The organism is Paenibacillus intestini (assembly GCF_030803945.1).
Taxonomy (GTDB): Bacteria; Bacillota; Bacilli; order Paenibacillales; family Paenibacillaceae; genus Paenibacillus; species Paenibacillus polysaccharolyticus.
In genome coordinates, this window is record NZ_JAURUN010000003.1 from 865071 (window position 1) to 906353 (window position 41283).

33 protein-coding genes and 2 pseudogenes (1 of these 35 cut by a window edge) are annotated in these 41283 nt (G+C 43.4%); all 35 read left to right on the plus strand.

Features of this window, described 5'->3' with window-relative positions:
• Window positions 1-379 carry the 3' portion of a hypothetical protein gene (locus J2T16_RS13205; protein WP_154957624.1) on the plus strand. It extends 38 nt beyond the left edge of the window, so the window shows 379 of its 417 coding nt (coding positions 39-417); the start codon falls outside the window, past its left edge; its stop codon occupies window positions 377-379.
• Between the two features lie 18 nt (window positions 380-397).
• Window positions 398-808 (plus strand): DUF8551 domain-containing protein, encoded by a 411-nt coding sequence (locus J2T16_RS13210; protein ID WP_090922364.1) that lies wholly within the window; start codon window positions 398-400, stop codon window positions 806-808.
• Window positions 809-820: 12 nt separating this feature from the next.
• The gene (locus tag J2T16_RS13215) at window positions 821-2704 is read left to right on the plus strand and encodes a hypothetical protein (RefSeq protein ID WP_499018447.1); all 1884 of its coding nucleotides are present in this window, start codon (window positions 821-823) and stop codon (window positions 2702-2704) included.
• A gap of 16 nt (window positions 2705-2720) precedes the next feature.
• Window positions 2721-3866, plus strand: a complete 1146-nt coding sequence (locus J2T16_RS13220; RefSeq protein WP_090922361.1) for a hypothetical protein — start codon at window positions 2721-2723, stop codon at window positions 3864-3866.
• Window positions 3867-3945: 79 nt separating this feature from the next.
• Window positions 3946-9627 carry a hypothetical protein gene (locus J2T16_RS13225; protein ID WP_499018448.1) on the plus strand — a complete coding sequence of 1894 codons (5682 nt, stop codon included), beginning with the start codon at window positions 3946-3948 and terminating at the stop codon, window positions 9625-9627.
• Window positions 9628-9672: 45 nt separating this feature from the next.
• The gene (locus tag J2T16_RS13230) at window positions 9673-14313 is read left to right on the plus strand and encodes a hypothetical protein (RefSeq protein WP_499018449.1); all 4641 of its coding nucleotides are present in this window, start codon (window positions 9673-9675) and stop codon (window positions 14311-14313) included.
• Window positions 14314-14329: 16 nt separating this feature from the next.
• Window positions 14330-15472, plus strand: coding sequence for a hypothetical protein (locus J2T16_RS13235; RefSeq protein WP_499018450.1), 1143 nt, complete (start codon window positions 14330-14332; stop codon window positions 15470-15472).
• 61 nt (window positions 15473-15533) lie between these two features.
• On the plus strand, window positions 15534-17309 hold the full coding sequence (locus J2T16_RS13240; RefSeq protein ID WP_336120253.1) for an RHS repeat domain-containing protein: 1776 nt from the start codon (window positions 15534-15536) through the stop codon (window positions 17307-17309).
• Between the two features lie 2 nt (window positions 17310-17311).
• Complete coding sequence (locus J2T16_RS13245) at window positions 17312-17659, plus strand: hypothetical protein (protein WP_090922351.1); 348 nt, start codon at window positions 17312-17314, stop codon at window positions 17657-17659.
• A 12-nt stretch (window positions 17660-17671) separates the two neighbouring features.
• On the plus strand, window positions 17672-18733 hold the full coding sequence (locus J2T16_RS13250; RefSeq protein ID WP_499018452.1) for a hypothetical protein: 1062 nt from the start codon (window positions 17672-17674) through the stop codon (window positions 18731-18733).
• Window positions 18733-19674 carry a hypothetical protein gene (locus tag J2T16_RS13255; protein ID WP_336120251.1) on the plus strand — a complete coding sequence of 314 codons (942 nt, stop codon included), beginning with the start codon at window positions 18733-18735 and terminating at the stop codon, window positions 19672-19674. The genes J2T16_RS13250 and J2T16_RS13255 overlap by 1 nt, the downstream gene beginning before the upstream one ends.
• Before the next feature lie 15 nt (window positions 19675-19689).
• Window positions 19690-20481 carry a hypothetical protein gene (locus J2T16_RS13260; protein ID WP_336120250.1) on the plus strand — a complete coding sequence of 264 codons (792 nt, stop codon included), beginning with the start codon at window positions 19690-19692 and terminating at the stop codon, window positions 20479-20481.
• 238 nt (window positions 20482-20719) lie between these two features.
• A complete protein-coding gene (locus J2T16_RS13265; protein ID WP_499018454.1) occupies window positions 20720-21334 on the plus strand; it encodes a hypothetical protein in 615 nt (204 codons plus the stop codon).
• Entirely contained in the window at window positions 21331-21732 is a 402-nt protein-coding gene (locus tag J2T16_RS13270; protein WP_336120249.1) for a hypothetical protein, read from the plus strand. The genes J2T16_RS13265 and J2T16_RS13270 overlap by 4 nt, the downstream gene beginning before the upstream one ends.
• 12 nt (window positions 21733-21744) lie before the next feature.
• Entirely contained in the window at window positions 21745-22662 is a 918-nt protein-coding gene (locus J2T16_RS13275; RefSeq protein WP_336120248.1) for a hypothetical protein, read from the plus strand.
• Between the two features lie 76 nt (window positions 22663-22738).
• The gene (locus tag J2T16_RS13280) at window positions 22739-23062 is read left to right on the plus strand and encodes a hypothetical protein (protein ID WP_090922337.1); all 324 of its coding nucleotides are present in this window, start codon (window positions 22739-22741) and stop codon (window positions 23060-23062) included.
• Window positions 23031-23222, plus strand: coding sequence for a hypothetical protein (locus J2T16_RS13285; RefSeq protein WP_499018455.1), 192 nt, complete (start codon window positions 23031-23033; stop codon window positions 23220-23222). Before J2T16_RS13280 ends, J2T16_RS13285 begins: the two co-directional genes overlap by 32 nt.
• Before the next feature lie 203 nt (window positions 23223-23425).
• Complete coding sequence (locus J2T16_RS13290; RefSeq protein WP_186811622.1) at window positions 23426-23803, plus strand: Na-translocating system protein MpsC family protein; 378 nt, start codon at window positions 23426-23428, stop codon at window positions 23801-23803.
• A 607-nt stretch (window positions 23804-24410) separates the two neighbouring features.
• Window positions 24411-24974: a sigma-70 family RNA polymerase sigma factor gene (locus J2T16_RS13295; protein WP_090922332.1), complete on the plus strand. Its 564-nt coding sequence runs from the start codon at window positions 24411-24413 to the stop codon at window positions 24972-24974.
• Window positions 24975-25150: 176 nt separating this feature from the next.
• A complete protein-coding gene (locus J2T16_RS13300; protein WP_154957605.1) occupies window positions 25151-25510 on the plus strand; it encodes a hypothetical protein in 360 nt (119 codons plus the stop codon).
• 91 nt (window positions 25511-25601) lie between these two features.
• Complete coding sequence (locus J2T16_RS13305) at window positions 25602-26045, plus strand: hypothetical protein (protein WP_499018456.1); 444 nt, start codon at window positions 25602-25604, stop codon at window positions 26043-26045.
• Window positions 26036-26251 carry a hypothetical protein gene (locus J2T16_RS13310; RefSeq protein ID WP_154957603.1) on the plus strand — a complete coding sequence of 72 codons (216 nt, stop codon included), beginning with the start codon at window positions 26036-26038 and terminating at the stop codon, window positions 26249-26251. Before J2T16_RS13305 ends, J2T16_RS13310 begins: the two co-directional genes overlap by 10 nt.
• Before the next feature lie 110 nt (window positions 26252-26361).
• Window positions 26362-27186: a sigma-70 family RNA polymerase sigma factor gene (locus tag J2T16_RS13315; RefSeq protein WP_154957602.1), complete on the plus strand. Its 825-nt coding sequence runs from the start codon at window positions 26362-26364 to the stop codon at window positions 27184-27186.
• A gap of 155 nt (window positions 27187-27341) precedes the next feature.
• Complete coding sequence (locus J2T16_RS13320) at window positions 27342-28529, plus strand: D-alanyl-D-alanine carboxypeptidase family protein (RefSeq protein ID WP_221791545.1); 1188 nt, start codon at window positions 27342-27344, stop codon at window positions 28527-28529.
• A 61-nt stretch (window positions 28530-28590) separates the two neighbouring features.
• Window positions 28591-29217 (plus strand): nucleoside recognition domain-containing protein, encoded by a 627-nt coding sequence (locus J2T16_RS13325; RefSeq protein ID WP_090922320.1) that lies wholly within the window; start codon window positions 28591-28593, stop codon window positions 29215-29217.
• A gap of 6 nt (window positions 29218-29223) precedes the next feature.
• A complete protein-coding gene (locus J2T16_RS13330; protein ID WP_221791543.1) occupies window positions 29224-29757 on the plus strand; it encodes a spore maturation protein in 534 nt (177 codons plus the stop codon).
• Between the two features lie 63 nt (window positions 29758-29820).
• Entirely contained in the window at window positions 29821-30639 is an 819-nt protein-coding gene (locus tag J2T16_RS13335) for a S1 family peptidase (protein WP_499018457.1), read from the plus strand.
• Window positions 30640-30861: 222 nt separating this feature from the next.
• Complete coding sequence (locus tag J2T16_RS13340; RefSeq protein WP_154888517.1) at window positions 30862-31611, plus strand: pseudouridine synthase; 750 nt, start codon at window positions 30862-30864, stop codon at window positions 31609-31611.
• 134 nt (window positions 31612-31745) lie between these two features.
• Window positions 31746-32273, plus strand: coding sequence for a redoxin family protein (locus tag J2T16_RS13345; protein ID WP_145413182.1), 528 nt, complete (start codon window positions 31746-31748; stop codon window positions 32271-32273).
• A 14-nt stretch (window positions 32274-32287) separates the two neighbouring features.
• Entirely contained in the window at window positions 32288-33961 is a 1674-nt protein-coding gene (gene resB / locus J2T16_RS13350) for a cytochrome c biogenesis protein ResB (protein ID WP_499018458.1), read from the plus strand.
• Complete coding sequence (gene ccsA / locus J2T16_RS13355; RefSeq protein ID WP_499018459.1) at window positions 33958-35220, plus strand: cytochrome c biogenesis protein CcsA; 1263 nt, start codon at window positions 33958-33960, stop codon at window positions 35218-35220. The genes resB and ccsA overlap by 4 nt, the downstream gene beginning before the upstream one ends.
• 139 nt (window positions 35221-35359) lie before the next feature.
• Window positions 35360-36076: a response regulator transcription factor gene (locus J2T16_RS13360; protein ID WP_110894386.1), complete on the plus strand. Its 717-nt coding sequence runs from the start codon at window positions 35360-35362 to the stop codon at window positions 36074-36076.
• Window positions 36045-37529: an ATP-binding protein gene (locus tag J2T16_RS13365; protein ID WP_499018461.1), complete on the plus strand. Its 1485-nt coding sequence runs from the start codon at window positions 36045-36047 to the stop codon at window positions 37527-37529. Before J2T16_RS13360 ends, J2T16_RS13365 begins: the two co-directional genes overlap by 32 nt.
• Before the next feature lie 194 nt (window positions 37530-37723).
• Window positions 37724-38107: pseudogene (locus J2T16_RS13370) on the plus strand (collagen-like repeat preface domain-containing protein); the annotation flags it as partial.
• A gap of 1344 nt (window positions 38108-39451) precedes the next feature.
• Window positions 39452-39559, plus strand: a pseudogene (locus J2T16_RS13375) (exosporium glycoprotein BclB-related protein); the annotation flags it as partial.
• Between the last annotated feature and the right edge of the window lie 1724 nt (window positions 39560-41283).

Below are 41283 nucleotides of genomic sequence, written 5' to 3' on the forward strand. Positions count from 1 at the left end.
TTTGGATCTGATTCATCGAGAGATGCGCAAATTCAGCAGTGCAAGTCATTCCAGTCTTTCGCCGCTTGAGGGAGAACCCTCAGTCTCCTTGTATCGAGAGCACACACAGGACCCCGACCGTGTAACTGGGGCAGACTTGTTTTATGAATCGGAATGGAAGGTTTCCATCTGGATGAAGTTTGGCTCTGAGGATGAGGAAAACTTTCCTTCAAGTGTAGGCTACGATCATCCGGATTATGAGTATTACAAGTATTATCGTTTGACCCAAGTGACGGCTCGTACGTTTGATGCAGGAGGCGAAGAGATGTCCTCTTATAATATCGTTCTTAATTATGATGACGAAGGACGCTTAACTGGCACAAGTGTACATCGTATATAACTTACAGGAGGTGGTTTCATGGCATTTAATGTATCCTATATCGCGGGTGGCGTCATCGACAAAGTGCGCGAGCTGCCGTACCCACACTTCAGCAAAAAAACAATCCCGTTCATTCGGGGACAGATGTTGGACATTCCGGCGGCAAAGACCACCAAGTCTGATACGTTCACACTGGCGTATGACACGGAATTCCTTAGCATTGCGTTCGCGGCAAGTCAATACTGTGTGGGCGATTATTGGGAATTGACGATCGGGAAAGAGAGAATTTGCAATACGATCTATACGAAGGAACTTCCCGAATCGGTATCAATGGGGAATAGCTTCGGCATCGTATACCCGATCCCTGCAGGAACCACAATCAAGTTTGACTTCGTAAGCGTGGTGCCTGAAGCCAAGACGGTCTGGTACAACATCAAATTTTTGAAATAAGGAGGGTGGACGATGGCGCAAACAGTTCCATTAACGAAGTTTAGTGCATTTGTGTCAGGTGGAAGTAAGGCAGAAGATATTATTTTTAATCTGACGGATGCCATTGCGAGTGCGAAGATACCTGCTGCAGACGGTTCATTTGTTGAAAATAAGTGGGAGAAAGTGTACGAATCCAGAGCGGATTTGTGGGTGACTTACCAAGAGTTGAAGCGTTCAGGTGTGCAGGGCAAATACAAACACACCGATGGGAAGTTGTATGATGTATTGAAGATAGCTTCTAGTCTACCTGAGCTTACCAAAATGGAAGATCAATCCTCTCTGATTGATGAAGAAGGCTATCTTCGTGAGGTAACTAATAGTTATGGAAACAATGCTACAGGCAAAAAAATTCAAGTGCGAACATTTGATTATGTTGATAGCGAAGGCACAACCCAGTCAGTCATGGTTCCGGGAAGTCTTGTTGCAATCATTCCGGATCGAGACACTCGTTGGGGAGTAAAGGTCTATCTATTGAAACAAGTTTATACTAAAAAGAACGGCGTAAAGGTGGATAATACCGACTGGAACGAGTTTGAGTTAATTACAGAGATGCCTAGAGATTGGGATTATGCACTTTCTCTGTCAGGATATAAGTTAAGGGTTGAGAGAAATAGAACCTATACTAACGGCAACTGGAATTATTATGATCAACAACCAGTCCTAGCATCAAAATATAGCTTCACTGAACGTTATTATATGGCTGAACCAACGAATTACACCACACCAAAGGTAGTTTTAAAATCTACCCCAGATGTACCGGTAGGCATCTCCTCTCGAGATTACTTTATCATGTTTACTCAGCCTCAGAATTTTCGTGGTGGAGACTACAACTATTTTGATTGTCAGCACGGCGTAGGTTTTATAGGTCAATTAAGCAAGGGTGATCCTTCACTTACATACAAAGGAATTTGCAATCCCTCAACCGTTTCACCAGGTTCCACACCGATTGTACTTGATCAGACGGCAGCAGAGGCCGTGTATGAACAATGGAATGATCCAGAAGCATCAAAGTTGTATACTCCATCAATGATTTCATGGGAGAAAGACTATGACGGTGTTACAGAATTAATTAGTCCGGCTTCACATTTTTTCTATGGGCGTAACTCAACGGTGAAGTGGTTACCAAATAAAAAGAGAAGACCCGATTATCTCGTAAACTATCATATTTCAATCAATAATGACCGGGCGGCAGTTGTTATTGAGGGTGACCCCTCACCAAATATCCATGGGTATTACCGCAGCTTTGGCTATTTTGGTAAAATTGTACCTTTTAATGACCATGACCATATCGGTAACTTTGGTTTAACTGTGGGTATGGGTGATTTGAACCAAGATCTAACAGGGTATACGAAAAATGAAATTCGAACAGATTTGAATCCAGAAAAATATGCACAGTATGGGGAGTACACCTCCAACGGCATGGATTCAGTATCTTTACTTCGAACCCGAGGTAATGTACTCTATCAAGCGCACTATCCTGCATTTATTACTCAACTTCCCAATTACCCTGATGTTGGAAGGGTTCCGAGTGAATTATCGAGACTCGTACTGGACAAGGATGGTTTTCAGAAGTCGTTGTGGACTGGAAAATATCATGCAAGCCCAGTTTATTTAGTACATCAGGCAGAAGGTTACCGGGGTTACATGGATGGAGTCGTTGCAATTTATGATCAAAATCTGGTCAACCTGGATGAGTTGATCGTAGATACCGAGATTCCGAAAGATAGTACAAACCCTGCTGCAGGTAATTGGACGGAAGTGTACAAATTTTTCAGCATCAAGTCACCCATGAATTTTTTCAAGCAGTCTCCTGCGCCTGATCAGGTTACGATCGCAATTCTGAAGGAAATTAAATAAGGAGGATTCAAAAACTATGACAAATTTTAAATATGTAGAAACGATTACAACTTCGCAGGACCTTTTAAATAAAATGAAAGAAGAGGTAACTTCTTTCGAGAAATATCCATTTGAATCCACGGCAGGGGAGACGGCTGAAAGCAACTCCTGGAAAGTATTTTACGAGGAAAAGGATGCGGAGAATCGTATCAGTCTACTGATTCTTCAAGGTACAATGAGCATTGGAACAACCGATAAACCACTGACTAAAAAATATTATGTACAATTCACGAACCATGCAATCGTACCGCGTGTCATCACACCAACACCTAAATACGTAGAGCACAGTACACTCACGGTGCAATTACTTGAAGGACTGGAAGGAGAAGAACCGGCTGCGTTACCAGTGAAAACCCTGCCAACGTTCAAACTAACAGGTCACCCGGTACTGTATCAGTGGGCACTGGAGAGTCACACGCCAACGGATCGTAATAAAGAAAAACCGGTCTACATGTACATCAATGTAATGAATAATCGTTTGGCTATGGTGCTCGTTGCTGATCCAGCGGTTAACTTCCTGGATTATAAAAAATCCTTCCTCTATGTTGGCGCACTGAAGCCGTTCAAATATAACTTGAATGATGTAGATGGGAATGTAATGTTAACAGCAGGTGCAGTTATTGCTGAACCGGACATTGCTCAGATCGCCAAAGACGAAACTTACTACTACGGTCAATACACCTCTGCAGGTAACAACACGTTACAGATGCTGAAAACCAAATCAGGTATTGAGTTCCAGAGTCATTATCCATCATTTATTACACAAGCACCTCCGGTGGGCAAAGCTTTTGTTGATCCTGAACTTGGCGATACTGGACTTGAGCTCGAACCGCAAGGTTTTCAAGCCTCCAAATGGACATCCAAGTATCATCTGTCACCGATTTATGTTGTTCACCCGTATGAGGGATATCGTGGCCAGTTTGATAACTGCATCGCGGTAACGAAACATAATATTCTTCATCTAGATGAATTGATTATCGACGTGGAAGGTAAACCTTGGCACCAAGAGGTCTATCGTTATTTTGATACAGATACTCAACAAAACTTCATGAATCTATCAGCTAACCAGCGGATGGGTGTTGCGATTCTGAAAGAGGTACGTTACTCCAGTAAACAAGTATAGATCTGAATCGTATAGATTCAGGAGAGGGAACCCTGACTCCGCTCAGGAGTTCCCTTTTCATTTGGAGGGGGTGATGCCGTTGCTCACAACAAACGAATATTTTTTTAGTATTCGCGACATTTTCCAGACTTCTCAAGGTTATTTGCTCATGGTAGGCAGTTCGGGAAGCAGATCTTTGGATTATAAGTTCGTCTATATCCCTTATAGTCGATATGCCAGTATTTTAATGCTGGATTTTTATTTGGCTCGAAATGAAGCGGACCATGTTATCAATGAAGAATTGATAAAGTCCATCAAGAATGATCTGGAAGGAGAAGAACAATTTATTGTTCTTTCCGATAAATCATCAAAAGAATCGAATAATATGCATTCTGTAATTAACGGTGACAAAGAAGATTCGCTTCATGGTGAGATCAGCGAAGGTATGCGTGCTATGCGGGAACGATTAAGTTCCGAGATTGAAGAGCAATTGCATGACGGTCACCTAGAAAATACAAGAAACGGTTTCTTTGAAAATGAACTTGATCGGAATTTGGCTGGACGAAAACAAGATTTACAGCGTGGTGTTCAACATACAGATCATGCCGCATGGCGGATAGATGATAACAAAGAGTTGAAGATATTCAAGAATGTTGCTGTTACACGTAACCTGTTGAAAAACTTGGACAAAATCCACCCCTCTCAATGGGCACTTCGTTTGTCAGATCAGGATGTCATGCTGGATTATATTGAAGATTCGGAGCGAAATACTAGCGTCGAAGTCATCGTAGAGCGCATCTTGGAATCGGCGAGAGAGCAGGGAAAGCATACTCAAAATGAAGTATTTCAAGTGGCTAATCGAACCATTTGGATGCTTACAGATCGCATGGTGACTGACGGGGCAGTAAAGGAAATAGAGCGGGATAGTTTCATTGAGAGAACTTTAATGAGTGTTAAAGAAAGACTGAAGGATACCTTTTTGTCCCAATTGGCGGCTTATTCAACATATACTCAACGTGAACTCTATCAATTCTATGAAGAGATGTTGACAGGTAACAGAAATCATCATCGAGATATTGTAAGAACTGGAATAGAGGGATTTTCACGTCTTCAGCAAAAACAAATAAGCAATGAACTGAAACAATTCGACGCTACTCCTAATCGAACTGTACGAGAGAGTTGGTTGGAGATTTTTCATAAGCAAATTTCAGCTTCTGTTCATCACCTGTTTGAAATGGACTTGCATGATCTTTTTTCTTCTGACCGAACCAGTCATTTCGGCGGTCATTTGAACGCACATACGAAGGCTTCACGCCAAGCCAAGTTTGAAGCACAGACGAATGATGACAATCAATGGGGCTGGCGCAAGAGTGATGTATCCGAAATGGTAGTGTCCCAGGGAATCCAAGGGAAGTTGAAGACGCGTCAGTTTCCAAGCCTCATTCATCAGAGTGTGTCATCAGAAAGAAATGCAATACATGACGTGTTGCTAACCAAATCAAAATTATATAATCGTGCCATGGAGCATCATGTTTCCTCATTCCGAAACAATGGAATTATGGACGGAATAAGAAGCGACCAAGAAGTTCCTGTCATCATTAATAAAGGTTATACATGGGGAAGTATGGATAGACGGGTCCAAACAGATATAGATAGACCAATCACGGACAGCTATCACCCACTTTCCGCATTAAGAGAGTTTCAAAGTGAATATTTGTTCATTCCAACAGAGTTCCCGGAAGCCGGACGGATTATAAGTAATCATCCAGTTCAAATCAATCAGGAATTTCCGAAGAGTAATAGAATTATACATCATAATCCTGCTTATATTGAGGATGTCACCACTCAGCTGAAAGCACATCGTCTCATTGTTGTGCTTGGAGCGTTAGAAGATACGGATAAGCAAATGGTTGCTTCAAGAGAAGCAACGGAATTAGGCTACCTTTTTCGAGCAAAGCCCGATGCATACCGCGAAGATGTGGAAGTGGCATACGTTGAGAGGGATAAACCTGAAAGTACACGGATCGATAAAGAAGCCGCACATTTGCTAAGGGAGTATTCCGAAGGACGAAGAATTGATAAGTTTGAAGCTATGGTGGAGGAAAAGTATTACAAGGGTAACGTTGGACCAAGGTCTTTATATCTACCCAAAATAGAAAAAGAAGCTAAACGGATTCATAAATCAAGTATGGAATTTCAATCTTCCAGACTGGGAGGGCGAAGTTCCGAAACAGAAATATGGGTACCTCAACATATACGTGCAGAACGTGAAGAGAAGCCTTTAACGATAGAAGATACCATTTATGAGGTCTTAAAGAGCAGAAATCATAAACAACTTTTTCTCAATGATGAATTATATATAGGTCATAAAGGTCGAAAAGAGTTAGATATAGCAAGTCTTGGGACATCACAAAAAAAGATGACACAGAAATCTATGGTCTACATGGATGAAATGTTGAAGAAGTTTATAAGTGATGGTGGAACGATCGGCAACAAATTGTATCCGGGTCATTTGGAAGATTCACTGCTTGCCGCCGAATTGTTGGATCGCCCTGCGATTGTACTTGAGTTGATGATTGATGCGGTGTATCAGAACGACGATTATGCATTTCTTGATGAAAATCTCCTAGCCGGGATTCGAGATCGAATAGACGCTTTAATTGAAGTAGGCATTCTGAGTTCAGGTAAACAGAGTAGTGATGGACTTATTACATTTAGTTCTGAGGGCATATTGGAGTTGCACCAGGGAATCATTCACTCGGATATGCCAGAAGCGTCACCCTTGATAGATAATGCGTGGAACAATACAGCATTCATTGCTGCAGACCCAATGGTTCGTGAAGCGAAAACAGAGGATACCTTATCCGAATTCACCAAGGAGAAGGATAGTGATTACACGCAAATAGGGGTGTTGGATGAACAACACGTAGGTTCCAGATTGGATCATCGTGGAGAAACGATAGAAGTTACCTATGCGGATTGGGATGCAAAACCTATTGTGTTTAACAAGGACAATGCACTTGGCTTTGTTCAAGCATCCTCTGCTTATTTTAATGATAACGTCTCCGATATTCATGCTTCACAAGTACAACAAAGAGGTGGACTTGAAACCGAATCGATTGAGGCGAAGAGTCCATCCAGAGAAGGTCTAAACCGTGAGAAAGAGTATGAGATAGCACATACCCTTCTTTGGTCAGGAAGTTCTCTTAATCATTATGATGCAGGTTCAATGGATTACCGTGAGTTCGACGTTAGTGAAGAGGACTCGACTGGTCTGCGTTTTATGCAACAAGCAGAGGTCAGTGAGATATACAACTTAGGTAGTGCAGTGAATCGCGAACTACAGGAGACAGGGGGAATCCTCTCTGGGGATAGTTCGCAATCAAGGAGAGCACATACGATCCATCTGTATACTTCAAGTACATCCGGGCTTCGTCAGGCACGTACTAGCGAAGGGTACGAATGGGGATCAACCCTTTTACGCCAGGCTCTTTATGATGGTAATCAATATAGTCAAGGTTATAGAGATTTGCACGGGATGGAGTGGGTCGCAGAGGACGTCGTAGCTGAAACGTATACTCTCGACGGTGAGATCCTGAAAGAGTCGTTTTCTGCTCTTAGTAACCTAAAACAAGCCATGTTCACTGATGATTCTGTATTTGGAGAAAATTCGAAGCGATTGGGCGAATTGGAGTTTTTAGACTATGCCATTCAAGAGAAGTACTCAGAACGTTTAGAACAGATTTTTGGGATTCAGATTAAACGTGGTCATGAAGAATCGTCTTGGAATTTAGTACTAAAAGAGAAAGATTCTTGGGTAAACGAATATGTTCAGGGACAGGTGTACAAACTTGGAAACCTGGAGGAACAGTGGACAGCGAACAAGCCTCAAATAGGTCAATTGGAAGTCCAATGGACTGCCAGCAAATATCAGTATGGACTGATTGATGAGGAACTTAACGGTGGAGATAAACCAAGATACGCAGATGTGCCTGTAGAATCTATAGGAGGTCTACCGCTTAAATATGGACAGATTGAAGAGGAGCTACAGGCGTCCAAACCTCAATATGGAAATCTGGAAGAACAGCTTCTTGCCATCAAGCCACAGTACGGAAATCTGGAGGAAATATTCACTTCCATTAAACCGCAGTATGGAAAGTTTGAAGAGCTACTTTTGATGTACAAGAGTGAGAGAAACTCTGAACTTGTCTTTGATGTTAGCGGCGATAAGCTGGGACGAGATGCGTACACGGTAGAACAAGAGTACGGAAGTAAAGGACAGCGTCTCTCACATATTGAAAGCGAGATAACGGGTAAGCTTAATCTGAATGAAGCTATAATTGAATCATTGCGGTTTGGCGTTAAACCAGAGGTCAAGGGTGAATGGCAGGAAACATTACTAAGCCGTGAGACGCTCCGTTTCTCTACTTTGAATGCTGTAACTGAAGCGTTAAGTATCCATCGGGGTGGAGAAGTGGGACAGCAAGTTGAGGGCAGAAAAGAGGATTCTTCCATGCTCCTGCTTGATGAAACTGCAGGCTTGCGGAACGTTATGGATGGTGAACTAGACAGCTTCACATGGGCTGGATCGAGTAATCATCGAGACGCTGAAGCTGCAGCAGAATTGACAGGAGGTTACGATGCCCGAGAAGCTTCACTTCCATATCATATGATGATCTCTAGTAAAGAGATTACGCAGGCAGAGTTTGATCAAGAAGAGTCCACCACATCCATAAAGTTAAGTGGCATGGGGCTTACGGCTGATGATTTCTCCTATGCAGAATTTGAAGAAAGAATTGCTTTGGTTCAGCAAGAGAATATTCAGGGTGATCGAGATCATGAGTGGAATTCTCATCATGAATATCAGACGGAAGAGGCTTCTCTGGCGAATGCACGTCTGTCCGAGATGCAAAATCCGGAGGATACATTTGCTACATTTGAGGAACGATGCGCTCAGGTTATTACAGGATTCATATTTGCGGAGCGGCCTGAGATGAGAGCCGAGTATTTGGAACAGCTGTACGCATTTCTGCCGGAGCGGACAGCCCACTTGATGAAGATCTATCATGTAGCCAAGACAGAAGGTAGATCATCTGAGATCGAGATCGATTCGGTATTAGCCTATCGGGACCGTATTACTGATGGCTATCTGCCTATGATGGATACAATGGCACAAGGACTTGTGTTCGATTATTCTGACAATTTACTGGATCGTGGTATGAACCCCGAGGATTGGGAAGGCGGATTTGGTGTACCGGAAGAATATGATCCGCATGATCCGTTCAACGTCTACTATCCATATTCAAAAGAAATGGATGCACTTGAACTTGTCCAGTCGGATGAGTGGCTGTCGTTTGGAGGTGGCCAGTGGAAACGTGATGAACAAATTGGGAAATTTTATAGCGAGTCTGCTATCCCTGAGATGAATGGCTGGTACCGCAATAACTTTCTGGGGGAACAGTATAAATTCTCTGTCGACTTCAAGGTGGATGGTAGCGAGAAGCGGGACGAAGGCGTGGGTATCATTTTTAAAATGAAAGATATTCATAACTATTGGATGTTCATGATTAGTGGTGGTGATTCCGCTAATATGCTGGATATGAGAACACCCATGCAACTCTATCAAGTGGTGGGCGGGAGACAAGAACTTGTCGGATCGCCGATGCAACCTTTCAAATGGGAGAAGGACAAGTGGTACACCCTTTCGGTATCGGTGCTGGAGGGCAAAATGCAAATCTATACCGATTCGAAACTGCAATATGATCTGATGGACACTGATTAACTCAGTGTTCTTTTTTTCGTATAGATGGAGTAAGAGGTGATTTTTGTGGGTCATACATTTGGATTATTTACAAAGTCCCAGCAAGGAGTACTATTTGCCAATATGAGAGCCAGAGTTGCGAACCAGAATGATTACGAAAATCCTAACCATCCGCAGCATCTTCCGGAAAGCCCCAACGCACCAAGGAGTGAGACGGAACGACATGGTGATGAAAAGAATCCGATTCTCGGTGACCCGGGCTTCGGGCAGATTGGGCGATGGCAGACGGTTCAACTGGATGCGCTGGAGAATAGCATTGATCAGATGATTGAGCAATATTTGCAAGATAAATCATGGTATGCAAGTGTCAGATGCCGTGAAGCATTATGGAACATGTATCGGCGGATTGAGTGGTGGGTAGAACAGCAGCATCCACCCGACAAAACGCAGTATCAGCGTGTACTTCAGATGATTAAAGACTGTATTCACAAGATACTCGAAAATGCTCAAGAGCCTGGTGGCAGCCATCATGGCGTGTCTCTACCCGTGTGTCCAGCGCCATATTATCATCATTTTAGCGGTAAATACTTCAATCATTTTGATGCCAAAGTGTACGAAATTCCGCTATTTTCAATGAAAAAGGATGTTACATTTTCGAACAAATTTCCGGACTTTTTCAGGTATGTTTCATCCACCGAGGATCAGGAATGGGTCACTGTTCACTCTGTAGGTAGAAATGAACAGTCTGGATCGGAAATGATTTTGAAGCTGAATTTGGGTCTGTTGCAGATCGGAAACTCATCCAAAATCACATTTAACTGGCGCGTAAAACGGTATGGACAAATCCGCTTCAAATATATGGTCAGTGCCAAACGTGGCAATGGCATGTTGTTCTATATTAACGGACAACAGGTAGGCGGCGAATGGAGCGAAAATACAAGTTGGCAGGAAGCTGCGTTCACCCTACAGCCTGGACAAATGTACAAGTTTGACTGGTTAATTCGCAAAATGCGGCCCGAAGTATGGCAGAATAACGGGATTTATATTAAGGATATTGAGGTAGTTGAAATTGTGGATACCCGCAAGCCGCCGGCTCCTTTGGATCGTGATCTGGATGGGGAGCAAGTGTATAAGGATGATAATTGGGTTGTGAGGTCATCGGCAAGTATTGCTCAGGCTCATTTTAAAGGGCAATTTATAACCGATGATTTAAGGAAGAAAACCATGAAAATGGATCTTGATAACGAGTGTGATGGAGCCATTTCATTTGCATATAAGATGGGTGTAGATGAGGAACCTTATCCAGACCATGATTATCAGTTATTTTTTGATGATGAGATGCTTCAACCTACCAAACGCGGAGAGGGAAACCATGGCAGTTATGCTACCTCCTTGCATGGTATTGAGTGGGCGTTGAACGGTAATTATTCGGAAACAGAAGCAGATCAGGCCAGAATTGTATATGAAATTGTTGCTGGGCCGGATACAACGGTAGATTTAGGAGGCACAGCTGAAGTCACTTGTCCTCCACGTAATATTGATCATTGGGAGCCATTACGCCAAAGATTAGGTATTAAAGAACATGAATGGTCTATGTTAGGAAATCCAAGATGGGTCTGCCGAGAAGGTATTTTACGTTTAGATGATCCAAAAGAAGGTATGATGATCGCTCGGACAGAAGTGACGTTGGATTATGAAGGATGGTTTATTTTCAGTTATTCGCATTTATTAAGATCAACCGAGGCTTTTCAGGTAAAAGTTAATGGGGTCTTATTTCACTATTCTTCTATGCAAGATAATGGAAATCTCGTAAGAATTCCTTTAGGAATTGGACACAATTCCATTGAGTTTCAAGTCCAAGATCGTTTTAGCGAGGAACCGCTCAAATATCAACAAGATCATCTGTTCACCTATGCAAACAATACGGGGAATACATACCGGAAGTTATCTCCACTTGGATCGTATGTAGATATAACACGTGGTTGGGATGTGACGGATGCAGGTGCTTCTACGGAAACAGATGGGGCTGTAATTACATATAATGCAGAATTAAATCCTGGAGCTAAATTAACGATAAATGAGCATATGAGGGTTTATCCACGTATGGACTTTAATTATCATCCCGATACGGGAGCAAATAGGGATGAACTGATATTTGATGAGTTGTTCAATATTAGAGAAGAGATAGATTCAAGATTGAAATTTATAGGAAGCTGGGATTGGAAGGAATTAATACGTGGTGATGGTGTAATGTGGGCGAAAGGTCACGATCAGGAATTCATCTGTGAACTAGAAGCTAATTTAACACAATCTGGGTACATATTCTGGCAATATGGAGGTGACTTTGATCCTGGAGAGAAATTAGAGCTTCAGGTAAATGAGATCACTATATGGACAGGTAGTAAGTCTAATGGCAATGATGGTACAAACTGCATGTATCCATTACCTCCAGGCAATCATCTTTTGCGCTGGAGATACCGAGACGGTAAGACATATACTCCGTCTGAAGAAAATGTTAATCAACCAGGAAATGGATCTGGGGGAACTATAGGTGATGGTGAGGTAGGAAATATAACGGATCCAGTAGGAGAGAGATGTTTTCCTGCTGGAAGTAAAACCTATAAAATTGACTATGGGAAGGTTCCATTTGACGGAATTTCAGCACAATCGAGTCAATGGGGATGGAGTAATGATGGTTTAATTTTTAAAGACGGTAATACTCATGGTACTAAAGTACTTGAGGAAGGCAAAACGATTACGCGCTATTTTAAAGCACCACCTGTTGGGAGAATTGAATATTTTGAACATTTAACAGTATATCCGCTAAAAAGAAAAAAAGTACTCAATCTTAGAAGAGTTTCACCAAGTATTCTAGCTGGGCCAGAGATACATCATCCTGAGTACATTGATACCTACCTCTCCCTTAATGTTAAAGGTACGGAGCCAGGAGATAAGAATTCAGAATTTGATAGTAAACATACCAAGAAAATATATATGGATTTTTATTGTGAGAAAAATTATAGAGTTAATTATAGATTCATGAGTTATTTGGTGGATATTAAGCCGCGTGCTAGGTTGCGAGTGTACATTTACCCGACAGGAAATCCAGCGAAAAGAGTATTGATTCATAGTGAAGAGAAAAATAGAGGCTTACATAGCTCCGAAGTTCATTACGACACCTATACAAAGGATTTTTGGAATAAATCTGCTGCTTACTTCAAATCGAAAATTCTCAAAGTTTCCCAACCAGGCTCATATACAATTTGCATCGGACTAACTGACATATTAGATGATAATGATGGTAATAAACAGGGGGTTCCTTATCATGCGACAATTGGAAATGTGATTATTGAAACAGAAGATCCTGATGGTATGAATGGAAATTTTTTGATAGATAAAGATTATGATAATCTAGATTATTCTACGAAAGTAGAAATGAAGATTACTGACTTAATGACTGGAGAACGCATTGCATATGAAGATTATTATGCTGAAGATAATCAACCAACAAGTTTTTCACATCCATACACTCTAGAACCGGGACGTGGCTATCGTATCGATTACACATTATACAAATCTTCAGCAGACACTTCAGAAACAGGACTTAATGCTGGTGGCTTCACTCTGATGGGGGGGAGTTTTAGTGAAAGGTGGGATAAATACTGCATAAATGCTCAGGGGCTGTTATATCGAGAAGGTGAGTCGCCTTACCCGGATCAAGAATTATGGAACCCTCCGCTGCCTGGAACAACAGCACCTGATGGTGGAAGCCATGCATGGTTAGATGTAATTCGATTGTATCAGAATAAAGATAGAGTTTGTTCTGATTCGAAGATTGTCATTGAAATGTTTGAAAACGGTAGATTACTACCTTCCAAAGACTACGGAATAAGTGAAGAGGATAAAGTTATCGCAATTGAAGTGGAAAATAATTCAAATGAAAAGCGTAAATACGAGATACGCGTTCGATTTGAACGAAGATGCCCGGGAGATGGCGCTATGATCTGGGGCGGTTCAATGAGGATTGAGGATATCATCAAAGTCGATCTTTCCTGGGCCGAGGTAACTCATTTTGAGGTTTGGGATAACAAACCGATCTGGATGGGGGGCTGCGATAACAGCAACATGCAAGTGAAAATCACCAGAGAAGATGGGAAAGTGCTTTTGAATGAAAAGTATTATGGTGATGGTTATCATGGCTTTGAACTATATGATTTAGCTCCCAAACCCTTTAGCAAGTATAAGGTGGAAATCACAACGGATCAGCAGGGAAAGATCAGTCAAGTGACGGGCAAGCCGTATCTGACTACCTTTAGACTGCACGACTTTAAAGCTTATGAAAGATGGATATGGGTGCCCGAACCTTTTGATTGTCAGCTGGATTTCTTCATCGACAATACCTTGATCCAAACCTTCACTCAAGAAGGTGGGTACTATACGTTTTCACATCCGGTACCCAAAGGGAAACATGAGTTCAAATGGGTGTTTACTTCCATGCAGGAAGAAGGGACGCGCAGTTATGAGTATGCCAATCTGGACTGGATGGAGTTAACCAACTGGATATGCGATGACGTCTATGTTATTCCATATTGTGAAGGTGGCGGTGGAGATCAGTGTGTAGAAGCGTTGATTAAATGTTTACTTGAGGTGTGGAAATCAAGACCTAAAATGTGCGTGATCGGCAAGCGGATATGGCTGTTTACGTAATGGAAGGAGGTTGACCATGGGGATTCTGAGAAAGCAACAAACGGGTCTGATTTATGAAGATCATTTTAGTGAATCCAACCTTCACTTGGGATGGGAAGTACTGTCGGACGATCCGGATCGTTATAGTATCGAAAAGGGAGCGTTGGAACTGAAGCACGGAGATTCTCCGTTATATATGTTCTTTTCCGCGTTGACCGGCATCGAAGAATTTGTGATGGATATTCAAAATGAATATAACCCTACGACATCAGGTGATACCGGTGGCATTATAGTTTATGTGGACGATGATAACATCGTAAAACTGGAAGAGTACTTTGATTCAGAGAAAGGGATAGCCAGAACGTATCCATGGATTCGGTTGGTACGGAGTTTTCATGTGTATTCCGCATACTGGTCTGAAGACGGCAAGATCTGGAGATTCATCGGTAATCAGGAGGTGATCTCTTCTGTGCCGAAGATTGGTCTTTTCCTAGAAAGCTCTGAAGGAGAGCCTTTGATCATCAATTACATCAGAATTCAGAGAGGCTCAAGAGTGACAATTGATAATCTTAGACAAGACTATCAGGTGGAGCTTCGAGATGCTTCAAATAAGTTGCTTGAGAAAAAGGTATGTAAGTACGGGAATACTTCCGTTTCGTTTGATCTCCAGAGATATGGCTATCCTTTATTGGGCAGCTTCAGTGTAGTTTTACCGGAAAACAACCGGTTTGAAACTTCGGATCAGTGGAAAGTATTTGGTGGAGATACCTATTATTTTGAACCTAGAGTAGATCTCTACTATCGCGAGTTCACCAGTACGGGGGAGTATGTCGACGTGCGATTGCAGGATAATCAGGAACGTTTCCTGGGATACATGTCTTCTGGTCAATCCGTAACCGAAAATGTGCTGTTCATTGCCCAAAATACATTGAAACATGGTGTGTTTAAAAATGTGCATTTTGAGCTAACGCCTTATCGTGGAGATCAATATGAGGAGGCAGTTCGGTTGGCACCGGATGTAAAGGGTGAACCAGGTGCATGGAGTATGCAAGTCAATGCGACTGAAATTACGCCTGAACAACCATTTTATTTTTGGGCCCAAGTCGAACGACTCGATACAACAACCAATTATGAGGCCCAAGTCACATTCGGAATCAAAGTGTCTTCTACTTACATATGATGTTTAACTTTGAACTTTCGATCACGTATAGACTAACTAGGGGTTGAGTGGAGGTGAGTATATGTCTGTCCGGTTTAAGGGGACAAGTTCAGGGACGAACGTTGGAAAGCTACTAGATCACAATAGTTTACTGAACAAAGGGACCCGATCCCACCAGGAGATTGATGAACATCTTGCTGAACTGGAGGAAGCCCGAAGTAATTACGCTAATCTTCCCGAACGTTTAGACGAGATGGAACATGTAGGTGAAGAGAATGACTCCGCTTTGGAAGGTCAGAAATCTCGTCTAGCGGTGTTGGAGCCTAAGGTACTTAATCAGGGAATATTACTTGAAGACCTGAAGTCCAGATTGGGAAAGAATGAACAGGCCGTAATCGAAATACACACAGATGTAAAAGAGCAAGATAATCGTTTATCTCAAGTGGAAATCGAGATCGGAGAAGCACGTGGAAAACGGGAGTCACTGCACGAAGTGATTGAGCAGCTTGAAACGTCTATTGATGATCTGAAAACAACACCTTTATCTGATCTAGCAATAAAAGAAGTGAAGATGCAAACGAGTGGTCAGCTTCTGCTTCAGTTCAACGGTGGGTACGCAAGCATCAACAGCACAATTGTTCACAAAGAGGACTCTAAATATTCATTTCTTGCTGAAACGGATTCAAGATATTATATATTTCTAAAAACCGACGGAACATTTGTACATCTGAAAAGTTCAGATGAGCCGGATGATGCCATGATTCTGGGGGCGGTTACAACAGGTGCGACGGCAGATACCGTGTATGTGACGGATTATCGTTATTATTTGACCAAAACGGTGTCTACCGGAGATGTTCAAGAACTCCGAACCCGAATGACAGAAGCGGAATCTCAGCTGGGTACACTGGACGATGAAGTAAACACATGGATAGATCACACCAAGGATTTATCTACACAGGTTGACAAGTTGAGCGAAACGCAGATTGAAGTATTGGATTCCAGAACTGACAATAATGGTGTTATGTTCGACAAGCTGCCTGATCGTCTGAACCATATGCAATCCAAGCTGGAACTAGCTGCATCCAGAGGAACGGTGGAGAATCAATCCGTATTTCGAATAGAATATCCACCCGATATTAGGTCTTCAGAGCAACGGAGTTTTCAGTGTCCCAAGTACAGCATCGGCTCTGATGGTGTAGAAGTACTTCTCGACGGCATCAGGGTAACCCCGGGCGAGGATTATATTGAATATACAGATACCGAAATTCGCTTTCTCTATGATATTCCTGTGGATTCACGTGTGACTTTGCTTAGTCGTGGTTCGATCATCAACACATCAACTACATCAGAGTACGAATATGACGGATCGGGTAGAATTAGTCGTGAAAAGATCAAGGGTGGCATCAACCGGGTTGTCGATTATCGATATGATGAGCAGGGCAATCTTGCTGAGGAATTGATCACCGAAAGTGATGGACAGATCAAGACGATAAAGTACGAACGTGAAGATGGCAGGATTGTACGAAAATCCAATAATGGAGCGATGTACTTTTACTTGCAAGGCAGCACTGTGTATGACGATCGTTCAATCAAACAACGTTTAACCATGCTTGAAGATATGGAAGAGCAGGATATTGTATATGAATACGATGCAGAAAGTGGTTTGATCACCAAAGAAACGACGTATAACAACGATAATAATACATCTATATTTAAAATTTCGGAGTATACTTACAATCCGGACGGTAGTGTAGACACCGAGAGTGTGGAATATAATGGAGCGAAATTAATCAAAAAATATGTCTATGATTCTCAAGGAAATATTCTGCGTGTCCAAAAAAGAAAAGGAGGTGTGTGAGAATGCAAACGCATTTCTCCATGACCCAAATCAAAACGGGCTTTCGTCCGTTGTTTGACAAAATGGTAGGTACAAGCGAGACACCTGTCTCTGATGAAGAGGTAGAGTTACTGAAATTTATGCTGAGCAGCGATATCATTTTCGACGGTATTGGGCAACAGTACATTGGAATGTTTGATGCATTGGGTGATGTGACTTCTCTTAATATTAGTGAAGAAGTCAGCCAAGAGCAGATTGATCAAGATCTGGAACGGCAGGAAAAAGAACGCCAGATGCAGATTCGGACTATATTTTTGATCGCGATGAAAGAGTCTATGCTTCAGGATCTGAAAGTACGATATGGCATCTAAGGAGGTGGCAGTATGACAGCAACTGTAGTTCAAGGATTTAGAAGATATGAGTTTACAAGTTCAGTAACGAGTTTCTTAAGTAATTTAGCAAGAGAAATGAATACTTTCCCGTACGTAGATCCAAATTGGAAAGTGACTTATTTCCCAGATGATCCCAACTCGCAACCTAGGGCATACAACAACAGAAATCAGACTTATTCTTCTCCTCAAGGAGCTGTTTCCATTGAAAATGTCAATAATGATTCATTATTTTTTTCTTTGTGTTTAAATTTCCCATATCAATTTAACTCTTCTGGTCCCAGTTATATACAAGGTTATCAATTAAAGTGTGGGTTGAATAGATCAACGAATGGCAATGCGCCTTATCCTGATATAGCGTTAAATATGGGTGAATATACGAATGTTCCTTTTAGTACTAGTGCTATTGGCTCCAGTAATAATTATAACATTTCGTATAAATGGACTATTTTCCCAATGAAAGAATCTATCTTCATTTTTGGAGAGGCAACAAATAATTTAGGGTATGCCTATCCTTTTAGACTCTATATGGGAAAATTGTTATCTTACGAGAAAGAAGACCCTGCTGTCGAAGGTGGTTTTATTGGTATCTTCTCTCATGCTCCCGTTGAAAGTAGTAGTGAGTGGACAAATAATAGTCTTTTTAATGTGGGTAGAGGCGTTGTGAAAACCTCACGCAACAATAAAAAATATGAACTTTATAACTTTTGTACCAGTGCCCAAGCGACCTCTCCAGGTGCAGGGAATCGATATTTCATATCTCCATGGTATGTTTATCAACCAAAAGAAGGAGTTCGAGGAGAATTTCAACAGATGAAATCGATTGTCTTCAAAGATGCCAGGTCATATCCCGATGGTTCGATGATTGAATTGGAAGGCAAGAGATACCATGTATTTCATGTAAATGATCAGCAACAACCAACAAACTATAAATACTGGATAGATATCTCGGGTCAAACTCGACAAATACAACCCTACTTCTTCGACAGCAATACGTTGCTGGGAGACGGGCAAAGAGCAATTTTATTTGAACTACCAACGGAGGTGTCTAATTAATGGCAGTACCTAAACGATATTCTTGGGTGAGTACCATAACTGAATTTGCTAACAATGTGGAAGCACAGATGAGTGGAGACGCATGGTGGGAAGTGAAGAAATACGCAACAGCTGCAGTGACCGGAGGGGGGAATTGGGGCAATGTCGTTTTTACAAATTTAATGGATCGAAGTCTTGCTTTCACTGTGGCAATTCAGAGTGGTAACGGAGCTACAATTCGCTGGGGAATATTAAACAACTCCACACCAAAAGCTGATGTACATCTGGATTCTCCAGATAAGCAGATGACAGATACACCATTTACATCGGGTGCAAATAATACCAATACAACTTACAAGTGGACCGTTTTTACTACGATTAATGGTATTTTCGTTCATGGTGAATATCAAAATAACACTACTTATGCTTATCCGATAAGAATATACATGGGCAGACTAAATCCCCTTGAGCAAGAAGATCCAGCCATTGCTAACGATTTTGTTGGAATTTTCACACATATGCCTTCAAATATAAGCAATGCTAACTTTGCCACGTATGGAGACTACAATGTAGGTCGTGGTATTGTAAGAAAATCTCGTAATGGAACGAAGTATGAATATTACAATTTTACAACAGATGCTCAACTTACGTCTCCTGGCGTAGGGGGGAGGTATTACGTAAATCCATTCATGGTATTTAACCCGTCTGAAGGGGTAAGAGGACAGTTTGCAGATGTGCATACAGCATGTTTTAAAGATGCCTCACAACACCCAGATGGTTCAATCTTGGACCTTGGCGAAAACAAATACTATGTATTTCATGTGGTAGATCAACCTATGCCTTATAACGGGAATTATACTCTTTGGTATACCTCGCTAGGCAACGCACGTTATAGTGTCCCTTGCTTCTTTGGCAGCAACAACGTTATGGGTGGGCAACGCGTTATTCTATTTAAAATTTAAGGAGGATGGGTACATATGTCATTTTTTAGCGGTAAGGTCAAAATGAATCTGTTATTTCAAGCTTTAGTCAATGGCTTTAAGGGAATTGCAACCTCGCCCTGGTCTATTTATTTCGAAACTTCCGATAGTTTAGTGATTAAATCTGCCGGATCGACTGGTAAAGATAAGTTGTTTATCAAATTTGAAAAAGGTAACACCAAAGATGCTAACGGTAACTACATTACAGTGACTGTAGCAGAGGATGTCGCTCTGGCGGACGGAAGCATTCCCGATGGAAAGATGTTTAGCACCAGAAATTTTTACTGTCATACAGCGGTAGTTGACTCCAATTTGTTAACAGATTATCAAGTATCCGTGACCGCAGATCGTGTGATCATGTGGATGGCAGGGGATGTGAACTCGGTAACGGGTATATCCAATCTGGGATATTTCGGTTTGATGTATCGTTATTCTCAGGAAAATCATTCAGGTGCCCAAGGGATCGGTGTAAGTTATCTGGGGTTTAATGGAATTCGCACCGTTAAAGATCTGGATAACATCCAGACTAACAACGTGTATAAGTCGTATGCAGCCATGGTACCAACCAACCCGGGTTGGGGAGCGCTGTACCATCTTTCACCATGTATCATGGCGAATAACGCGGAGGGACCGCGAGGTGAGCTGCATGATATCTACTTTGCACCAGCTGCGGGAGTGAGTCATGGCGATGAGATTTCGGTGAATAACAAAACGTACAAAGTATATTCATTGACTACAGGAGGTTCAAGCTTCCTTCCGGGTAATACTGTAGCTGTATTGATGCAGTAAGAGGAGGGGGAATATGGCCGCAGCAGGGACAGAACAATCCATATATACATCTCAACGAGCAATACAAAAGCGAAATACTGGAGTGCTCTATACATACGTTAGCAGTTTATATTATTCCAACAGAACCATAACAAGCAGTACCTATATTCCCGAGATGGCTGGGAGAGAAAAGTATTCAGGTATACGTTACGAGTATAATCAGGGGCAATATCAAACAAACAAAACACAAGATTTGTCATTGTATACAAGCAAAAGTGCAGGTACATCAGGGCAATTAAGATTGGCGGGTGTTCAGCATTGGTTCAGGACGGGCGAATTACACCATCGGAATTCAAGCACCACGTCAGAACAACATATCTATTCCATTTGGGGATATGATCAAGAAGATCTTCCGCAGTTGTACAAAGGACGTTTCATGCCGACAGATACACATGGTGTAATCATAAGCCACAGTCATGAACTTAGTTTATATAACAATATAGGCTACCTTCCTCTACACAACAAACCGGGAAGTAGATACACAGGAAGAATCAGTGCTGAGGATTACTCTGGTACTCTAACCCAACGGGGGAACGGCAGTTGGAAGGTTGTGACGGAGGTTGTGCTACCCTCCAGACGAGTAGCAGGTGGGATTATACGTTCCTTTATCTCTGGACAAAGAACCGTAGCCTCTTCTGGTGATATAGTCATGCAGTATATTTTAAAGCATATCCAGGGAAATGATTCGATGACTTTAACAGGTCATTTCTCGGGTCAATCTGGAAATATGTCTGATCCAGGAGTCTCCATTGATATACCTCCACGAAGGTATCCTGCTACGTATATCCCTGTTCGAAGGAGGTCCTTACGATGAACAAAACATGGCAAGTGTTACAGGAGATAAAGGAAGCTTTTAAACCAGTTGAATTATCTTATGTTATTGAGGAAATGGATGGTGAAGGAGCGGCAGTTCAGGTGTCAATTCCTATGAAAAGCCCACGTTTTCTGATCAAGACTGTACGTGTCATTCCCACACAGGAAACCAATGTGGAGCTGCATATTTTGAACCGGGCGAACAAGGAAGAAGCTCACATTATTTATTTTAATACAACAGAGTATAGTACGGGAAACGATGTTGATGGTATATACGATAATGTGGATATCCCATATGAAGATAAGGATGGCAATGCTCAGTTTCATTTTGAAATTATTAATCCGGGCTCTGTACCTTCGGGATTCACCATTGAGGTAACGGGTTTGACGGTTAGATAGGAGATAACGATCATGGATATCATTACGTATGGTAAAGTGGTCAAGCTTTCTAATGAGGTTAAGGATGCCAGAGAAGGTAATGTAACACTCGATGCACGTTTGGACAAAATCGAATCAGGCACCATAACCGTTGTGAACGATAAACAAGGGCTTCCAGTTCAGGGTGTTTTGCGTACCATTTATGCTGTTATAGCAGATGAAGATCATCAGAATATGCCAATGTTATATACTTGTGGGCCTAATGGGTATGTGCCACTTAAAGGTGTGAGTATTTCATATAAGTCGAACGGTATTCTGAACATTGCAGGTGAAGACATCACAGTATATAAGCATCCCGCTTCGCATAGTGCTGACATATTGAACGATGGAGAGTTAAACAAAGTTTTCACGGCTGAAGAACGGTTGAAACTCTCCGGTGTAGAAGCTAATGCCAATCACTACACCCATCCTGACACACACAGTGCGGATATCATCGTTGATGGCGAAACTCATGTGAGTATGACTACGGCAGAGCGAAGAAGGTTAAGCACGATAGATCCTTGGGAGATCTATAGTGATCTGGTGGATTACGCAGATGTTGTCACTTATTTTGCTTTTGATGAGGAAGGAAGAATCATTAGGCAAGTTGTCACTGACAGTTATACGGAGCAGTCCGTTATGGAACCGATGTGGACGATACCATCTTCTACCGATTCATATGCGGAGAACGATGCATTTCTGTTGATTTCCGTGGGCGAGGTCTATCGATACGATGGTAACGAGTTTGTTCAACTGTCTGCAATACTTGATGCCATTTACGAATACGATGATGAAGGGCGTATGATTGCAAAGTCGATTACGACTATGGGATCAACACCGATAAAAACTAATTATACATATGTGTACGACTCCTCAGGCAATCGCATAGCTGTAAAGAAATATCAAGGATAGTTTAGGCTATCCTTTTTTCAGTTAACCTTGTTTGTATCGTTTCGTATAGAGAATAGTGAAGAGGAGGAGTTACAGAATGAACATTGAACTGACGGCACATTTCTACTTTAAAGGCAGCGGGAAAAAGAAAACGGTAAGTTGGGTAGAAGATAATCCCAGATTGCAACAAAAGGAGAAAGATTCCGATAAGGTTGTGCGCGAAATTCCGTTAACAGCAGACGAAGTGAAGCAGGAGTACCGCCGACTTTTTACGAAACATAAAAACGAAGGTAAGTCGATCACACTTGAAGATAACACAGGGATGGTACATATCATTGATCTAACAGATATACGAAATATCGAGCTGACTTCGAGGGAGGTAGAAGCAGATGCTGTACAGACTGACCTTTGCGCTGAATGAAGAGGAGATCGTGACTACGGAGATGACTTCGGATAAAGAAGATCTGGTTGGAGTAACGGAAGAAGCATTTGAACAAATCGAGCAAGAATATGGACCTCAGGCTGCTCTAAATCTGGTCGCATTCAGTCTATTAAAACTGGAAGGTTTGAAAGACATTTAAGTTACGAATAATTCAGTTTGAAGGAATAGGACTCAGCCTACATCTGGGGTCTATTCCTTTTTCATGTAAAGATAAGCGCTTGCTGGATCATTGATTCGCAGGAAACTTGTCTTGCATAAGGACTTTTGATTAAATTAGGTTGAATTCATATATTCAGGGGTAGTGTAAGGCCGGGAGGCGATGGGAACATTGAGATAAAGGACTTGGAAAGAGAACTCGCCAAACTGGCATCGAGAGTCAGAAAAAACATTACGGAGCGCGGGCCGGTAGATACCAGGGTCTCCATCATGAATCATTTTATCATCTTAAAGTTTACAGCAAAATTCACGAAGCCCGAAGCTTTCATGCTTGAACATATGTATTCACACTCAAGTCAAGTTTTCACGGATTATAAAATGAAGCTTGCACTCGTGCTGAAAGAGAATTTCAATCCTGTCTTTTCTTATATTCATATGGGGTTGCAGATTGAAGACATTGAAACCACATTTTTCGGACATGAATTTACAGAGCAAGTGACAGTCTTCAAAATGAACAAGGATATTGAACTTTTGCTGAAAAATGATGAGATAAATATGCCTTAAGAACTACACGGTTGCTTGTTCAACCACATTTAGGTTCTGGGGAACTATTTTTCTTGTTGACATTATCCTACATATTTCCTTATACTATCCTTATGGCGATTGGACAGATTAATAATCTTGAAGAAGCCTATATTCGTATTATGTATTGTAGACCATACTCTCGGTAATTGGAACGAAATAAGAAGTCAGACCAAGACCGACACATTCCACCCTTCTGGATTTTTCCAGTGGTGTGATCTGTGTTGGTCTTTTTAGTTTTATTCCATGTTTCTTTACCTTAATTAAGATGTTTCGTATATAGGGTGTAAAAGAGGCAGAGGGCGATGACATAAAAAATAACTTGCGAACAAGAGTTCGTATTTGTTATTCTAAATGTAATAAATGGAAGAGGGGGCTTTGAATAGGTTGGTATTAAGTAAGCTGAGGAAGTAGATATATCGGTTTGAATGTTTTGGAGTAACACAACTACATAAGTTTGCAAGAGTGGATGGTCAATTTTAGCCTGATTAGATTTATTTTTAGAATGGTCGCTAGGTAGAGTTGGGGGAACTAAGGTAGTGGATCAAGGCCTGTTTTTTATTAATTTATTATATGGGGGAAAAGTATAATGTCTGCTACAACAGCTATGGGGTTTGATGCATTGTTCGAAATCGGGGATATGGATATGTTCCTGAACAAGGCTCAGGAGAAATGTCGTCACAAACTGAGAGGCAAAACGTTCGCCGGGATGGAAAAGGAGGATGTTACACAAGAAATTTTGATCAAGCTAATGAGTTCATTGGATAAGTATGATTCGGAGAAAGCGAAAATGTCGACGTTTGTGGATCATTTAATTGATAATAAGATCAAAGATATGTATCGCAAATGCATGTCCGAAAAAAATCTCAGTGTCGTTAACGCAGCTCAAATTATGACCACCGATCATGGTGGGGATGAAAGTGATGGCACAGATATGGCTGTGGTGTTAGGGCATACCGGTTTTGCATATGAAAACTTCGAATTTCTTACCGATATTATGGAAAATATGAGGCTGAATGATCGCGAGAAGCATATTTTCAGACTGCGAACGTCCGGTTATGAATTTGTAGAAATTGCAGCTATACAGGGAGTATCCAAAGCACGAATATCACAAATATGGAAAGGCATTCGCGCCAAATACGAAGCCTTGTAATATCATAGTTATAGCGGCGGCAATAAATAGCCTTTAGATGTAATGGAGCTACGGATAGTATCATTATTTAGATTTAATACTTACATAGAACGAAGAGCACCCTTAACAGGGTGTTTTTTTATATCGTATAGAGAATGTATCATGAAAACTTCGACAAAGATTGGAGAGACAGAAACATGCTTAGTGTCATTGTACTTGGTTTTAAGACAGAGGAATTGATTCAAATTCCTGAAATTGCTTGGGCATTCCATGATTCTTCCGCATCTGCCGGGTTGAGTGGTCGAGAATATGCATTAATTATTGAAAAAATGGTGGATCGATCTGATGCTATTTTGGTGAATCTGAACGTTGAGGTAATGTCCACTGCAGAAATTATAATCATGCACCAGGCTTTCAAGACGAACAAATTCATATTATCTGTCGGTTCCAATATCTCTGATCCATTAATTCATTCTCTGCCCACGCAACAGGTAAACGACTTGAAAGAAGCATTACAGCATATGCAGACACATTATATGTTGATAAGTCAGGGGTAACCTTATCTGTATCTCGGTCTTTACCTTGTTTGAGTTACCGCGTATAGAGCATGTAACAGAACATTATTTAGATAAGGGGAGGCTTTTTATTGTGACTCAAGTGATTAAAGCAAAATCGGATACATTAACGGAAGATATTGTAGCAAGCATGATTGGCAAGTACGTTCATGCACCCACGAACATACACGAGGTTCAGACTCCAACGGGGGCAATGACCAAAGCAAATGTCTGGTTTGCCGGAAAGGTTGCTGGTTACGAAAAGGCAGTCATTGGATTCAACTATGAAGATGGGGAGTTCAGTGAACAACCGGAAACGTTCTTTAATGTACATTTAACGGATGGTATGGGGTATATTCTTACAACGGCTTTTGAACTTGAGCTACTGGAATTAAGTAAAGAGGAATTTGAGCAACTTATAGCAGATCAAAAGAAAGAAGACATGGAGAATTCACATAACAGTGAAGAAGTGAATGAAATTCCTTCATTAGACTATGCAAAAGAAGATAGCACACGAGATGATAAAGCATGCAAGTAAACAATTATGCCTCTGATTTGGCCGTAAAGACGTTCGAATCTGCTGAAACATTCGATCTCGAACAACAGATTAATATCTGGATGCTGGCTTACCCACATATGTTTGTGACAGGGATTGAAATAAGCACCTCCATTCATCCGCAAACACACGAGACTCAATATATAGCCGTAATCGTTTATCAGCCAAGTGAACAAAATGAAATTTGATCAGGGAATGAAGCTTTAGCTCTCGTATGAGCAATTTTGAACATATATAGATCAGGTTAGTCAGGATATAGATTGTGAATTGATTAAGATTCGTACATAGGGAGATCCAGATGGGAAAATATTCAGAACATATTCATAGCAATTTAAAAGAAAACAAGAAATATTATAGTATGGACGATAATTCTAATATAGAACGCTGTCAGACGGATGAACATTTTCTCGGAGAATGCATTTTAGTCAATGAAAATCTGATCTGGCACTCTGTGCACAAGTACATTGGCAAACCTGAACTGTTGACTAAAAATCACTGTGTGGAGAAAGATGACATTCTTCAATTGGGCCGATTGGGATTCCTGAAAGCTGTTAAAGCGTTTGATACGTCCCGGGGTGTGAAGTTCAGTTCGTTTGCAGTCACGGCTATCGTTAGAGAGATTCGTTGTTTTTTGAGAGATAGCGCGAGTATTATTCGTCCGACACGTACAGCTACTGATTTAATTCACCGTATCAACCGTGTGGAACATGATATGGGATATCTTCCAGGTGCGCATGAAATTGCAATTTTACTTGATGAGGAAGAAGATAAAGTAAACAAGGCGCTTCAGGTGGGCAAGGGTGTTAAATACCTGGACGAGCCCGTAGGGTCAGATGATCAGCATCCTCAATCGGTCACATTGATGGACACCATCTTTAGTGGAGAAGATATGGAAGCGAATGTGTTGGACAAGATGTATGTTGATGCTGTGCTTGATTCAGTGAAACGTAAGCTTAGTGAACAAGAAGTCACGGTGTTGAAACATCGTGTAGACGGACTCAACCAGACACAGACAGCCGATCTGGAAGACATCAGTCAGATGAGAGTATCCAGAATTATGAGAAAAGTAGCTAAGATGCTGGATCAATCTAATAAAATGTATATGAAGAACGACAATAGATGAATAGATGTAGTTTGAATGACGAGGTCTTACATAACGATCCCTCTGGCACTTTAAGGTGCAAGGGGGATTTTTGCTGTTTTTTCCTATGCGGGACATACTCCGGGTTGTCCAGACATAGGATAGTACAAGATTCCAAGCGACCCGGAGGAATGTGGATGCGAAAATTAATGAAGGTTATTGTAGGTACGCTCTTGCCTGTACTGTTACTTTCAACTATGGGTGCATCGTCAGTTCAGGCGACCATTGCTGGACCGTCTACTCATGCGCAAAGTGCAGCGCTCATCGATGTGACATCAGGGCGAATTCTGTATAGTAAAGATGGGGACAAAGAGTCGCGCATCGCAAGTTTGACTAAAATCATGACTGCCATCGTTGCGATTGAAGAAGGTAAGTTAGATGCAAAGGTCAAGGTTACACCATCTTCTTTTGCCAAAGAAGGATCTTCGCTATACCTTAAACTGGGCGAGGAGATGACACTAGAAAATATGTTATACGGTCTTATGCTTCGCTCAGGTAATGATGCGGCTTCGGCAATTGCTGAGCATGTCGGCGGTTCAGAAGAAGGTTTTGTTTTGCTTATGAATAAGAAGGCAGAGCAGATCGGTTTGACTCGTTCTCATTTTATGAACCCACATGGTCTGGATGCCGAAGGTCATTACTCTACCGCAAACGATCTGGCGAGGTTAACGGCTTACGCGCTCCATAACCCGGTATTCAAACGCATCGTGGCAACAGAAAATAAATCCGCCCCCAATCCGAATGAAAGCTGGGAGTACTCCTGGCATAACAAAAACAAAATGCTTCGCTTGTATGAAGGTGCGGATGGGGTGAAAACTGGATACACCAAAAAGGCATTCAGATGCCTGGTCAGCTCAGCGACTCGTGACGGGCAACAGCTAGCCGCGGTGACACTTAACGATGGCGATGACTGGAACGATCATGCGAAGATGCTGGATTTCGGCTTTGAACATTTCCCACTAATCGAGATTGCCACACAGGAACAGCCTGTTCAGAACATGGAACTCGTAACAGGGCGTGGTTTTAAATACCCGCTCGCCAAAGGAGAACAGGAAGACATAACCAAGACATTGGTTCTGCTGGATAAACGTACACAGGACGCTGTGACAGAGAATAAACAATCAACAGATCCTTCGTTTGGACTAGCCGGGCGAATTGAAATGCAGTTGAAAGGCGAACCAATCGGCTCGATACCTGTGTATTACAAAGGTAGCTATATTCCGCCAGAGCCGCCCATCGCAGATGCAACTATAGGTGGAATAGGAGAGGTCACGACTTGGGTTTCCGCATGGAAGGCAGTGCTAAGTCGACTGTTATCACCTTGATTCTGATTTAAGGATAGAAAGATCGCTCTTGTGCTTGCTGTTACTGGGAGGAATGATTCCAATGATCAATCTGATCTGGTTAATGATGATCTTGATCGGCTTTGTTTTTGCAGCAGTGAACGGGAAGATTGAAGTGGTCACCCAGGCAGCATTTGATGGTGCGGCAACCGGTGTGACGGTATGTTTCGGTCTGATCAGTGTACTCGTATTCTGGATGGGAATGATGAAAATGGCCGAAGATGCCGGCCTTCTTGGACGGATTGCAAAACTTCTTGGCCCGGTGGTCGGATTTCTATTTCCCGATGTACCCAAAAACCACCCGGCTATGGGTTACATCTTATCCAACATGAGTGCAAATTTGCTTGGACTAGGGAATGCGGCTACGCCCATGGGAATTAAGGCGATGCAACAATTGCAGGAACTGAATCCTGACAAGCAGACCGCATCCCCTGCTATGTGTACACTGCTGGCGCTGAATACCGCGAGTATTACGATTATTCCAACAACGCTGATAGCGATCAGGTTGAACTATCATTCTGCGAACGCCACGGAGATTGTAGGCACAACTTTAATGGCTACCATTATAGCTACGCTTGCTGCCATTATGGCTGATCGCTGGTATCGAAATAGAACTCTCCGCAGATCGCCGCGCATATCCAAGAGCGGTAATCCCGGCATGAAAGGATGAGCAACCTTGTTAACCTTCATTAACTGGATATCTGTCTGGGCCATTCCGGTTATTATCGCGTTTGTTCCATTATATGCGTTTACCAAAAAGGTCCCGGTCTATGAATCCTTTGTTGATGGGGCCAAGGACGGCTTCTCGACTGCAATCAGCATCATCCCACATCTGGTGGGAATGATGGTTGCCATTAGTGTTTTTCGTGCCTCGGGAGCACTGGATTTTGTGATTCAGTTCTTCACTCCTCTCGTCTCATGGATGGGTGTGCCTGGAGAAGTCCTTCCGCTAGGGATATTACGACCATTAACAGGGACAGGCTCGCTTGCATTTACAACGGATTTGATCAAAACGTATGGCCCTGACTCCATGATTGGCCGGATGGCCTCTACCATTCAAGGCAGTACGGATACGACGTTATATGTGCTAACCGTGTATTTCGGGGCAGTCGGTATTCGGAATGGACGGTATGCGCTTAAGGTTGGATTGTTTTCGGATGTCATTGGATTCATAGCTGCACTTGCCATTTGTTTGATCGTTTTTGGTTAAACTATTACTCCTTTCCTACCGATATACTAGTTATGCTAGAATAATAACGGAGGAGAGTGAGACATGCAGAAGAGTTGGAAACGAATGCTCCGTTACGGGTTGACAAGTATGCTCGCTATAACGATGCTTGCAGGTTCGACAGGGTTAGCAGGTGCTCAAGCTGAACAGACGATTCATTTTACAGGTTATTTTGACAAATCATTACGTGCTCAAATGGCGACTACGGCCGATTCTTTTCCGGTTGTTAATGTGCGTTTGGTTAAAGCAAATGAACCGGATATGGTTTATTATGACGTGGGAACTTCGATTCTAATATCGAAAGATGAAGTATTAACCAATTACCATGTTGTTCAGGAATTCGCTGAGCTGTCTGGCGGAGATAAAGGGATGTTGACGGTTGCGAGCCCAGGTGCGCTCAATCAGGCGGTTAAAGCTAAAATTGTTAAAACTGATTCTGTAACGGATATGGCTTTACTCAAGCTGGACAAACCGATTGACGCTGAACCGGTGAAGTTTGCTGATGCGAGGGACAATCAGGTTGTTTATACCATTGGATTTCCTAAAAACCCATCGGGAGATCTTGTCATATTAGATGATGATTTTCCTTCGACATACAACACGATAGCGAAGAGTCGGGTATTTAGTGCTCTGGCGAGTGAAGTACCGGGAAAAGTAGGCATTGGAAGCATCGTCAAAGCAATGGCTCAAGGCAATTCAGGTGGACCAGTGCTTGATCAGAATAAACAGGTCATTGGCATGATGACGTTTGTATATGGTGGACGGACTTATTTTATTTCTTCAAAGACATTGCAGACATTTGTGAAAGAAGCAGCTGTTCCAGCGAAAAAGTCGGTTGTGGTGGCAGGCAAAGTTGCGAATTAGAAATGAACTACGAATTAAATAGATGATAAGGGTTTACCTTTGCTTGGTCTGAACGAAATCAGCCGTGGCGAGGGTAAGCTTTTTTTGTATATCGAGACTATAAAATATCTGTTCTACAACGCACAAATTAGCGATAAAGCTCGAACGTTCACAAAAACATTGGATAATCCTTGTGATTTCCCGGTTGGATGGGTATCATTAGTGTGAGGTGACATGACAAACATGGAAAGATTACAAAAAATTATCGCGCAGGCAGGCATTGCATCCCGCCGCAAGAGTGAGGAACTGATCCTGTCCGGCAAAGTAGAAGTTAACGGGGAGGTCGTGACCGAACTCGGTACGAAAGCCAACCCTGAAGAGGATATCATTACGGTCAATGGAAAACCGATCCGCAGTGAGAAAAAAGTGTATTTGATGCTGAATAAACCTAAAGGGGTTATTACAAGCGCATCAGACCCGGAAGGCCGGAAAATCGTATCGGATTATCTGAAAGGTGTTAAGGAACGTGTTTATCCGGTAGGACGTCTTGATTATGATACCGAAGGGCTGCTTATTCTGACCAATGATGGCGAATTTGCGCACTTGCTGACGCATCCTAAACATCACGTACCCAAAACGTATCTGGCAACAGTTAAAGGGGTACCACATGGTACGGAACTGGAAAAGCTCAAAAATGGAATTATGCTTGAAGACGGTATGACAGCGCCAGCAGAGGTCGAGTACAAAGATGTGGACACAGCAAACAATGAGGCTGTTATTTCGATTACGATTTATGAGGGACGAAACCGTCAGGTAAGACGTATGTTTGAGGCAATCAATCATCCGGTAACACGTCTGAAGCGGATTTCGTTTGGAGGCATTTTGCTGCAAAATCTGAAAAGAGGGCTGACACGTAATCTGACCAAAGAGGAAGTTAACAATCTGATTACGCTCGCAAAATCGGAACCCGCCAAAAAAATGAAAAAAAGGTAATGTGAGGACACATAATTTTCATAAAACCGCCGCAGATTTGTGACGAAATTCGCTATAATTGTTCATAGAGTGTTCACAGTTTCTATAACAAGAAGGCAAATCAATAATATCGTCACTTTAAAGGGGAGCAGCACATGGGAAAATCAAGAAGAACGGTGCAAATCGTTATTTTGTGCTTGATCCTGGTGTTGGGTGGATACGCGATTACAACATCGGTATCCGGCTCGAATGGCAAGCCAAAGGAAGGGGATCGAGCCCCTTCTTTTGAACTGCTGGGCCTGGATGGTCAAGTTCATACGTCTGATGAGTATCAAGGAAAAGCGATGGTTATCAATTTTTGGGGCACATGGTGTGAGCCTTGTGTGAAAGAGATGCCTGCTCTTCAAGCGCAGGCTGACAAATGGAAAGATAAAGGTGTGCAATTTGTTGGAATCAACGTTGGAGAAGATCAGATGACGGTAGATAATTTTGTACGGCAGGTGGGTGTTACATTTCCGATTATGTTAGACCGGGATAAAAACTCCGTTCGAGACTATGGGATCTCTCCGATGCCAACAACGTTTTTCGTATCTGAAACAGGAAAAATCTCCACGATTCATATCGGGCAATTGGATTTGGACACACTTGACGCTCAAATCTCACAGCTGGCGAAGCAGCCCTGACAGGAGGTCTACTTGTGTTCCAAAATACGAAATGTGAGTGTGGTCATCAGAATCCGGTAGGAACCGTATTGTGCGAGGCGTGTGGTAAGCCGCTTCTGGAGGAAACCGCTCAATCGAATGAAGTGTTAGAGATGCGTTATGATGGGATGGCTCGGCGTTCACAGCGAAGTAATCCCAATATTATTGATCGCATATGGAATTTCTTTTCATCTGTCAAAATTGCAGTTTATATGATTGTGCTCACGCTCGTTGGTTCTATGCTAGGTACGATCTACCCGCAAGAAAGTACATTTCTGAATATTGATCCTTCGGTTTATTACAAAGAAACCTATGGTCAGTTAGGCCATATTTATTATCTTTTCGGACTGTCTCATACATATGAATCCTGGTGGTTTATTCTACTGCTGGTGATGATCGGAGCATCACTTGTGATCTGTAGTCTGGATCGTGTGCTTCCACTGTACAAAGCGCTGAACAAGCAGCGGATACGGAAACATCTGCAATTCCTGACGCGGCAGCGACTTGTGTATCAAGGTTCTATTGAAGAGGCACCTGAAGAGTGGATTAAGAAAGCGGTTACGCCGCTTCGTAAGAAAGGATATCGTGTTCACACACAAGGGGATGCTTTGCTTGTGGAGAAGCAACGTTTTAGCCGCTGGGGTCCATATGTGATTCATATCGGACTTATTATTTTTCTGCTCGCTGTACTCGCTCGCGGACTTCCAGGTCTGAATCTGGACGAACATGTTGCTTTTCCCGAAGGAGAAATTAAAAAAATTCCAAACACGTCCATGTATCTGAAAAATGAGAAGTTTAATGTGGAGTTTTATAGTGACGACGAGGTTCCTGAGCAGTTCAAAAATTTGAATAAAACAGTTCCCAAGTTGTTTGAAACCAAGGTTGTTTTGTACGAATGCACAGCCGATTGTTCGGATCTCTCCAAAAAACCTCAGCTTGCAGAGGTTGCAAGACATGACGTTCGGGTGAACCAGCCACTGAATTACCAAGGTCTTAAGGCATACCAGTTTGACTATGATCTAACCCCGACGATTCGCTCGGTGACACCGGATCTGGTCAATGTGAAAACGGGTGAAGTGTACGGTTCTTTGAAGATTGACATGATGGACACACAACGCACCTTTGAGGCAGGACCATATACATTGACGGTGAAAGAAAAATTTATGGATTTTGCTCTGGATGATAAGGGAGAACCAAAATCAAAATCACCTTCACCCAATGCACCTGCATTTCTTTTTCATATTGAAGGTCCGGATCTGCCAGAGAAGGGGATTCAATACTTATATTTTGCCAAACAAATTGACAAGCAACGTTTTCAACAGGATGCAATCAACCGCCAGCTTGTAGGAGGGGAACTTCCATTACAACTGGAGGTCGACAGTATGGACAAGGTAGATCTTATTCAATCGGTAAGCTACCTGAATATACGTGTGGACAAAGCGATGCCTTTTGTATGGGTAGGGGCAGGCATTGTCATGCTGGGTCTTGTCATGGGCTTTTACTGGCATCATCGCCGCATTTGGATTCGATTCGATGATGAGCGAATTACGCTTGGCGGGCATACCAACAAAAACTGGTTCGGCTTCAGACGAGAAGTTGCTGGCATTTTGAAACAGATGAATCTGGAAGTGGATGAGAAGTCGTTGGATAACGGGGGGAACCAAGCATGAATATACTGGATTTCAGCAGCGACGCATTTATCGTATCTTTTTTTCTGTATTGTGCTGCGTTTTTATTGTATGCAGTGGCCGTCATGGGCAAGAAATGGAGTAACCGCGATCCGATCGATCATTTGAATCGTTGGGGTAAACGGGCGTTTATCGCATCTACGGTGGCGTTGGCAGCACATTTGGTTTTCTTTGTAACCCGCTGGATTGGTGCAGGCCATATTCCGGTAAGTAATATGTACGAATTTATGTCCTTTTTATCCATGATGATCATGGTAGCCTTTATCGTTGTGTACGCAATTTACCGCAAATCTCTGCTGGGCTTGTTTGCACTTCCACTCACGATTATCATTATGGCATATGCAGCCGTATTTCCACAGGAAGTTCAGCCATTGATTCCCGCATTACAATCGATTTGGTTGAAGATCCACGTTACGCTGGCTGCCTTGGGTGAAGCGTTTTTTGCAGTAGGTTTTGCTGCGGGATTTATGTATCTGCTTCGTACCGTTGATTTTAGTGGAAAAGACAAATCTTCTCGTCGTCAGCGCGGCTGGGTGGAGTTTACGCTCATTACCATCGTTGTGGTGATCGGATTTATTGGAACCGTGTTTGCCTTCCGTGCATCCGGTTATGAGGCCGTTTTTGTACAGAAAACAGTCACCATTGACACAAAGGGAGAAGAAAATAGTACAATAGAGAAAGTGATTTATCGCATGCCTCCTATTTTTGCTCCATATAATAGTGAAGTGGAGAGCTTGAAACCGTTCCTTGGAATGAAGGAGCCGTTGCTTGAGACGCCTTCATGGATGAATGGCGTGAATGCAGGACGTAAGCTGAATACAGTCATCTGGTCAATCCTTACGGGTCTGATCTTATATGGAATCATTCGTTTAATTGTACGCAGACCGCTTGGACAAGCGTTACAGCCGATGATGAACGGAATTGACGCGGATGACCTTGATGAGATCAGTTATCGCGCTATTGCGATTGGATTCCCTATTTTTACGCTGGGAGCTCTGATCTTTGCTATGATCTGGGCACAAATTGCCTGGAGTCGTTTCTGGGGTTGGGACCCTAAAGAAGTGTGGGCACTGATCACTTGGCTGTATTATAGTGTGTATTTGCACTTGCGTTTATCCAAAGGATGGCAGGGACAGAAGTCCGCTTGGCTTGCTGTGCTCGGTTTCCTGGTTGTCATGTTTACACTGGTTGGTGTAAATCTGATCATTGCAGGATTGCATTCCTATGCTGGAGCAGACTAGTAAAGTCAGTTAAAAGTAGTGGCAAAACAACGGTAATTCATGATATACCCGTTCCAGTAAAACGGGTATTCAAATATTGTTCGCAAGATCGAACATAATAGAAGTGATGAGGAGTTATTGTAAAGGGGCTTGAGTGGGCATGTCAGAACATGAGAATCGTATTTTGGTTGTGGATGATGAAGAAAGAATCCGCAGGCTACTTAAAATGTATCTTGAAAAAGAAGGTTATGAAATTGATGAAGCAGAGGATGGCGAAACAGCGCTTCGTAAAGCAACGGCCGGAGATTACGGCCTGATTTTGTTGGATGTTATGCTACCAGGTATGGATGGTGTTGAGGTATGCACTCGGCTTCGTCAGGTCAAATCTACCCCTGTATTAATGCTTACCGCAAAAGGGGAAGAGATTAACCGTGTACAAGGTTTTGAAGTAGGGGCAGATGATTATGTGGTAAAGCCATTCAGCCCGCGTGAAGTGATTTATCGGGTGAAGGCTATTCTGCGTCGCTCTTCTGCAACAGCGTATCTTTCGAAGGAAAGCAATTCAAGCAACAATATTGTATTTCCACATCTTGTTATTGAGCATGATGCACACCGCGTGACTGCGGGTGGTGAAGAGATCAGTTTGACACCTAAAGAATATGAGTTGTTGCATTACCTTGCAACATCGCCAGATAAGGTTTTCTCCAGAGAAGAATTGCTTAAGGATGTATGGAACTATGAATTTTTCGGTGATCTTCGTACCGTGGATACCCATGTGAAGCGTCTTCGCGAGAAGCTGAACAAGGTATCACCTGAATCGGCAGCGATGATAACAACCGTGTGGGGTGTCGGTTATAAACTGGAAGTACCGAAATAACTTTGCTTTCTGGAGATCACTGGTTGGAAAGTTATGGATCACAATTATATGCCTTGTGGGCTGTGTGCTGATTGCGCTAGGGCTCTTTCTGCTACCCTATATCGATACCAACTTTGCTGAGTCAGAATCTAGGGACATCAAAAGGCTGTTTACTTATATTTGCATTGTCGGATTCAGTCTAACAACGTTTTTTGCATTATTTCTGTTCACCAAAATTACACAGCCTATGCAACAATTAATTCAGGCAGCTAATGCCATCCGTAAAGGGAACTATGGCACGAGACTTTCTCTCCGTACCAATGATGAAATTGGTGAACTTGCAAATACATTTAATCACATGGCTGTTCAACTGGAAGATACCATTCGAAATTTGAATCATGAGAAGGAACATTTGGCGAGTGTGCTGCGAAGCATGACGGATGCCGTGATTACTTTTGATGGTGAAGGCAAGATCATTTTGACGAATCCGCCTGGTGAGAAAATTATGCAGGCCTGGTATGCTCTAGACTGGGCTCAGGAGGATGAGGGTTTGGATGGTCATCCTTCTGCGAACCCGTCCCGTGATGTTCCTGAACCGCTTGTACCCTTATTCAGACTGGTGATGGAGCAAGGTGGGGACCAGAGTTCCAATGTTCATGTGCAACAAGGAGTATGGTCTGTTCAAATGGCCCCTTTGTATGCAGATAGTGTGGTACGGGGTGCGGTGGCTGTCTTGAGAGATGTTACCGAAGAAGTGAAGATGGAGAAGATGCGCCGGGACTTCGTTGCTAATGTATCTCATGAAATTCGTACACCGTTATCAATGATGCAGGGATACAGCGAGGCTTTACTTGACGGGATGGCAACATCGCCCGAAGAGAGTGAAGAACTGATTCAGGTCATTCACGATGAGTCACTGCGGATGGGTAGACTGGTCAAGGATTTACTTGATCTGGCCCGTATGGATGCAGGGCATACTGACATGAACATGAAGGAAGTTGAACTCGGTGAACTTCTCGAACGTATTTATCGCAAATTTATGGTGCGCTCGAAGGAACAGGGGATTCAACTTCAATTCGAATGTAAACAGCAGATGATCTCACTTCAACAAGCAGATGAAGACAGGCTGGAGCAAGTATTCACGAATTTACTGGATAATGCATTCAGACATACACCTGTTGGTAAAAATGTGAAAATTTCTGCTGAGCTTGTCACTAACTTGCGTGCTCCTTTTGCCAGAGTGAGCGTAAAAGATCAGGGTGTGGGTATTCCTACATCAGACCTGCCTTTTATTTTTGAACGTTTTTATAAAGCGGATAAAGCTCGCGTTCGGGGAGAAAGTGTGGGAACCGGGCTTGGCTTGGCGATCGTAAAAAACATCGTAGATGCTCATCAGGGCACGATTCATGTCAATAGTGTGCTTGGTGAAGGAACGGAGTTTATATTACAATTTCCGGTAGAATCTTCGAAATAGGTTGATTTTAAACAAAATGTGCCGAAACACCCTCTGATAGAGGGTGTTTTTTTGTTGAAGTATTCCGTTTAATCTTGTTCAACGTGGAACAAGGTCGTATCCTTTTTTGTCCGCAAAAAAATGTCCAAGATAATTTTTGAACTCCTCCTTCATAAGATTGAAAAATAAGATGTCTAAGGAGGATTGATTAAAGTATGTCCGATGGACGTAAAAGAGTAAATATTAAAGCGTTTTTGGAAGGGAGATCATTCCGGGCAGGTTCGCCGTTTATACCCATAACAGCTAGTGAACTTGAGCAATATGAGTCGATTCTTCGTTCTCTTGCTGTAACCATTCCCGGTGCAATTAGTCAGCCGAGTGCATCAAATATACTTGCGTTGCAGAACGGATTACGTCAATTACTTACTTTTGTTAATGAATCTGAGTTCCGAGCTGGGGTAAAAGCGGAGCTTCAAGCTGTATTAGAACTGACCATTGCTTCTTCTGAAGTCATTCCTGTTGCTTTAATTAATCTCGCAGGGAATTTGCAAAATCTGTTGGATGACTTGTTAAGTTTAACATTGCTTTTGGAGGTACCTCCCGAAGTAAAAGATCGGTTAGTCGGATTAATTCGTTCCATATCTATCTCGTTAAGCAGAGCCACAACGACTTTCGGTACGGGGGGGATTACAGGTGCTGCAGGTCCTCCCGGTGTTCCAGGCGTACCAGGGGTCCCTGGAGTTCCTGGATTGAGAGGAGTTACTGGTCCAACAGGTGCAGCAGGGCCAACTGGTTCTGTGGGTGCTGCGGGTGCTGTCGGCCCTATAGGCCCGCAGGGTCCACAAGGAGCGACAGGAATTCCAGGTGTAGGGTTAAACAATATTACAACGTTTAATCCTGCAGCTGGATCAACTTATGCGCAAGGCCAGGTAGTTAGTTATGATGGAAGTCTTTTTGTGGCTAACGTAAATGGCCCGGTGGGTTTACCTGGAAGTTCACCTGATTACACGCTCTTGCTTGCCGCCGGTTCTACAGGTGCAACTGGGGTTACAGGTGTAGGACTTTCTGGAGCTATTCCTTTTGATGCTGCTCTTGCGCCGGGATATGCTGCAGGTCAAGTGGTTACTTATAATGGCAGTACTTATATTGCCAGTGTAGCAGGTCCGACAGGGACACCGGGTACATCTTCGGACTATACATTGATCGCTGCATCAGGAGTGACAGGAGCTACTGGGGTGGGCCTTAACGGTGCTATCACCTTTGACCCGGCTCAAGCGCCAACGTATTCAGCAGGCCAAGTGGTGACGTTCAATGGTAGTACGTATATTACCAATGTCGCTTCACCGACAGGCACGCCTGGAAGTTCACCTGATTATGCATTAATCGCTGGTGCAGGACCGACGGGGGCTACCGGCGCTACAGGTGTGGGGCTCACTGGGATTGTACCGTTCGATCCTGCTCAAGCGCCAACATATCCAGCAGGTCAGATTGTAACGTCTAATGGTAGCACATATATTACGAATGTCGCCGCGCCAACGGGTACACCTGGAAGTTCACCAGACTATTCGTTGCTTGCTGGAGCAGGCTCAACTGGAGCAACCGGAGCAACAGGTATAGGTTTAGAGGGAGTTATACCATTTGATCCGGCTGTTGCCCCGACGTATTCAGCAGGTCAAGTGGTCACATTCAATGGTAGTACGTATATCACCAATTTGGCTTCACCAACGGGTACACCTGGAAGTTCACCAGATTATACATTACTTGCTGGAGCAGGACCAACAGGAGCTACAGGACCAACAGGAGCTACTGGTACAACGGGTGTAGGGTTGAGTGGAATCGTCGCGTTTGACCCAGCAGTAGCTCCGACGTATCCAGCCGGTCAAGTGGTGACGTTCAATGGTAGCACGTACGTCACCAATGTGGCCTCGCCAACGGGCACGCCAGGGACTTCGCCGGATTATACGTTATTAGCAAGTGCAGGGGCTACAGGTGTAACGGGTGCTACTGGGGCAGGTGTAACCGGTAGTACGGGTATAACAGGGAGCACGGGAGCAACCGGTGTAGGATTAAGCGGAATCGTCGCATTTGACCCAGCAGTAGCTCCGACGTATCCAGCCGGTCAAGTGGTGACGTTCAATGGTAGTACGTATGTCACCAATGTGGCCTCGCCTACAGGCACGCCGGGCACCTCGCCGGATTATACGTTATTAGCAAGTGCAGGGGCTACTGGTGTAACGGGTGTAACTGGGGAAACAGGAATAACAGGTGCGACCGGTATTGCTGGACTGACGGGAACCACGGGAGTAACGGGAGCGACGGGTGAAACCGGGGTGACTGGCACAACGGGTACAGCAGGAGAGACCGGAGCAACCGGCGCAAGCATTACGGGTGCAACGGGGGCCACCGGCGTAGGGTTAAGTGGCATTGTGGCATTCGACCCAGCAGTAGCTCCGACGTATCCAGCCGGTCAAGTGGTGACGTTTAACGGTAGTACGTACATCACGAATGTGGCCTCGCCAACGGGCACGCCGGGCACCTCGCCGGATTATACCTTGATTGCAAGTGCAGGGGCGACAGGTGTAACTGGGGGAACGGGAATAACGGGCGCGACCGGTATTGCTGGAGTGACCGGAGCCACGGGAGCAACGGGAACGACGGGTGAAACCGGGGTGACTGGCACAACGGGTACAGCAGGAGAGACCGGAGCAACCGGCGCAAGCATTACGGGTGCAACGGGGGCCACCGGCGTAGGGTTAAGTGGCATTGTGGCATTCGACCCAGCAGTAGCCCCGACGTATCTAGCCGGTCAAGTGGTGACGTTTAATAGCAGTACGTATGTTACCAATGTGGCTGCGCCAACGGGAACGCCAGAGACTTCGCCGGATTATACGTTATTAGCAAGTGCAGGGGCTACTGGTGTAACGGGTGTAACTGGGGAAACAGGAATAACAGGTGCGACCGGTATTGCTGGACTGACGGGAACCACGGGAGTAACGGGAGCGACGGGTGAAACCGGGGTGACTGGCACAACGGGTACAGCAGGAGAGACTGGAGCAACCGGTGCAACCGGTGCAAGCATTACAGGTGCAACAGGAGCCACGGGTGTAGGGTTAAGTGGCATTGTGGCATTTGACCCAGCAGTAGCTCCGACGTATCCAGCCGGTCAAGTGGTGACGTTTGAGGGCAGCACGTATATCACGAATGTGGCTTCGCCCACAGGCACGCCGGGCACCTCGCCAGACTATACGTTACTAGCAAGCGCAGGGGCGACTGGTGTAACTGGGGAAACGGGAATAACGGGCGCAACGGGTACCGCCGGGTTGACCGGAGCCACTGGCGCAAGTATTACGGGGGCAACAGGAGCCACGGGAACGACGGGTGCAACCGGGGTGACTGGTGAAACGGGTATAGCCGGAGTAACCGGAGCAACTGGCGCAAGCATTACGGGTGCAACGGGGGCCACCGGCGTAGGGTTAAGTGGCATCGTGGCATTCGACCCAGCAGTAGCTCCGACGTATCCAGCCGGTCAAGTGGTGACATTCAATGGCAGTACGTATATCACGAATGTGGCCTCGCCAACGGGCACGCCAGGCACCTCTCCGGATTACACCTTGATTGCAAGTGCAGGGGCGACAGGTGTAACTGGGGAAACAGGAATAACGGGAGCCACGGGTACGGATGGAGTGACTGGAGCAACCGGCGCAAGTATTACGGGTGCAACAGGAGCCACAGGAGTAACGGGAACAACTGGTGAAACCGGGGTGACCGGAGCGAC

Bases quoted from the DNA above. Each gene is read 5' to 3' on its own strand.
- J2T16_RS13210 (WP_090922364.1), top strand. From the start codon at position 398: ATGGCATTTAATGTATCCTATATCGCGGGTGGCGTCATCGACAAAGTG.
- J2T16_RS13215 (WP_499018447.1), top strand. From the start codon at position 821: ATGGCGCAAACAGTTCCATTAACGAAGTTTAGTGCATTTGTGTCAGGT.
- J2T16_RS13220 (WP_090922361.1), top strand. From the start codon at position 2,721: ATGACAAATTTTAAATATGTAGAAACGATTACAACTTCGCAGGACCTT.
- J2T16_RS13235 (WP_499018450.1), top strand. From the start codon at position 14,330: ATGGGGATTCTGAGAAAGCAACAAACGGGTCTGATTTATGAAGATCAT.
- J2T16_RS13240 (WP_336120253.1), top strand. From the start codon at position 15,534: ATGTCTGTCCGGTTTAAGGGGACAAGTTCAGGGACGAACGTTGGAAAG.
- J2T16_RS13245 (WP_090922351.1), top strand. From the start codon at position 17,312: ATGCAAACGCATTTCTCCATGACCCAAATCAAAACGGGCTTTCGTCCG.
- J2T16_RS13250 (WP_499018452.1), top strand. From the start codon at position 17,672: ATGACAGCAACTGTAGTTCAAGGATTTAGAAGATATGAGTTTACAAGT.
- J2T16_RS13255 (WP_336120251.1), top strand. From the start codon at position 18,733: ATGGCAGTACCTAAACGATATTCTTGGGTGAGTACCATAACTGAATTT.
- J2T16_RS13260 (WP_336120250.1), top strand. From the start codon at position 19,690: ATGTCATTTTTTAGCGGTAAGGTCAAAATGAATCTGTTATTTCAAGCT.
- J2T16_RS13270 (WP_336120249.1), top strand. From the start codon at position 21,331: ATGAACAAAACATGGCAAGTGTTACAGGAGATAAAGGAAGCTTTTAAA.
- J2T16_RS13275 (WP_336120248.1), top strand. From the start codon at position 21,745: ATGGATATCATTACGTATGGTAAAGTGGTCAAGCTTTCTAATGAGGTT.
- J2T16_RS13280 (WP_090922337.1), top strand. From the start codon at position 22,739: ATGAACATTGAACTGACGGCACATTTCTACTTTAAAGGCAGCGGGAAA.
- J2T16_RS13285 (WP_499018455.1), top strand. From the start codon at position 23,031: ATGCTGTACAGACTGACCTTTGCGCTGAATGAAGAGGAGATCGTGACT.
- J2T16_RS13295 (WP_090922332.1), top strand. From the start codon at position 24,411: ATGTCTGCTACAACAGCTATGGGGTTTGATGCATTGTTCGAAATCGGG.
- J2T16_RS13300 (WP_154957605.1), top strand. From the start codon at position 25,151: ATGCTTAGTGTCATTGTACTTGGTTTTAAGACAGAGGAATTGATTCAA.
- J2T16_RS13310 (WP_154957603.1), top strand. From the start codon at position 26,036: ATGCAAGTAAACAATTATGCCTCTGATTTGGCCGTAAAGACGTTCGAA.
- J2T16_RS13315 (WP_154957602.1), top strand. From the start codon at position 26,362: ATGGGAAAATATTCAGAACATATTCATAGCAATTTAAAAGAAAACAAG.
- J2T16_RS13320 (WP_221791545.1), top strand. From the start codon at position 27,342: ATGCGAAAATTAATGAAGGTTATTGTAGGTACGCTCTTGCCTGTACTG.
- J2T16_RS13325 (WP_090922320.1), top strand. From the start codon at position 28,591: ATGATCAATCTGATCTGGTTAATGATGATCTTGATCGGCTTTGTTTTT.
- J2T16_RS13335 (WP_499018457.1), top strand. From the start codon at position 29,821: ATGCAGAAGAGTTGGAAACGAATGCTCCGTTACGGGTTGACAAGTATG.
- J2T16_RS13340 (WP_154888517.1), top strand. From the start codon at position 30,862: ATGGAAAGATTACAAAAAATTATCGCGCAGGCAGGCATTGCATCCCGC.
- J2T16_RS13345 (WP_145413182.1), top strand. From the start codon at position 31,746: ATGGGAAAATCAAGAAGAACGGTGCAAATCGTTATTTTGTGCTTGATC.
- ccsA (WP_499018459.1), top strand. From the start codon at position 33,958: ATGAATATACTGGATTTCAGCAGCGACGCATTTATCGTATCTTTTTTT.
- J2T16_RS13360 (WP_110894386.1), top strand. From the start codon at position 35,360: ATGTCAGAACATGAGAATCGTATTTTGGTTGTGGATGATGAAGAAAGA.